The 55310-nt window shown below is 41.7% G+C and carries 40 protein-coding genes; 23 read left to right on the top strand and 17 right to left on the bottom strand.

The window, feature by feature from the left end:
• Nucleotides 1-1587 (bottom strand): immunoglobulin domain-containing protein (locus ALKIM_RS0100535; RefSeq protein WP_162148776.1); only part of this gene is annotated, 1587 nt, incomplete at its 3' end.
• A gap of 966 nt (nt 1588-2553) precedes the next feature.
• Nucleotides 2554-3198, bottom strand: coding sequence for a hypothetical protein (locus ALKIM_RS0100540; protein ID WP_026472963.1), 645 nt, complete (start codon nt 3196-3198; stop codon nt 2554-2556).
• 513 nt (nt 3199-3711) lie between these two features.
• Here ALKIM_RS0100540 and ALKIM_RS0100545 point away from each other — a divergent pair.
• The gene (locus tag ALKIM_RS0100545; protein WP_026472964.1) at nt 3712-5085 is read left to right on the top strand and encodes an MATE family efflux transporter; all 1374 of its coding nucleotides are present in this window, start codon (nt 3712-3714) and stop codon (nt 5083-5085) included.
• Here the strand turns inward: ALKIM_RS0100545 and murB are convergent.
• The 4 genes from murB to ALKIM_RS0100565 form a co-directional block, all read right to left on the bottom strand.
• The gene (gene murB, locus ALKIM_RS0100550; protein WP_026472965.1) at nt 5082-6101 is read right to left on the bottom strand and encodes a UDP-N-acetylmuramate dehydrogenase; all 1020 of its coding nucleotides are present in this window, start codon (nt 6099-6101) and stop codon (nt 5082-5084) included. The two genes, ALKIM_RS0100545 and murB, sit on opposite strands and share 4 nt — an antisense overlap.
• Nucleotides 6102-6176: 75 nt before the next feature.
• On the bottom strand, nt 6177-8561 hold the full coding sequence (locus ALKIM_RS0100555; RefSeq protein WP_026472966.1) for a polysaccharide biosynthesis tyrosine autokinase: 2385 nt from the start codon (nt 8559-8561) through the stop codon (nt 6177-6179).
• Nucleotides 8562-8672: 111 nt separating this feature from the next.
• On the bottom strand, nt 8673-9431 hold the full coding sequence (locus tag ALKIM_RS0100560) for a glycosyltransferase family 2 protein (RefSeq protein ID WP_026472967.1): 759 nt from the start codon (nt 9429-9431) through the stop codon (nt 8673-8675).
• A gap of 23 nt (nt 9432-9454) precedes the next feature.
• Nucleotides 9455-10576, bottom strand: a complete 1122-nt coding sequence (locus ALKIM_RS0100565) for a glycosyltransferase family 4 protein (protein ID WP_044117651.1) — start codon at nt 10574-10576, stop codon at nt 9455-9457.
• 213 nt (nt 10577-10789) lie between these two features.
• On the opposite strand from ALKIM_RS0100565, the gene ALKIM_RS0100570 reads away from it, so the two are divergent.
• Genes ALKIM_RS0100570 through ALKIM_RS0100580 form a run of 3 tightly spaced genes read left to right on the top strand, consistent with a single transcriptional unit; the run spans nt 10790 to nt 15648 of the window.
• Nucleotides 10790-11587, top strand: a complete 798-nt coding sequence (locus ALKIM_RS0100570; RefSeq protein ID WP_026472969.1) for a polysaccharide biosynthesis/export family protein — start codon at nt 10790-10792, stop codon at nt 11585-11587.
• Nucleotides 11588-11600: 13 nt separating this feature from the next.
• Nucleotides 11601-14021 carry a polysaccharide biosynthesis tyrosine autokinase gene (locus ALKIM_RS0100575; RefSeq protein WP_026472970.1) on the top strand — a complete coding sequence of 807 codons (2421 nt, stop codon included), beginning with the start codon at nt 11601-11603 and terminating at the stop codon, nt 14019-14021.
• Nucleotides 14022-14034: 13 nt separating this feature from the next.
• Nucleotides 14035-15648 carry a hypothetical protein gene (locus ALKIM_RS0100580; protein WP_235714348.1) on the top strand — a complete coding sequence of 538 codons (1614 nt, stop codon included), beginning with the start codon at nt 14035-14037 and terminating at the stop codon, nt 15646-15648.
• Nucleotides 15649-15650: 2 nt separating this feature from the next.
• Here ALKIM_RS0100580 and ALKIM_RS0100585 read toward each other — a convergent pair whose 3' ends face one another.
• The gene (locus ALKIM_RS0100585) at nt 15651-16208 is read right to left on the bottom strand and encodes a WcaF family extracellular polysaccharide biosynthesis acetyltransferase (RefSeq protein WP_026472972.1); all 558 of its coding nucleotides are present in this window, start codon (nt 16206-16208) and stop codon (nt 15651-15653) included.
• 845 nt (nt 16209-17053) lie between these two features.
• Here ALKIM_RS0100585 and ALKIM_RS0100595 point away from each other — a divergent pair.
• Nucleotides 17054-17962: a DMT family transporter gene (locus ALKIM_RS0100595; protein WP_026472974.1), complete on the top strand. Its 909-nt coding sequence runs from the start codon at nt 17054-17056 to the stop codon at nt 17960-17962.
• Between the two features lie 5 nt (nt 17963-17967).
• Here the strand turns inward: ALKIM_RS0100595 and ALKIM_RS0100600 are convergent, their stop codons facing one another.
• The gene (locus ALKIM_RS0100600) at nt 17968-18858 is read right to left on the bottom strand and encodes a DMT family transporter (RefSeq protein WP_235714349.1); all 891 of its coding nucleotides are present in this window, start codon (nt 18856-18858) and stop codon (nt 17968-17970) included.
• A gap of 250 nt (nt 18859-19108) precedes the next feature.
• On the opposite strand from ALKIM_RS0100600, the gene ALKIM_RS0100605 reads away from it, so the two are divergent.
• Nucleotides 19109-20329, top strand: a complete 1221-nt coding sequence (locus tag ALKIM_RS0100605) for an amidohydrolase family protein (protein ID WP_026472976.1) — start codon at nt 19109-19111, stop codon at nt 20327-20329.
• A gap of 35 nt (nt 20330-20364) precedes the next feature.
• Here the strand turns inward: ALKIM_RS0100605 and ALKIM_RS0100610 are convergent, their stop codons facing one another.
• Nucleotides 20365-21414: a DUF2027 domain-containing protein gene (locus ALKIM_RS0100610; RefSeq protein ID WP_026472977.1), complete on the bottom strand. Its 1050-nt coding sequence runs from the start codon at nt 21412-21414 to the stop codon at nt 20365-20367.
• A gap of 195 nt (nt 21415-21609) precedes the next feature.
• Here ALKIM_RS0100610 and ALKIM_RS0100615 point away from each other — a divergent pair, with 195 nt between their 5' ends.
• Entirely contained in the window at nt 21610-22827 is a 1218-nt protein-coding gene (locus tag ALKIM_RS0100615) for an S-adenosylmethionine:tRNA ribosyltransferase-isomerase (protein ID WP_026472978.1), read from the top strand.
• Here the strand turns inward: ALKIM_RS0100615 and ALKIM_RS0100620 are convergent.
• Entirely contained in the window at nt 22820-23023 is a 204-nt protein-coding gene (locus ALKIM_RS0100620) for a (2Fe-2S)-binding protein (RefSeq protein ID WP_044117652.1), read from the bottom strand. The genes ALKIM_RS0100615 and ALKIM_RS0100620 overlap by 8 nt on opposite strands.
• A gap of 481 nt (nt 23024-23504) precedes the next feature.
• On the opposite strand from ALKIM_RS0100620, the gene ALKIM_RS0100625 reads away from it, so the two are divergent.
• The 9 genes from ALKIM_RS0100625 (at nt 23505) to ALKIM_RS0100665 (ending at nt 34125) form a co-directional block, all read left to right on the top strand.
• Nucleotides 23505-24500, top strand: coding sequence for an AAA family ATPase (locus ALKIM_RS0100625; RefSeq protein ID WP_026472980.1), 996 nt, complete (start codon nt 23505-23507; stop codon nt 24498-24500).
• A gap of 100 nt (nt 24501-24600) precedes the next feature.
• A complete protein-coding gene (locus ALKIM_RS0100630; RefSeq protein ID WP_026472981.1) occupies nt 24601-25467 on the top strand; it encodes a DUF58 domain-containing protein in 867 nt (288 codons plus the stop codon).
• Between the two features lie 5 nt (nt 25468-25472).
• Complete coding sequence (locus tag ALKIM_RS0100635; protein WP_044117653.1) at nt 25473-26522, top strand: hypothetical protein; 1050 nt, start codon at nt 25473-25475, stop codon at nt 26520-26522.
• A gap of 84 nt (nt 26523-26606) precedes the next feature.
• Nucleotides 26607-27599 (top strand): vWA domain-containing protein, encoded by a 993-nt coding sequence (locus ALKIM_RS0100640; protein ID WP_026472983.1) that lies wholly within the window; start codon nt 26607-26609, stop codon nt 27597-27599.
• 43 nt (nt 27600-27642) lie between these two features.
• Nucleotides 27643-28683 carry a VWA domain-containing protein gene (locus ALKIM_RS0100645; RefSeq protein WP_026472984.1) on the top strand — a complete coding sequence of 347 codons (1041 nt, stop codon included), beginning with the start codon at nt 27643-27645 and terminating at the stop codon, nt 28681-28683.
• A 35-nt stretch (nt 28684-28718) separates the two neighbouring features.
• On the top strand, nt 28719-29381 hold the full coding sequence (locus ALKIM_RS0100650; protein ID WP_044118049.1) for a tetratricopeptide repeat protein: 663 nt from the start codon (nt 28719-28721) through the stop codon (nt 29379-29381).
• Between the two features lie 147 nt (nt 29382-29528).
• A complete protein-coding gene (locus ALKIM_RS0100655) occupies nt 29529-31370 on the top strand; it encodes a BatD family protein (protein ID WP_052345167.1) in 1842 nt (613 codons plus the stop codon).
• Nucleotides 31371-31404: 34 nt separating this feature from the next.
• Nucleotides 31405-32163, top strand: coding sequence for a tetratricopeptide repeat protein (locus tag ALKIM_RS0100660; RefSeq protein ID WP_026472987.1), 759 nt, complete (start codon nt 31405-31407; stop codon nt 32161-32163).
• Between the two features lie 42 nt (nt 32164-32205).
• Nucleotides 32206-34125 carry a M1 family aminopeptidase gene (locus ALKIM_RS0100665; RefSeq protein ID WP_026472988.1) on the top strand — a complete coding sequence of 640 codons (1920 nt, stop codon included), beginning with the start codon at nt 32206-32208 and terminating at the stop codon, nt 34123-34125.
• Here ALKIM_RS0100665 and ALKIM_RS0100670 read toward each other — a convergent pair whose 3' ends face one another.
• Complete coding sequence (locus tag ALKIM_RS0100670) at nt 34126-35475, bottom strand: sensor histidine kinase (protein ID WP_026472989.1); 1350 nt, start codon at nt 35473-35475, stop codon at nt 34126-34128.
• Nucleotides 35465-36832 carry a sigma-54-dependent transcriptional regulator gene (locus ALKIM_RS0100675; protein WP_026472990.1) on the bottom strand — a complete coding sequence of 456 codons (1368 nt, stop codon included), beginning with the start codon at nt 36830-36832 and terminating at the stop codon, nt 35465-35467. Before ALKIM_RS0100675 ends, ALKIM_RS0100670 begins: the two co-directional genes overlap by 11 nt.
• A 379-nt stretch (nt 36833-37211) precedes the next feature.
• Here ALKIM_RS0100675 and ALKIM_RS0100680 point away from each other — a divergent pair, with 379 nt between their 5' ends.
• The 7 genes from ALKIM_RS0100680 (at nt 37212) to ALKIM_RS0100710 (ending at nt 50492) form a co-directional block, all read left to right on the top strand.
• Nucleotides 37212-38573 (top strand): TolC family protein, encoded by a 1362-nt coding sequence (locus tag ALKIM_RS0100680; RefSeq protein WP_084555760.1) that lies wholly within the window; start codon nt 37212-37214, stop codon nt 38571-38573.
• 34 nt (nt 38574-38607) lie between these two features.
• Entirely contained in the window at nt 38608-39858 is a 1251-nt protein-coding gene (locus ALKIM_RS0100685; protein WP_026472992.1) for an efflux RND transporter periplasmic adaptor subunit, read from the top strand.
• A 148-nt stretch (nt 39859-40006) separates the two neighbouring features.
• Nucleotides 40007-40705 carry an ABC transporter ATP-binding protein gene (locus tag ALKIM_RS0100690; RefSeq protein WP_026472993.1) on the top strand — a complete coding sequence of 233 codons (699 nt, stop codon included), beginning with the start codon at nt 40007-40009 and terminating at the stop codon, nt 40703-40705.
• Nucleotides 40706-40773: 68 nt separating this feature from the next.
• Nucleotides 40774-43134: an ABC transporter permease gene (locus ALKIM_RS0100695; protein WP_044117655.1), complete on the top strand. Its 2361-nt coding sequence runs from the start codon at nt 40774-40776 to the stop codon at nt 43132-43134.
• Nucleotides 43135-43183: 49 nt separating this feature from the next.
• The gene (locus ALKIM_RS0100700) at nt 43184-45508 is read left to right on the top strand and encodes an ABC transporter permease (RefSeq protein WP_026472995.1); all 2325 of its coding nucleotides are present in this window, start codon (nt 43184-43186) and stop codon (nt 45506-45508) included.
• 167 nt (nt 45509-45675) lie between these two features.
• The gene (locus ALKIM_RS0100705; protein WP_026472996.1) at nt 45676-48039 is read left to right on the top strand and encodes an ABC transporter permease; all 2364 of its coding nucleotides are present in this window, start codon (nt 45676-45678) and stop codon (nt 48037-48039) included.
• A gap of 56 nt (nt 48040-48095) precedes the next feature.
• Nucleotides 48096-50492 carry an ABC transporter permease gene (locus ALKIM_RS0100710; RefSeq protein ID WP_026472997.1) on the top strand — a complete coding sequence of 799 codons (2397 nt, stop codon included), beginning with the start codon at nt 48096-48098 and terminating at the stop codon, nt 50490-50492.
• Between the two features lie 89 nt (nt 50493-50581).
• Here the strand turns inward: ALKIM_RS0100710 and ALKIM_RS0100715 are convergent, their stop codons facing one another.
• From ALKIM_RS0100715 to ALKIM_RS17090, 5 genes are all read right to left on the bottom strand, one after another.
• Nucleotides 50582-51175 (bottom strand): type 1 glutamine amidotransferase domain-containing protein, encoded by a 594-nt coding sequence (locus tag ALKIM_RS0100715; protein WP_218916645.1) that lies wholly within the window; start codon nt 51173-51175, stop codon nt 50582-50584.
• A 256-nt stretch (nt 51176-51431) separates the two neighbouring features.
• Nucleotides 51432-52337: an SMP-30/gluconolactonase/LRE family protein gene (locus ALKIM_RS0100720; protein ID WP_157363677.1), complete on the bottom strand. Its 906-nt coding sequence runs from the start codon at nt 52335-52337 to the stop codon at nt 51432-51434.
• Between the two features lie 267 nt (nt 52338-52604).
• Entirely contained in the window at nt 52605-52979 is a 375-nt protein-coding gene (locus tag ALKIM_RS0100725) for a DMT family protein (RefSeq protein WP_044117656.1), read from the bottom strand.
• Nucleotides 52980-53081: 102 nt separating this feature from the next.
• Entirely contained in the window at nt 53082-53630 is a 549-nt protein-coding gene (locus ALKIM_RS0100730) for a DJ-1 family glyoxalase III (RefSeq protein WP_026473001.1), read from the bottom strand.
• Between the two features lie 204 nt (nt 53631-53834).
• A partial coding sequence (locus ALKIM_RS17090) for a fasciclin domain-containing protein (protein WP_052345170.1) occupies nt 53835-55310 on the bottom strand: 1476 nt, incomplete at its 5' end.

Consider the following 55310-nt stretch of genomic DNA (forward strand, 5'->3'; position numbering starts at 1 on the left):
ATCAAAATACCATCGGTAAACATAATTACTGCCAAATCCTGTGGCTGTAGCATCCAAACGAATGGTGCTGCCTACGCATAAAGGAGTGGAAGAGTTGTTAACCAGGTTATCGATTGTAGGTAAAGGATTTACCGTTAACGTAAGAGGGATATTTAAAACACTTTGACACCCATTTCCATCAGTTACAGAAACCAAGGTATAGGTTGTAGTAGTTAAAGGTGAAACAGTTATACTAGAACTATTGACACCTGTAACAGAGACAGGAGGTAAATCTCCGGAACCATCATTATAAATGAAACTCCATGAAGGAGATATAGATCCGGTTGTTAGGGTAACAAGTAAATTCTTATCTTCATTGATACATACCTCAGCAGGTAAAGTGGTTGTGAAAGTAGCTGCTGGTGAATCATAAACAGGAATTATAATCTCTGTTTCATCAGTACAACCAGTACTGTTGGTAACAACCAATCTGATGGTAGCATTACCTACCTCAGCCAAAACTGGCGTAAATACAAATGTTGACGAAACGCCTGATTGTCGCGAGAATCCATTAACAAAAAACTCATAATTGGTATACGAGGCATCGGTTGCGGCCGTAAAAGTACCACTTGTTCCAAGACATATACCCGATGGAGAAGTTATAAATTGCGCCACTGGAATGGCATTCACAACTATTTCACGCGTTACCGTGGTGCTTCTGCAGCCCTTTGCATCAGATACAAAAACGCTATAGGTTCCGGATTGAGCTACAGTAGCGTTGTTGATTGTAAGCACATTACCAGTTGCAGAAATGGGCGACCAGTTATAAGTTAATGTACCCGTACCGCCTGCACCAAGCGTAGAAAGCGTGATGGACTCTCCTTCACATATAGCGTTTCCAGGATCGGTAGAAAGCGTGATGGGATTAATCGTAGGATTGGGGTTCACTGTCAGTGTAGCAGTGGCAATGGTAGCTGAACAGCCATTGAAATCTCTAACCTCTACACTATAATTGGCCGCATCGGCGAGCGTTAGTGCAGTAAATGATAATGAGGATCCTGTTTCAGTGAGAATCTCTACACCATCCTTGAACCATTTGTATGTATAAGGCTCAACTCCGTTACTCACAACTGGAGTAAGCGTAATGTTTTCACCCGCGCAGGCTTCGGCTGAGTTTAGCGTGACTACCGGATTAACATTTATTGCAACGGTGGTGTTTATTGTACGTTCACAGCTATTTCCATCAACTACTAAAACGGAATAAGTTCCGGCCATTGCAGTGGTTACATTTGCAATGCTGGGATTCTGAAGACTACTGGTAAACCCATTGGGGCCAGTCCACGAGTAACTGGTGCCACCGGTAGCCGTTAAGTTAAGAGTTTCGCCAACGCATAGAGGCGCATTGCTGCCAATGGTTACGGTAGGTAATGGATTAACCGTAACTGTGCCATTCATAAACTGGCCACATCTGTTTAATGCCACATTTCGTGCAAAAACACTATAAACGCCAACTTCAGGATTACTAACATTGAAAACAATGGGGTTTCCTGTTCCAGTTATATAAAATCCAATCCCATCAGTTGAATTCCGACGTAACTGATACTGCATTCCTGGCTCAGAAGACTCAAGAACAAATGTTAATAATGGCGAAACACATTCAAATTCATTAGGTCCAAAATTAATTTGGTCAGGAACCTTATAGACATATGTATAATCATAATTGCTAGCAACAACAAAACCTAAGTTATTCCTTTGCTCAAAGCTAAAATATATCTCTGTTCCAAAATAAGGTACATCAATAGAATTAGGATAAAAACGATATACACGATCTAACCCTTCTCCGACATATTCGCCCCATTCTGTATGCGTTTCTTCTGAACCATAAAAAGTTTTTACGATCCATACAATTGATGTTGCGCTTGGATGCCAAGAGTCAGGTACCAAATCGACATAACCTTCATTACTACAATAATTGATATCTAATGATGATATGACACCTAAATTTCCAGCTAATGCTATATTATCATTTTGTTGGATAAATGACTTTTTAAATAGCTCTGGAGTTATGCTTCCTTTCTGTTGGCCGGATACGACAACAGTAAAAAGCATAAACAGTAACGACAACAAAAAAGGTCTATGTAAATATCTACAAATCATATCCTAAGCATTAGGGTAAGACATTATATCTTAAATATGTTTACTAAAAATCGAACTTACAAAAATAATCGAATTCCTTAATGAACAAGGAACTTACACGTAAAAAGCAATGAATTTAATTGGCTTACTCCTATGAAAAAGGTACATTTTGTTCAAATGATGCTGGTCATGTACTTCACCTCTTTACTATCAAAAATCAACATCAAAAACAACCTACCCGCAACCCCATTGCAAACTAACCCAATACAACAATTCACCACTTAAATACACATCGAAATTGTGGATTTGAACAACTGAAATCACCCTCTTTAGAATGATTATAAATCCTCAAAAAATTTATACGAATAGTTATATATTTTGTTTCAGAATACGCGGTGGCTCTAAATTCATTACCCTTTGATTTAAAACTTACTGATACTAAACCTTTAGTTGCTGATAAAGATTGGGGTGATCATCCAGCGCAATCTTCGCAATTTTCAGATAGTCACTAATCCAATCTTGTAATGCTTTTAGTTTTTCCTTTTTTAAAGCCGTTTGCTTTTTAGCATCTTCTTTTGTCTGGTCACACATCAAGGCGATAGAACGTAGGTTCTCTACGTCGTTCATTAAGGCATGAATGAGACTTATGGAAATACCATAATCTTTAAGCGCTGCGGCCCACTGCTCCTCCGTAATGAGCCTGTTACCAAATAAAGCCACCTGATTGATCCACTTGTCAAGCGAAGTCTCTCTGGGGCCATCGAGTTGAAGTGCTTTTCGAACTAACGAATCACCATCAAATGCAATCCGTGCAATTTGCAACATCTTCATATACTGCTTCCTGACAGAAGCATGTAATTTTTTTCGCTCGTCATGGGCAGATACCTTACGTTTCATAGCATCTTCCTGTGCTGCATGCAATTGCTGAACCTTGCGAAAAGCACTATCACCCTCTCGCAATCGTTGCATATTATAACCAAACCTGCCTACTGCTTCTACAATTTGGGGATTCGATATAGAAATCCCAAGCAGTTCAGACACCTTCGTCATAAAGTCATCAAATGATAGTTTCGTAAAGTGCATTGTATAAAGTTTACTCTATAACTCAATTTACAAATATATCTAAATTAATATTAATCTTGCAACATAATTATATCAAAAATTTTATCTAAGCATAAACTTTTTCAAATTTTTTATATAAAATTCGAAAATTTAATATGTTTTTTAATGATAGATATTTTTTAGTTCAAATTCACTCAAAATATTTCTAATTGATATAAACTAAATTCAATCTATTTATAAAATTATATACTTCTTTAAATACTATATTAATCGAAGACTAAAAAATTATATAGGAATATTCTGATTAACTAATTTGCAAGAATATTTTTAATAGACATCAAATAATTAATAACCGCATCCATAAAAATTGAGTACGATTAAATTATGACAAAGTAGAAGCATAATATTTGGGTAAGATTTCCATGAAATGGATCAGACAGACGTAATTAACAAATGCCACATAATCACAATTTCTCATATAGGATGAGTATTTCGGATAAAACAGGCATCTTTGTGGTGCAATTAAAATTTTGAATGGCAAAAGACAGATTCACTAGCGCAGGACAGAACAATCATTATAAGGCAAATTTAAATCTGGCTCTGCCTGTTATGTTATCACAAGCCGGACAGATGGTTGTAGTTCTGGCTGATAACCTTATGGTAGGCCAGTTAGGTGCTACCCAGCTGGCAGGCGCAGCATTTGCTAACAACTTATTTGTGGTTGGGATGGTATTTACCATGGGACTTATAAATGGCTTAACACCTTTGGCAGGAAAAGCGTTTGGCAGTGGTAACCGTGCGGAAGCTGTGAATTGGTTGCGGCAGTCATTCACTACCTTCCCTGTAATTTCCACAATTCAGGCATTGGTTATGGCGGCGTTGGTTTTGTTTATGCCATTTATGGGACAACCCGATGAAGTAGTAAAACTAGCCATTCCTTATTATCTGGTACTCGTTACCTCTTTAATTCCCTTTCAGTTTTTCTTTATCTTTAAACAGTACGCGGAGGGATTAGGCAACACCCGCATTGCCATGACAATTACCCTTACGGCCAACATCATCAACATCATTCTGAATTATATCTTTATATATGGTAAGTTGGGATTGCCTGCAATGGGATTAATGGGTGCTGGTTATGCCACCCTTATCTCAAGGATATTTATGCCCATAGCCTTTCTGTTGTTATTTTTCAAGCTTGATTACTTCAAACCCGACAGGGCGTATTGGAAAACCACTCAATTTAGTATCAAAGCGGCTGTAAAACTGCTAAAACTTGGATTTCCAATTGCAGGACAGTACATTGTGGAAGTGCTTACATTTAGTTTGGGAAGTATTATGATGGGATGGCTTGGGGAAGCGGCACTTGCTGCTCATCAGGTTGTAATCAGCCTGGCCAGCCTTACATACATGACATCGGCCGGATTGGCGGCCGCAACGACCATAAAAGTGAGTCATTTCAGAGGGGAAAAGAGATTTAAGAGCATCATTCATTCAGTAAATGCATCTCTACGTATGGTAATCATCTTCATGTCGATAAGCGTCACGATGTTTTTGCTGTTCAGATACAGAATACCCGCCTTGTTTGTGCCAGATGCAGAAGTTATCAGCATAGCTGCCGGATTGATGCTTGTTGCAGGACTATTTCAGATATTTGATGGCATTCAGGTGGTGTCACTTGGCGCACTGCGTGGACTGGAAGATGTTAAAACCCCCATGCTGATGGTCATTATTGCCTATTTCCCAGTTGCATTGCCTATTAGTTACGTCTCTGCATTTGTGCTGGGCTGGGGGCCACAAGGCATTTGGTTGGGATATATGGCTGGTTTGTTGATGGCCGGCATTCAGTTGCTACTCCGTTTTAGATGGAAAACAAAGCTATTGACAGCCAGCTGTAAAGAACAACTCTAACCAACCACATTCACTTCGCGCTCTAACACGATACCAAACTTTGCTTTGATATCCTGTTCAATTGATTGAGCAAGCCGGATGATATCTGAACCTGTGGCACCTCCTAAATTAATTAATACAAGAGCCTGTTGCGCATGTACTCCGGCAAAACCGGCTTTATGTCCCTTCCATCCGGCTTTTTCGATCAACCAACCGGCAGGTACCTTTACCAATGTGCTATCGCCCGATTCATAAAAAGGTATATTTGGGTTATCAATCTGAAGCTTTTTTAATAGATCAATGGTTATCAGTGGATTCTTAAAAAAACTCCCGGCATTGCCATACTCTTCCGGATCGGGTAGCTTGGACTGACGAATGGAGATGATGGCATTACGAACTGAGACCAAATTAGGTTCTTCTAAGTTTTTCTCAAATAAATCCTTCAAAGAGCCATACCCCAAATGAAATGTCTTCACTTTACTTAGTCGCAGGGTAACATGCGTAATCACTACTTTATCCTTTAAACCACTTTTAAAAATGCTGTTACGATATCCAAATTCAGCTTCATGGGCTTCAAAAACCTGGGTTTCACCAGAATCTAACCAAACAACATCAGCCGTGTGAAACAGATCTTTCAACTCCACACCATAGGCACCAATGTTTTGCACCGGCGAAGCACCTACATTACCAGGGATAAGCGACAGATTTTCAATACCATAATAATCTTTTGAAACACACCATAACACCAAATCGTCCCATACCACACCGGCACCCACTTTCACCAGTACCTCTTCACTGTTTTCAGATATCACCTCAATGCCAGGAATCAGATTGTGAAGCACTACACCTTTAAAGTCATCCGTAAATAACAGATTGCTTCCTCCTCCGAGAAGTAAAATCCTTTGATTGGTTAATTTCCCTGAGGAGATCAATTCCATTAATTCTGACACTGAATCGAAGGCAAAATAATCATCTGCTACAGCATCAATTCCGAAAGTATTGTGTGGTTTTAAATTATAGTTCTTATAATGAATCATTTCCAGAAAAAAATCAACAATTAAAAAAGAAGATGAGCAAGAAAAAAGCATAGAACACCTATTCTTCACACCATGCTAATGCGAAAAATAGCCTGACCCATAATATCCATAGGCATTGGCGGCTTCTTGCACATCGTTCATCACCAACCCCAAACAGCCAATTTTCTCACTCAAAAGATTGGACAGAGAAATAGTAAGGTGCTCCTTATTTGTAACCCCTGCCCTAACCACATAGAGATGACAATCAGCCAAATCCATCAACAAACGTGCATCAGATACCAGGCCAACAGGAGGGGTATCAATAACTATCACATCGAAATGGGCTCTCATTTTTTCGAAAAGCTCGGTAGTTTTCGCAGAAGATATCAGCTCTGATGGGTTTGGCGGAATCATTCCTGCCGATATAAGAAACAAATCCTTTTGGTCGGTAGATTGAACAATGTCTTCAAAACCAACCTGACCAATCAGATAGTTGCTGATGCCATGTTGGTTTGAGCGGTTAAAAAGCACAGATAATCGAGGTTTGCGCAGGTCAAATCCCACGAGCAAGGTTCGTTTTCCTGATATTGCAAAGACAGATGCCAGGTTAATGGCGCAAAAAGTTTTTCCTTCGCCGGTGTTTGTAGATGTAACGGATATTACCTTACCTGGATTTTGCGACAACAAGAATTTCAACTTCGTACGCAACGACCGGAAAGACTCCGCTATAATTGACTCCGACTTATTCAGTACCACATTCTCTTCGTTCTCCTTGTTTCTGAGAATCTCACCAACAATTGGAACTTCGCGAAATATCCCTGTAATGTCGTCGCGTGATCTTACACGCGTGTTAAACAACTCCAGAATGGCTATTATAAGGGCAGGAATAAGCAAACCACCTATAAGTCCACGGCTGAAAAGACTGCGCCTGACGGGTGTAACTGGTCCAGAAAAGGTGGCATTATCCAACACCTCATTATCGGGGACATTGGAAGCTTTGGCAATTTGCATTTCAGAATTTTTCTGGAGCAAAAAAGTATATATGGCATCATTCAGCTTGTGTGTTCTTTCAAGAGCCAAATAGTCGCGCTCTAATTCCGGCAGATCGCCAACCTTGGAAGAGAGCAGCGCCACATGGCGGTCAATTTCTGCACGTTGCATCTGAATGCTCTCCATCTGTTTCTGTATGGATGCCAACAAAGACCTTCTGGAAAGTTCAATTTTTTGAGCCAGTTCTGTCTTATATGGATTGGAAGCCCCGGCAACACCCTCCATCATATGAAACTCTTTGATGAGATTCAGGTGCTCAACAACAAATTGCTGCACAATACTAGCCGGTTCACTCGAAAATGCAGGAAGCATGTAATCATTGTCATCCAGACTATTTTCCATTAGTCGCTTACTTACCGATGACAAATAATCATAACTCACATCCAGTATCCGCCTCTCCTTCTCCTTCTCAAAAAACTCCATTGATAAACGCTGTGATACCTCTGAAGGCATCATGAAGCGGTTACTCCGTCTGAAATCCATCAATTTTTGTTGCGTAATCTTCAAAGTGTCGGCAACCTGGTTCAATTGTCGCTGTATAAAGTCGATTGACCGACTAGCCATGTCATTCTTTCGCTCAAGGTTATCCTTTATAATCTCTTCGGAAAAGACATTTAGAAAACGCACCAGTTTTTGCGGTTGGTGCCCGTTTGCAGACAAGAATATGATGGAAGAGCCATCCCGATAGGGCGTTACACCCAGCGAGCCGCGCAATTTTGAAGCCACCGATGCGTGTGAATTAAAAATCACATAGTACTTTCCGGACTCGGGAAACCGGCCACTGGCAGACGGATTAACCTCAAAGGAGAAAGCATGGTGCTCTAACTTATGCCCTCCCTCAATATAAGTCTCATAACTAAACTGTTCCGCAAAACCTGTATTTCGCCCTGAATTAAAATTATGAAGTGGCGCACCTTCATTTTTTACTGATATTTTAATACGTCCGTCAGATGAAAAATCAAAATAGATTGGCGTATTTAGTAATTGCGGGTGGGTGGAATCAAACTTAACCACAAATGGTGTTGGATTATATAGTTCTGTGTCGATAAAACTGCCTTTGGAGTAATAAGAAACAGCAAAATCGAGCCTGTCAACCGCACGTAAAACCATGGCGTGGCTACGTATTATAAAAGTCTGGTTTTCCAGAACACGCATCTCGGGCGAGAGACCAAAACCCTCGGTTATAACAGATTGAGGAATACTCCTTTCTGAATTTACCTTAAACAGCATCGTTACGGATGCCCTGTAAACCGGCTGGCTCAATTTATACTGCAACCATCCTACGCCCAATCCCAGCGGTACGAATATCAGAAACAGGTACCAATGTATTACAACCAACCTGATAATTTTCCTGACATCATTAAAACCGTCGCCTTTATGAGGTGCACGATGAGAAGGAACTCCGGGACTATTATTTGAAAGTGACGTCATCCAGAAAAATAATGTTAAACTTCAAATATACATTACTTATATAATCATCCAATATCTGATTACTGCAAAAATTTAAATGTCAGGATAAATCGATGATTCACAAGCAAGCTTTTATTGAGCCTTCGCTTTTCTCACAAACTGCCCGAGCTTACTAAAGTTTTTATAAAACAGCGTTCTAACGCCTCCAATCCGATGTTTCTTAATGGCTCTGTAGTCTTCATAAGATTTCTTGATCAGATTCTTCAAACTTCGGTTACTGGCTCCACCAAGACGCATCTTCACAGTAACTTGAGGCAAATAAGCAACTTTAAGATTTGCAAGGCACAAACAACGCAGCATCCAATCATAGTCCGCAGCAATGGTATATGAGGTATCGAAAAAACCAACTCTGTTCAGAACATCTCTGCTGAAATAAACTGTTGGATGGGGTGGCATCCATCCTTTACGCAATTTTTGAAACTCAAACAGACCACTTTTCCAATATCGGATAACCTTGTCGGGATTGTCAGCACTGATATACATTAAATCGGCATAAAGCAAGTCGAAAGCATTGGCATCATATACGGATATAATAGATTTCAGTGTGTCACTGGAAGCCAAAACATCGTCAGCATGTATTATTCCAATTATATCGCCCGTTGTCATTACAAGTCCCTTATTCAGACCATCATAAATACCCTTATCGGGTTCACTGATCCAACGGGTTACCACATCGCTGCTCTCTTTTAAAAGTTCAACAGTTCCATCGGCAGAACCGCCATCTACTACAATATACTCTAAGTCAATCAAGCCCTGTCTGCGTACAGAGTCGATGGTATCTTTGAGCGTTATGCAACTATTGTAGGTAACAGTAATAAGGGAAATCTTCATTTAACAAATAATATTTCGATGACCTATGGAAGATTTGGCAAACTCACCTTTCTGCTATGTTTATCCTTTAGCATCCGTTTTTTGCGTATTCGGATGGCCAATGATGGTAGCTGAAAAACAGCAATTCCAAGCATCAGGTTTAAAATCATAAGCCGGATAGTGCCAAAGTCGCGCAACAAATATGAAAGCAGGATAAAACAAACATTTAGAAGCCCGATAAGCAATGCAATTTGAATATGAGAGAATCCCAGCGTGAGCAAACGGTGATGAATGTGAGCCTTATCGGCGGCAAATGGTGATTGCCCTTTGGCAAGGCGAAGAAAAAAAACACGAATGGTATCTATAACCGGTATAATTAAGATGCCAAGTGCTACTGCCGGAGCCGAAATCATGGTATGGTTAAGAGCTGGTCGCAACGAATCCACATTATACTCCATAAAACGGATGGCAAATACGGAAACTATAAATCCAATGAGCAATGAACCTGTATCTCCCATAAAAATTTTTTGGGTTTTTGATACCACATTAAAGTATAGAAAAGCAATCAGCGCGCCAATAAGGATGGCTCCTAAAACAGGCATGGTGGCATCGCCATTTATCAGAAACCAAAACGAGAAACCGACGGTAACAATAATACCTGTTATAGCTGCCAATCCATCAACCCCATCAATAAGATTGAAACCATTTACAATAAAGACGACAAAAAGTATTGAAAACGACATGCTTACAAAATAGTCGGGTCTAAGGCCAAAAAAACCATGAAAGTCAGTAATGCGTAAATCACCAAACCCAACAATGATAAAAGCAGCCAGTAGCTGACCTAACAGCTTCATGATTGGAGCAGTAACCAGAATATCGTCCTTTATACCAATTGAAAAAACGATGAGCATACTCGGGATAAGGAAAGGAATGGCTCTGTAGTCAAACCAATCGAGATAAATTGAATAGGTGAAAATAATACCAATGAAAATGCCCAATCCACCCAATGTAGGCACCCGCTGTTTATGCACGCGTCGTTTGCCCGGCTCGTCAAAAAGATTTTTTGAGTGGGAAACTTTCAAAATGGTTGGAATGGAGGCAAAAACCAAAACAAATGAGACCAACCCGGCAAACAAGATTTGTAATAGGATATCGTAATTTATCATATTGTCATAAATTGATGACAAATTTACAAAAAAGCATTGAGTGAATTAAAAAATATTACGTTAGTAAGTGCTAATTTGTTACCGTATGCATAAAAACTATTGATATAAACCTATGAATTGGAACTTTTCAAAAAGAAAAGTTAAATTTGCCAGTTAAAGGCATTTCGGCAACATCACCAAATGCGTATTATATCCATCTGATAATAAATTTATATGCATCTAACAGGCGCCCAACACCTGCCTTTTTTAAGGTCAGTTATTTTAATCTGCATCGTTGGATTGGCAGGTTGTATTCCTCATAAAGAGATTATATATTTTCAGGATCATTCAGAGCGGAAAAACTATGAAAATCCCTATGCTCCTATAGATGGCATTACCGAGAAATACATACTTCAACCAAATGACTATCTGACCATTAGAGTAACAAGCTCAAATCCCAAGCTTACTGAGTTTTTCAATCCGGGTGGAAGCACTCAGGCTGTTACCGCCACAACTCAATCACCATTATACCAATATCCGATTGATGACAATCATGAAATTGACTTTCCCTTTGTTGGAAAAATCAATCTGAAAGGCGCAACTCGGGCGCAGGCAACAGAATTAATACGTGAGGCACTGCTCCCTTTTGTAACGGATGCGCAAATCACGGTTCGTCTGGCCAATCCATCCTTTATTGCGCTTGGCGAAACCAATACCCGGGGCAGAATTGCGATGGGAAAAGAACAAATTACCATATTCGAAGCTATAGCCCTTGCAGGCGACGTAAGAACATTTGGCAAAAAAAGGAAAGTGAAAATTATCAGGCCTACCTCAGACGGCGCCCAAAGCTTTTATATTGACATTACCGATAAAAACCTTCTGGATTCGGACAAATACTATATTTATCCCAACGATATACTTTACATTCGTCCGATGCGGGCCAGAGCCTGGGGAATTGGAGAATCATTCTCGTTTGGTATTTTGACTTCAGCTTTGGCATTATACCTTACAGTCTCTGCGCTAATAAAATAAAAAGAAATTATTGATGAATCAAAATATACCTTCCTCATCAAAGAACCCAAACACTGGCAGCCCAATAAGGAGCGAAGTCCCACCGCATTTTGTACTCGATTATAAAAAGATACTTCTGGACCTGCTCAGATTTTGGTGGCTTTTTGTGATAGCCGTAATGGTAGCCATGTTCATTGTACAGATGAAACACCGTTATGCTCAACCAGTTTATCGGGCATCACTCACCATGCTGATGGAAGAGCGGGGCACTGAAAAGCCGCAAAGCAACATGATGGAGGGTTTCGGTTTGAGCTCGGCCATGCGGGCTGTAGAGAACCAGATAGCCATTTTACGGTCGTGGGAAACCATCAGGCAGGCCATTCGTGAATTGGATTTTCATGTCTCCTATTTTAGAACAGGCAGAGTAAAGAACACGGAAATTTATGGCTCAACGCCGTTTATTGTGCACTTTGACAGCTTCACACCCCAGCTGCTCAATACACCCATTTACCTATCCGTAGTTGACGCACAACACTACCGCCTGCATATAAACACCGAACATGGCGCAACCTACAACTATGCAAATGGCAGAACGGGAAATGCCATAGGGAAAATTGACTTGTCGGAAACATACAGATTTAATGAATGGATTAGTCTACCTTGGTTGAAGATTAAAATTGAAAATCAGGAATTATCCAGACCCGAAGAGAGAGGCTTTTTCTTCCAATTTAACAATCCTGACGCTATCACTTCGCACTATCAGGCATTGCTGCATGCACCAAAACCTGCTGATAATACAAGTATTGTGCGCATGTTTGTGACTGGCCATAACACTCCAAAAAATCTGGCCTTTTTAAATAAAGTTGCCGAAGTGTTTATCCGCAATAATCTGGAGCGCAAAAACCAAATAGCAACAAACACCATCCAATTCATTGAAACACAATTAATCGCCATATCCGACTCCTTGTCTGTCAAAGGGGATGAATTAAGCCAGTTTCGCACAACCCATCAAATACAAAGTGTATCAACACAGGCAGAAATTCTTTTTTTGAGACTAGAGAATCTGGCCGATCAAAAAACACAACAACTGCTCACCAAAAGATATTATCAATACCTTACAGACTATTTTTCGGGCGACACCATTGTTAAAGGCACACTTGCACCGGCCGTATATCCAATAAGCAACTCCATGATAACAAACTACATATCAAGAATCATGGAGCTTAATCTGGAATTGCAAACTCTGCAACAGAGTGTAAACCCATATTACGAAGATATCGAGAGTAAGATTGAAGTTTCGCGTCAAACACTGCTCAAAGCTATCTCAAATCAGATGGAACTTATTGATACGGAGATTGCACGCATCGACCAATTGAGGCTGGAAAACACCTCGCAACTCTATTTGTTACCGGAGAAAGAGCGACAACTTTTTGGAATTGAACGGCAGTTCGACCTGAACAATGAAGTGTACACTTTTCTGCTACGGAAGCGCAGTGAAGCACAGATTCAGAAAGCATCCAACACACCTGACCACAGCATACTGGAAGCAGCACGCTTTGCCGGAATGGTTTCATCCACCATTAACAGCGATCGCCAAAAAGCGCTTATGATAGCATTGATAATTCCGGCTATCTTCATTCTGCTGAAGCAACTCTTAAACAATAAAATATCGGGAACCGAAGATGTCGAGCGCATCACCAGACTTCCAATCATTGGTCACATCATCCACAACCAAAAGAAAGAGGCCAATGTGGTGCACAACCATCCAAAATCGGTGATTACAGAAACGTTCAGGCGCATTAGGTCACGATTGGAATATATGACAGGTGATAAAACCTGCCCCACTATTGCCATATCCTCTTCAATGCCGGGTGAAGGAAAAACGTTCTGCGCACTCAATCTCGCCAGTGTATTTGCCATATCAGGTAAAAAAACCATTTTATTGGGTTTTGATATGCGCAAACCCGGTCTGAACAAGGTGCTCAATCTCAGCAAAGAAGGTGGCATATCCAGCTATCTGATAGGGAAAAGCCCACTGGAAAACCTCATCCAAGCCACCGAAACGGAAAACCTCTTCATTCTGCCATCAGGCGCCATTCCGCCAAACCCGTCTGAGCTCATTAGCTCAAAAAAAGCAGAACAGCTTTTTGAGGAGTTACGTAGCAAATTCGACATTATACTGCTTGATACACCGCCTATGGGTGTGGTGGCTGACGGATACTTGTTGTCGCGACATGCAGATACCGTTGTGTTCCTCACACGCCAAAATTACACAATCAGAGAAGCCTTTAGCCATACCATCAAACAAATGAATGAAGAAGGTATTAAAAACATTGGCATTCTAATCAATGACATACAGGTAAAGAAAGGACTTCTCGGCTATGGCTATGGGTATGGATACGGCTATGGGTATGGCTACGGTTACGGCTATGGGTATGGCTATTACGAAGATTAACAACTGCAAATGTATGAAACAGATTCTCCCTTGTTTTCTTGTTTTAATGGCTGCAATGTGGCCTGTAACATCAAGTTCGCAAACATATAGCATATACAACAACACAGAGTTTGACCCCATAACAAGAGAGCTTTACAAGCCCGGGTTAAACGTGCATACATCTGTGCGGCCATACCGTATGGATCAACTCAACAAATATTTAAATACCGACTCAATACTTTATAGAGGCATTGTACCAAGAGAAGGACATCAGAACATTTGGCGTCGTTTTTTACATGCCGATCTATTTAAATGGGAAGAGAAGGGCGATAATCCGATTACTATAAGGATTAATCCATTGTTTAATTTTGAGCTGGGAAAGGATCAAAAGGATGCTGCAGGCACATGGGTTAATACACGTGGCATCATGGTTGAAGGCCAGTTGGGTAAGAACCTTTCTTTTTACGGTGATTTATATGAAAATCAGGGCGTTTACCCATCCTATCTGCATGACTTTATTGAGAAAAGAGGTGTAGTACCCGGGCAGGGTCGGGCAAAACGATTTGGCGACAATGGTTATGATTTTTCGCAATCAACCGGTTACCTGTCATACAACACCGGACCATGGATAAACCTGAAATTGGGTTATGGAAAGAACTTCATTGGCGACGGACACCGTAGTCTTTTGCTTTCTGATAATACATTTAGTTATCCCTACCTGAAAATGAACACCTCCTTCTGGAAAGTCAACTATATGGTAATGGTGAGCCAATTTAACCATTTGGAAAACACTTTCAGAGGCGGTGATGAACGTTTTGAATACAAGTATGGTGTGTTCCATTATCTTACACTAAATTTGGGTAAACGTGTGTCGTTTGGCATATTCGAGAGTGTGATTTGGGCTGCAGAAGATGAAACCGGCCATCGCGGTATCGATTTGAGTTATCTGGTGCCGGTGGTAGTTTATCGTCCGGTTGAATACGCACTGGGATCACCCGACAATGTAACGATGGGAGCAAACCTAAAAGTAATATTATGGCCCGGCGCAGCTTTTTACGGACAGTTTGTGATGGGTGAGTTTAAACAGGATGAAGTTTTTAAAGGCACCAAATGGTGGGCCAATAAGCAAGGATTTCAAACCGGTCTAAAGGCATACAATTTCTTAGGCATTCAAAATCTGGACGTACAAACGGAGTATAATCAGGTTCGTCCTTATACCTATTCGCACTACTACCCACTTACCAACTACGGCCATTTTAATCAGGAGCTTGCCCACCCTCTAGGCTCAAGCTTTCGGGAAAACGTTTCTTTTGTGCGATACCGAAAAGGGAGATGGCATATCAATTTAGAAACAATGTATGCCATACATGGAAAGGACTTTGGCGATGGCGTGAGCTGGGGAGGCGACATTTTCATGCCAAGTGTGGACAGGCCTTTTTCACATGGTCACGAGATAGCTCAGGGTTTGCGCACCACCATTAAACATGCAGCTGGCTCCCTATCCTACCTTATCAACCCCAAAAACAACATGAACATAAGCGTAGGAATGAGAAACAGAAGCGAAACAAACAGTGAATACACTCACAACAATCAACATTTATGGGTATCACTGCGCACTTCACTGAGCAACTTTTACTATAATTTTTAACGCTATACGATTTCGCGCAACTTAACTTCCACGGCAGGATTGCCCCGGTAGATGGTATCTGGATTTAAATCGGTAGAAGCAACACTCATTACTGCCAAAACAGAATGGCTTTTACATGTAACACCTGGTGCAACAAGCGACCTTGCTCCAATCCAAACACCATCTTCAAGCACAATAGGTTTGGTTATTAAATTGAACAAAGCACTTCGGTAATCATGGTTACCATTGAGCAGCATCGCGCCCTGCGACAGACAGCAGTCTCGACCAATTAATACCTTGTCGAGCGAATCTATCCACACTTTCTCGCCTATCCACGAAAAGTCACCTATGGAAAGATGCCAGGGGTATTTAATATTTACACCAGGTTTTATCACTACCCCCTTTCCTACATTTGCACCAAACATCCGAAGAAAAAACACTTTTACCGATGACGATGGATTCAATGGGTTGATGAAAAAAAGTGCATTAACGAAATACCAGATGGTTCTGAGGAGTACTCCCCGACCCGGATAATACCAGCGGTTGTCATATTTTGAAAGGTCAACTCTATTTGTTCTCATACATCAGAAATGTGGTTATAACAACACTCAAAGATAACAATTCTGTAGTGACTGAGAGATAACCTGATAATGGAAAGCAGCGCCATCATAAAACCTCTGCTATATATTTTTTACATAAATCGAAGCTCTCAACCGAGACACTAAGTAACTGTTTAAACTAAATTTATAAAACTTGATATAGACGCTAACGCTTTTTGATTTTAGATAGATAGAGAAGTTGTGAAAGATGATTAGATTTATCACATTATCTCTATTATCTTATCTATTAGTCTAAATATCTGATATCTAAAAATCTGCAAAACAAATTTAATGCAAAATTTAAAAAGTCACTTATGATATTAACCGACTTTATTTAGGATTAATTTGTCTTGTTTGTTTCAAACTTTATTATTTACTTTGTAGATGAACTAAAAGAATACAACATGGGCAACAAATTTGAAACAGACAAAGGTGAAGTGTTTATTTATACCGGCAGTTCAGATAAAGAGAAGTCCGGTTGCGCATGTGGTGGAAACTGCGGATGCAAATCCAAAAAAGATGGACCTTGCGCATGCGGAGGCACCTGCAATTGCAAATAATACTCAATTTAGAATGATTAAATTGCCTGATTTGGTGTAAACAACACTTCAAAAACACCGACTTAAGAACAATTTCTCGCTGGTAGTCGCAAACACAACAGACCAATCATAATCTGTTTGTTTGCGACTTTGCGTTATAGACAATTGCATTTCATCATCCTCAGAAAATAAATCCTTGCGGCACTGACAAAAGCGTCGAAGTTTGCAAAATACCATACAAAAAGCATTTACTTTGCAGCTTCGTAAAATCAAAATCACGGCACTATTATGGAAGGGTTTATTTTGTCGAACAAGGGCGAGCTGGCAGCTCTGCTAACAGCTGTATGTTGGACATTTACAAGTCTGGCCTTTGAGTCGGCAGGAAAACGCGTAGGCTCACTGGCTGTCAACCTTATTAGACTTGTTTTAGCATTTTTCTTTCTGGGTACATTCACATACTTTTCTCAGGGACAGTTTTTCCCAACCGGAGCGGATTCGCACGCTTGGTTATGGCTAAGCATTTCAGGCCTTATAGGCTTTGTCATAGGTGATTTGCTGCTATTTCAGGCATTTGTGGTAATTGGCGCCAGGGTTTCCATGTTAATTATGTCGCTTTCGCCACCAATGACTGCTCTGTTTGGCTGGCTCATACTGCGTGAACAACTCTCTATTGCAGCCGCCATAGGAATGATGGTTACCATTTGGGGAATTGCGCTCGTGATTTTGGCTCGACCTCAAAAAGGCAAAAAAATGCAGTTTCACTATCCACTTAAAGGAATATTATTGGCTTTTGGTGGGGCAGCCGGCCAGGGACTTGGTTTGGTGCTTAGTAAACTTGGCATGAGAACAATGGATCCTTTTGTTGCCACACAGATTAGAGTTATCACAGGCATCGTAGGGTTTGCCATTCTCTTTACTGTTACAAGAAACTGGGACAAGATAATTATAGCCATCAAAAACAGGCAAGCAATGTTGCGAATTGGTACCGGAGCATTCTTTGGGCCATTTCTGGGTGTATCTTTAAGTCTGCTGGCTATAAAATATACCACAACGGGTATTGCTTCCACACTAAACTCACTTACACCGGTGTTGATTATTCCTTTCGCCTGGTTCTTTTTAAAAGAAAGAGTAACGCTGAAAGAGATTATTGGTGCTGTGGTGGCAGTGATTGGTGTTTCGATCTTCTTTATCTACTAAAAAATCTAACCCAGCATCAACACAACAATACCGATTAATATCCCGGCAAGCAAAAATGCCTTCCGGCTGATGTTGACTTCGCGAAACAGAATGGCGCCAAAAAAGAAAGAGACAATAACGCTGCCTCTTCGTAATACAGAGACCACAGAGATAAGCGATTCGGGAAAATCAAGCGCGTAGAAATAGAGAAAGTCGGCAATTACCAGAAATACGCCAATTAAGGGAATACTCATTCGCCACGTTAGCGGCAATGGATTGGCCATGGTACGTCTGATCACAAACACCAGAGGTATAAGCAAAGCCACCTGGTAAATTGAAAAGAAACTCTGCACCGCCATTCGGTCAACCGAACGAATCAGAAACTTATCGAACAACGCACTGGCAGAGGCAAAGAGCGTTCCCATAACAGCAAACCAAACCCATTTGTTGTTGCGAAAAGAGATTCCTTCACGCCGTCCGGCAAATGAAAAAAGAAAGAAGAAGAAAAAAGTCATCAGCAAGCCAAACCACTGTACCAATGAGAGTTGCTCACGATAGATGACGATGGCACCCAAAAGCGTCCAAACAGGCGCAGTGGCACGTATTGGCGAGGCTATGGTAATTGGAAGATGTTTCAATGAGAAATATGAAAATATCCAGGAGGTCAATACAATGACAGTTTTCAGCAAAATCATCATATGCTCCCGAAAAGTAATTACGGGTATATAAAGCATACTGTCTGAACCCATTGTTCCATTATATGATAAAAAGACCAAGGGAATAAAAATGATGGCACTACTGAATGTACTGTAAAGTAAAACAAGCCATACAGCATTGTCTTTGAGGGCATGCTTTTTAATAACCTCATAAATCCCCAAAAAGAAAGCTGACGCAACTGTAAGAAACAACCAAATCATCACTATAAATTTATCAGGCAAAAGTAGGGTTATGGTTTCAATATCCCTAAAAAGAACCTATAATTTAGCTTAAATCCCAATCACAGACCAGAACATGTTTCTTTATGATAAATTACAGAAATTAAGAATAACAGAGTTGTGCTTTAATTTTAGGCTATTGCCTTTCATAATAAATTCATATAAATTTATAATAATGAAAACCATCCTGAGTTAAATGAAGTAATTAGTTAAACATTATTTCACATATCGTATGAAATACACAATTCTTACCAATGGGTACATAGTCAATAACATGACCATCACCAAAGGAGACATTCTGATTGGGAATAACAGAATAATCGATATGGGTAAGAAATTGCGCCTCCCAACTCCGGATACTCAGATAATTGATGCCTACAACAAATACTTGTTACCGGGCTTACTACATTTAAGATGTCCATTTTTGAAAGATGACGATGAAACATCCCACTCTGCAATTTATATAGCCATATCGCAAGGAGCCACATTTTTAATTGACATACTGAAACTTAAATCGACCAATTACGACAATGAGTATATCGAAAAGGTGAAATTAAATTGTCAACCTATTGTGGCCGACTACGGGTTACACCTTGACGCAGCGTGCTGTTCCGATTATGGCATCGAAGAATTAAGTGAATGCTTTTTACATGAGGGCATCAGTTCATTTCATTTGCGCTGGAAATATGTTGACAAACTTTTATCCGGCGAGCTGGATCACATATTACGCAAGGCATCTAAACTTGACTTTCTGCTAATTCTTGAAACAGCATCGGTTAAGGCAAACATTCAAATGTTGAGAGAAAATGCCTTCAGGAAATACCTGGACAGGTTGCAGGAGATAATAACATACGTGAAAAAAGCAGGTGTAAAGATGCTTATTACAGATATTTCATCGATGGACGAAGTAGATGAACTATATGCATTTAAGGATAATGACCATGTATATGCGGCCATCACACCGGGAAAAACAGCTTCTCATTTTCATCAACGCATAACCACTCACGATATATTAGAGCTGCATAGCAATCCCAATATAATTTTAAACTCTCCGGCACTTTCTTTGCCAGAAAACACTGCCGACTATTTTATCGAGAATGGCAAAAATCCTTCATTCATAATGGAGATGATAGGACAGACCAACAAACCTGCACAATATCTGCCAAAACTATGCGATATGTTTGCTACCCGTCCGGCACAACTTCTGGGCGTATACCCGCAAAAAGGAACCCTCAACCCGGGAGCAGATGCTGACATCATAGTATGGAATCCCACAGTTCCGGATCAGATTAAGACCGATGGCGCAAATACGTCTTTGCTGCGCCAGGACATCTCCACATTAATACTCAACGGGGAGGTAATATCAGAGGAACAGTTGATAATCTCACATCAACTGCGAGGACGATACATACACCGTTTCCCTATATTAACGGCCAGACATGAAGTTATTTAGCTCTTCAAAATCCTCTATTCAAAGTAACTCATCCCCTACTTCATTATAACCATGGTTGCGCCATATCCATACTCACGAAATGATGCATCCTGAAAATAGTAGCCTTTGTACCTTCGCTCCAGCTCTTTACGAATCTCAGTTTTTAAAACGCCATTACCAACGCCATGTATAAAAACTATCTTCAACCCTTTACTTCCTTTATTGGCCTCCATCACAGCATTAAACCGATCCATCTGTATATTCAGGATTTCACCATTTGAGAGCCCCGAAGTGTTATCCAGCAATCCATGAATATGCAAATCTACCTCTAACAACTCAGGAGTGTTTTTGCGCTTCTCAACCTTTGGAGCAGGTTTTGCCTCCTTCTCTTTGATAATGGCAGCAGCTTCGCGTTCGGTGAGCAGTTCAAGCTTCTGCTCCAACTCACTCTTAATTATTGACAGAAGCACGGCCGGTTGATGAAAAAAATCGTTGGCAACAAAACTATTGTCTTTAAAGAAACGCTTGGCCTTAACATGAATGGTATTGGATACCGGTTTCAGGACAGGATACGGCTTTCCCTTTTTGAACAGAATAATTTGAACATCGAGTGAGGTATCAAGTTCCTGGGGTGTTTTTTCAACAAGGGGCAGCTTGGTGTTTGGCTCAATCACACCTTGCTGCATGGCATACATATAACCATCGTCGCCACGCTGAGAAATAAGATATGTGCAGTAATAATTGCTGTCGTTAATAAAATAGGCAGCGAGTTTATCGTCACCCTTTACACTGCCCGACTTGATGAAACCCAAATACAATGAAGGCGAAAAATCATCATGTCCCTCTTCTTCCAGTTCTTCGTGATAGGCTTCTTTTTCAGAAACATCCTCCGTAACACTTTGGATTTTAGGTGGTGCGCCAGGCGAAGTATGGGTAGCAGATTTTATATCAGCGCGCTGCTCCACAACAACAACTTCAAAAACCGGGGACGGTACTTCAAAACCATCCTCATCTTCTACAAAGACCAAATTCCCTTCGATGCGGGTGACAATGCCACCGCCAACCTCATTCAAGAACCTTACACGGTCGCCTATTCCTACCTTCATGGCTATATGATTTATCGAAAATTACAATTCATGTACGGGTAAATGAGCAGATAAATCTGCCCTATTGTTAAAGTTGCAACAAAGTTAATTAATTTTACAGCCCTCGAAAACGATTGCCAATTTCTGTTTTCGATCATAACGATATTTCTATTAAAACACATTTTGGTTCACAACCGGCATTTGAAAAAGATACAGATGAGTAGAAAGATGACATCCCAAATAAACATAAACGAGTACGACTATAATCTGCCACAGGAGAGAATAGCCAAATATCCTCTCGAAAACAGGGATCAATCCAAACTTCTGATATACAAAGACCAAAATATCAGAAACACTGTATTTTCCAATTTACCTGCCGAACTACCAGAGAATGCACTGCTCATCTTCAATAACACACAAGTTATCAGGGCACGCATGCTTTTTGCCAAGCCTACAGGTGCGCGCATCGAAATATTCTGTTTGGAGCCTCATCAGCCGGCCGATGCCGCACTTGCTTTTCAACAAACCACTGAAGTAGAGTGGATATGCATGGTTGGCAATCAAAAAAAGTGGAAAGAAGGAGACGTATTTGCGTCTGCAACTACCGAACAGGGTGAAGTGACTGTGAGAGCATCGATTATCAAAAAACTAAACGATGGTGTTATAATCCGATTCAGTTGGGACAAAGGGCTAACATTCTCCGATGTGATGGATGCAATGGGTAAAACACCTATTCCTCCATATTTAGAAAGAGATTCGGAAGAGATTGATACGGTACGCTATCAAACCATTTACTCCAGACAAAAAGGTTCTGTGGCAGCGCCTACTGCAGGTTTGCACTTTTCGGACGAAGTGATGAATCAGCTTGATGCCAAGGGCATTACAAGACTTGAACTCACGCTTCATGTGGGAGCCGGCACTTTTAAACCTGTGAAATCGGATAGCATTGAAGCACACGAAATGCACACAGAGCATTTTCAGATATCCATTGATGTGTTAAAGCAGATGGCTGCGCACCAAGGACATATTATTGCGGTTGGTACCACCAGTGTGCGCACACTTGAATCTCTTTTCTGGGCCGCGGTAAAACTTGCCAACGGGCAGCCTTGGCATCAAATAAACCAATGGGACGGGTTTGAACATGCCACCACTATCTCCATGCAAGAAGCCTTGAATATCCTCATTACAAAATTACAAGAGGAGAATCTGGCCCTCTATAAAGCTACTACAACCATTATGATAGCCCCAGGTTATAAATTCAGAATAATCAATGGGCTTATCACCAACTTTCATCAGCCAAGAAGCACATTGCTGTTGCTAATTGCAGCACTACTGGGAGAAAACTGGAAACGGGTATATGCCTATGCACTGGAAAATGATTTCAGATTCTTGAGTTATGGTGACAGCTCTCTGCTGATGGATAGCGCTACTTAGCGTTGTTCCGTTGACGCTCCAGCTCCTCTTTCAAAATTTCTTCAACATCGGCCACGCAAGTACCGCAAACAGTACCTGCATCGGTCTCATCCTGTATTTCCTGAAACGATGTAAGACTCTTTTCGCGTATAATGTGAATCAAGTCTTCCTTGGTCAGTTGCAAATGCCTGCAAACGTAATCTTTATCATCAAACATTACTATAGGTTTTTATTAGATTATTACCGGGTAAAACTGCTTTCTAAATATCAAAAAACATAGGCCAGAGATAGGAACTTCGCATACTTAACACGAATTATCATCGACTTACAGTTACCAATCTCAACAATTTGCTGTTATAAAAAAGGTAAAATAACCATCATTATATTCAGACAATTAAAATGTCATGTACTCGAACGGATACTATTACTCAACCTGTTTGCTATACCTCAATTTAAATTTAAGTATCTGTTATATTCACAGAGCATAAAAATAAACATACGCCACGTGATAACAATAGGTGTATCCACAAAAAATGGAACAATTCTTGATAAGACATCAACGCAAAAATAATGCGCCATTCTGGCGGCAAGCCGAATATTTTTGCACCATTCTTTTCTCTATTACCCGTTATTAGTTCTATTTTTGAGGAAATTAAACAGAAATATATCATTCGTTAAACGGATAAAACAATAAAATCATGAATCAAACTGTTGACATTAAAGAACTTAATGAACGCATCAAACAGGAAAGTTCATTCGTTGATCTGCTAACCATTGAAATGAATAAAGTCATTGTGGGACAGAAACACCTGGTAGAAAGTCTGCTCATCGGCCTTCTATCTGATGGGCATATTCTACTCGAAGGTGTTCCGGGTCTTGCAAAAACGCTGGCAATAAACACATTGGCTACCATTGTGGATGCCAAGTTCAGCAGAATTCAGTTTACACCTGACTTGCTTCCGGCCGACTTATTGGGTACAATGATCTATAGCCAGAAAAATGAAGAGTTTGTGGTAAAAAAAGGGCCAATCTTCACAAATTTTGTATTGGCCGATGAAATAAACCGCGCACCGGCAAAAGTACAGAGTGCCCTTCTTGAAGCCATGCAGGAGCGTCAGGTTACCATTGGCGACAAAACTTACAAGTTGGGAGAGCCATTTCTGGTACTTGCAACCCAAAACCCAATTGAGCAGGAAGGAACTTATCCACTGCCCGAAGCGCAGGTAGACAGGTTTATGCTTAAAGTGGTAATCACCTACCCCGAAAAACATGAAGAGCAGGCCATCATCCGTCACAATCTGGCACAAGTATTCCCAACAGCATCAAAAATTCTGAAACCTGAGGACATTATCAGAGCCAGAAAAGTTGTGAAAGATGTCTATATGGATGAAAAAATCGAAAAATATATCGTTGACATCGTTTTTGCCACTCGTTTTCCTGAGAGCTATAAACTGGAAAAGTTCAAGGATATGATCTCGTACGGAGCCTCTCCACGCGCCAGCATCAGCCTTGCAATGGCCTCAAAAGCTTACGCTTTTATCAAACGACGTGGATATGTGATTCCGGAAGATGTTCGAGCTGTTTGTCACGATGTGATGCGCCACCGTATTGGTCTGTCATACGAGGCAGAGGCCAACAATGTAACATCCGAAGAGATCATCAGTGAAATTCTGAACACGGTTGAAGTACCTTAATAACAAGGAAAACAACCATAGAAACAGATACAGCGTTAGCTGGCGCAACATATTGTGCCCGCCAACATGAGCAATTAGGTAACACTACAATCGATTCATTGTGGAAACAACCGACATTTTAAAACGAGTACGTAAAATTGAGATAAAAACGCGTGGTCTCTCCAGCAATATTTTTGCCGGGGAATACCACACCGCGTTTAAAGGCCGCGGCATGATGTTTAGTGAAGTGCGCGAATATCAGTTTGGCGACGATATCCGTAACATCGACTGGAACGTAACAGCACGCTTTAATCATCCCTACGTAAAAGTTTTTGAAGAGGAGAGGGAAATGACCGTGATGCTGTTGATTGATGTATCCGGGTCGCGTGAATTTGGTACTACCTGGCGTTTTAAGAAAAACATGATTACCGAAATAGCTGCCGTTTTGGCATTCTCTGCCATTCAAAATAACGACAAAACAGGGGTAATTTTCTTTTCCGACAGAGTAGAGAAATTCATTCCGCCCAAAAAAGGGAGAAAACACATCCTGCACATCATACGCGAACTTATCAGTTTTACACCCGAAGAGCGCAACACGGATATCGCCGGTGTTTTAAAATACCTCACCAACGCCATCAAAAAACGGTGCACCACATTTGTTATCTCCGATTTTATTGATGACAAATTTGAAGATGCATTGAAAATTGCCAATCAGAAACATGATGTGGTTGCCTTACGGGTGTACGACCCACGCGAAACTGTTATGCCCGATGTTGGTTTTGTTCAGTTTAAAGATGCTGAAACAGGCGAAAGCCAGTGGATTAACACATCGAGCCGTAAAACACGTGACGCGTTTAATCAATGGTGGACCGACAATGAAAAGCGAATCAATACCACCTTCACAAAATGTGGCGTGGACAATGTATCGGTACGTACCGATGAAGATTATGTGAAGGCATTGATGTCACTCTTTAAAAAACGGATTTAGAAACTATGTCAGCAAGAAAAAGAAATATACTCGTGAAACATCTTTTCACCTTACTGATGGTTCTGATTTTGCCAGTGGCAGGCCATAACGCTGCAGCACAAACAGTTTCAGTGCGCGCGGCGCTGGATTCCACGCTCATGGTTATAGGCGGGCAGATGAATCTGACGTTGCAGGTGAATCAACCAGCCGATTTACTAGTGGCTTTTCCGCATCTCACCGATACGGTTACTGCCAACGTGGAGATTGTACGCACACATGCGCGTGATACCATCCGCCTTGATAACAACAGACTATCAATTACCCAGATGTTCACTGTCACATCATTTGACAGTGGATTGCACTACATCCCGCCCATCCGTTTCGAATACATCGAAAGAGAGATGCAAAGCAGCGCACAATCCAACTCACTGGCTCTGATGGTAGTAAATCCATTTGTAGATGTGGATCCTGAAAAAGGATTCTTTGACCTTAAAGAACCATTTAATCTTCCGTTTATAATAAAAGAGCTGTGGCGATTCAGGTATTGGTTACTATTTCTGATACTTTTAGCAGCAGCCACTTACGGAGGCTGGTATTTCTGGAAAAACAGAAAAATACCTTTAAAAGAGATATTCTTTAAGGAACAACCCAAGGAACCGGCTCACGTGGTGGCGTTGCGCGAACTGGATCGCATTAAAAACAATAAAATATGGCAGACCGGCCAGATAAAGCAGTTCTATTCACAACTGACCGATACATTGCGTAAGTATATGGAAGAGCGGTATCATTTTCCGGCCATGGAGCAAACCTCGCATGAGATATTGCAAACCCTCAGAAAAACTGATCTTCCAGACAAAAAGCTGTACGAAAAAGTGGAACGTGTGCTTAATACGGCTGACCTTGCCAAGTTTGCCAAGTATGAACCACTGCCCGATGAAAACGATATGAGTCTTATCACAGCCTACTTTTTTGTGAACCAAACCAAGGAGGAAGAGATGCTTACACCTGAAGAAGCCGCGCAAAAATCAGTAGATAACGAGAAAGCTGAAGAACTAACATCTGAACAGAAGAAATAGGTATCTACATTTCTGATATACAAGGAATAAATAAAAAACATAAACCAGTGCGCATTGTCGCGCCGTGTTAAAAAGGAGTAAACCATGTTCAAGTTTTCATTTCTGCATCCTGAATATTTCTATCTGCTCCTGATTCTGATACCAATGATTGGATGGTATATATGGAAACAGCATACCGCCAATGCATCGCTTCAGATCAGCTCATTGAAATTTTTCAGTAAAATAGGGAAATCGAGAAAAACATATTTCCGCCATATTCCGTTTGCACTCAGATGCCTGGCGCTGGCATCAATCATCCTGGCGCTGGCGCGCCCGCAAAGCACTAACCAGCTTCGCAATGTCACCACCGAAGGTATTGATATTATGATATCGCTTGACATATCGGGAAGTATGCTGGCTATGGATTTTAAGCCAAACCGGATGGAAGTGGCCAAAGAAGTAGCCATCGACTTTATTAAAGGACGACCCAACGACAGAATTGGACTGGTTATTTTTGCTGCTGAAAGTTTCACGCAGTGCCCTCTTACGCTTGACCACAACGTGTTGATAAATCTATTCCGTGATGTGCGCACCGGCATGCTCGAAGATGGTACAGCCATTGGAATGGGATTGGCCACTGCTGTAAATCGCATAAAGGACAGCGATTCAAAGAGTAAGGTTATCATTTTACTTTCGGATGGTGAGAACAACAGGGGACAAATTGCCCCTCTTACAGCCGCTGAGATAGCCCGAACCTTTGGTGTACGTGTTTACACCGTTGGCGTGGGTACTGTAGGAACAGCTCCTTTTCCCATTCAAACGGTATTTGGACAACAGGTTCAAAATATGGAGGTACGAATTGACGAAGAGATGCTTCAGGAGATTGCAGATATCACCGGTGGCCAATATTTCAGGGCTACCGACCGCACCGCACTCGAACGCATCTACCGTGAGATTGATGAAATGGAAAAACATAAGATAGAAGTTCAGGAATACACCAGACATTCAGAAGAGTTTTTACCATTTGCACTTTTAGCGCTACTGTTTTTACTGGCAGAAATTGTTCTGAGAAATACAATCCTTAGAACGCTGCCATAGATACATTAAGTTTTAATATTAACTGCATCTAAAAAAGAGAGATATGTTTCGATTTGGGAATCCGGAATATCTTTATCTGTTATTACTTATACCAGCACTGGCTTTTCTGAACTTGCTTTTCACTCTGCAAAAAAGAAAAGCATTAAAGCGCTTTGGAAACCCGGAACTGGTCTCACACCTAATGCCGGATGTATCCATATTCCGGCCGGTGGCTAAGTTTTATCTGCTTCTGTTGGCGCTGATGTCAATCATTTTTATGCTTGCTGCGCCTCAGTTTGGCACCCGTCTGCAAACTGTGCAACGGTCCGGCATCGAAGTAATTGTGGCACTCGACGTATCAAACAGCATGAATGCCCGAGACATTGAACCAAGCCGTCTCGAAAGGGCCAAGCAAGCCATTATTCGACTTACCGATCGCCTTGTAAACGACCGCATCGGGCTAATTGTTTTTGCTGGGCAGGCATACACTCAATTGCCTATCACCTCAGATTATGCATCGGCAAAAATGTTTGTCTCAAATATTACAACAGATATTGTACCAACCCAGGGCACAGCCATTGGCGCAGCAATCAATCTGGCCATTAACTCGTTTACCGAACTCGAAGAGGTAAATCGCGCCATTATTGTAATCACCGATGGTGAGAACCACGAAGATGACGCTGTGGGAGCAGCCAGAAAAGCTGCCGAAAAAGGGATTAAAGTGTATACAGTAGGTATGGGCTCTCCGGATGGTGGCCCCATTCCGCTCAGTGGCACAGGCAACTTCCTGCGCGATAGAGACGGCAACGTGGTCATCACCAAACTGGACGAACAAATGCTTGCACAAATTGCTGCCGCCGGTAACGGAGAATATATACCAGCAAATAATATACGGGCAGGCATCAATAAACTAATGAATGAACTATCGGACCTTGAAAAAGCAGATTTTGAAACCAAGGTGTACACCGATTTTGAGGATCAATTCCAATATCTCGCCTTGTTGGCTCTTTTTATATTGATTATCGATTTTATGATTCTTGAGCGCAAGAACCGCCTGCTAAAAAACATCGATTTATTTACCGTAGAGGAGAAAAAGGAAGCATAGCAATGACCCATGAGATTAAATTAAACGGACTGAATATGAAATATATCGTTCTGACATTACTTTTAGCTTTTGGCGCCATATTATCAAATGCCCAGAATGAGCGGCGCCATGTGCGCAAAGGCATCGAATTGATGGAAAAAGATGAGTATAACCAGGCCGAAGCCGCGTTTAGAGAAGCATTAAAAGAGAAACCAAACTCTTTTGAAGCAGGCTATAACCTGGCGACAGCCCTTTTTCGTCAGGAGAAGTATGAAGATGCAGTAGTGCAACTTCAGGCCACTGTGCCTTTTGCTGCCAACGATGAGCAACTGGCAAAACTCTATCATAACATGGGAAATGGTTTTTTGTATGGACAGCAACTGGACAATAGCATCGATGCATACAAAAAGTCACTCAGGCTGAACCCACTAGATGACCAAACACGCTACAATCTCATTGCTGCCATGAAATTAAAAGATAAACAGGAAGAACAACAGCAGGAAGAACAACAGGAACAGGAGCAAGAGCAACAACAAGAACAGCAGCAAGAGCAGCAACAAGAACAACAACAGCAGCAGCAACAGCAGGAAAGTGATGGGCTGAGTCGTGAGAATGCGGAACGACTTTTGGAAGCAATTGAACAGGACGAACGTGAACTAATGGAAAAAATGAACCGGCACCAGCAACAACAACCGGTTAGGATTGAGAAAAATTGGTAATTTTACCAGATATATGGTGATAAACTCCCCCATTTGGATAAAATTGAGGAATGAGTATGGTCAGAAATTCAACCTCAATCCCAATCAAATATTTTGGAGTTTAATTATCAGGCAGATGATTTGAATTAAACAAATGAGATTGCACACATGAAGCGCATTTTAGCATATATCACGATATTCTTTCTGGCGATGATGCCCACATTGTCGCAAGAGGTAAAACTTACAGCAACTGCGCCCTCCTCGGTGGTGCAGGGAAGCAGGTTTCAATTGGTATATACCGTAAACAAGGAAGCTTCCGATTTACGTGTTCCCAACATTCCCGATTTCCAGATATTGATGGGGCCAAGTACCTCGCAAAGTTCGTCTGTACAGATTGTAAACAACCAGGTGAGCAGAAGCGTTACATATTCCTTTACCTATATTCTAAGGGCCGATAACACCGGAACCTTTGCTATACCGCCTGCCACCATAGAAGTAGATGGTAAACGCCTGGAAAGTAATGCTTTAAAAATAGAAGTGATTAAAGCCGATTCTCAGTCGGCCACACAACCTCAGCAACAGCGCCAGTCAAGTGCGGGCGACGATGGTGCCGTATCAGACGAAGACTTGTACATTACCATGACGGCTAATAAAACAGAAGTGTGGCAGGATGAACCGGTGCTTATCACCACCCGCATCTACACACGGGTGAATCTGGAAGGAATATCGGATGTGCGACAGCCTGAACTGCGAAACTTTGTAGTAGAGGAATTGGAAAGCCAATCAGGAAACATCCAATGGACCATGCAAAACATTGATGGCCGTACCTACAGAGTAGGTACATTTAGTCAGCGGGTTGTATATCCTCAAACGTCTGGACGCCATACCATCGAAGGCGCTTCCATCGAATTTATGATTCGTCAGCGCCAGGCCCGACAATCTCAAAGCATTTTTGGCGATTTTTTTGACAGCTATCGCACCGTTAAACGTCGGGTAAGCGCTAAAAACCTTACCATTAATGTAAAACCACTGCCATCACCACGTCCGGCAGGCTTTTCCGGTATAGTAGGTGACATCACCCTCAACGTAACAGCATCTAAAACTGAGTCACGGGTAAACGATGGCATCACTCTGAAAGCTGTGATATCCGGCACAGGAAATCATCGCTTGGCGCGCAATCCAGAGTTCAAAATTCCAAACGATTTTGACACATTCGACCCAAAAGTAACCAATAACATCACGCAGACAGCGCAAGGCGGACGTGGCACACGAACGGTGGAAACCCTGATTATTCCGCGACATTCAGGCACATTTGAAATTCCACCTGTGGAGTATAGCTATTTCAATCCAGGCACAGGACGTTACCAGACATTAAAGAGTCAGCCAATTACCATAAATGTTGAACGCACAGGCACTGAAGACCGCGCAGCCGCAGCCACTTCGCCCGGCATCAACAATACGCGTGAAAACGTACGATTACTTGGGCAGGATATTCGTTTCATAAAAACCGGCACAGTAGTTCTCCGTCCGGTAAACACCTTCCTGTTTGGAAGTACCTGGTTTATCCTTGCGTATATTGTTCCTCTGGTTATGTTCCTTATAATTTTTGTACTTAACCAACGGCGCATCAAAGAAAATGCCGATATGCAAAAGGTGAAAACCAGAAAAGCGAATCGCATTGCCCTAAAAAGATTGAAAAAATCGGCCATTTTGCTGAAAAAGGGCGACCAGGAAGGCTTCTACGAGGAGCTTTCGCGTGCTCTTTGGGGATATACCGGTGACAAATTGGCCATTCCAACAGCCAAACTGAATAAAGATAACGCGCGGTCTATACTTATCAGCAGCGGTGCACAAGCCGAACTCTCTGATGAATTCCTCGGAATAATTGACACATGTGAATATGCCAGATATGCGCCACAAAACGACCATCAGGAGCGCGACCAGCTCTATCGCAAAACACTGGATACCATAAGCAAACTTGAAGGTCAGCTTAAAAGACGCAAGGCATAATAACAGCATTAAGGAGTTTTAAATTACTGACACCATGAAGAAGTACCTGAAACATATAATCACCACACTCTTTATAGTATCCTCGTTGGCTGTAATTGCCAATGATGACCGATTTGAGAAAGCCAACCGCTATTATACCGAAAATCAGTATGAGGAAGCCATCGAAGCTTATGAAGAGATATTAAAATCAGGCGTTGAATCATCTTATGTATATTACAATCTGGGGAATGCATACTACAGACAAGGTTTGCTGCCTTCGGCAATACTTAACTACGAAAGAGCATTGCTTTTGACGCCCCACGACAGAGACATTAGGCACAATCTGAATCTTGCCTACAGTCAAATTACTGACAAGATAGAGCCCGTTGGAGAGTTTTTTCTTGCCCGATGGTTTTCCAATTTGAGGAACAACACAGATTCTGATACCTGGGCAATAATTTCGATTGTATCCTTCATTCTGTTTCTGGCCGGACTTTTATTTTACTTTTTTGCCAAAACAATCCTCGTCAGAAAGCTTACTTTTTTTCTTGCGGTGTTAGCCGTTCTTGCATCGGGTATCACATTTGCTTTCTCGAACAACCAGAAGCATAGACTCATAAATCGCAACAGAGCCATCGTATTTTCGCCATCGGTAACAGTGCGAAGCGCCCCGGAAGCAGGTGGCACAGAGCTTTTTGTTTTGCATGAGGGCACCCGCGTAAAAATTCTGCAAACCATTGGTCATTGGCTCGAAGTAGAGATTGAAGATGGCAATGTGGGTTGGATTCATGCCTCACATCTTGAGGTAATTTAGGTTGCAATTAAACAAAAAGATAATTAATTTGGGGTAAAAAAGATGTGGTACTTTTTTACCCCTTTTGTTTTACTTCTCACGCTACTATCGCCCGATAAGCGTTCTGATGCGCGTCGTCAGATGGCGCAAATGGAAGCTGAACGTTATTCTATAATGCATGCATTTGTCGAGAAAAATGTGACTGCAAACTATGATGTGGTTTACCAGAGATTGGAACTGGAAGTAGATCCTGCCATATACAGGATTTCTGGAGAGGTAACAACATGGTTCAAAGCTGTTTCATCCATGCAGGCCATAACCTTTGAACTGGCTAACCAACTCAACGTGACTCAGGTTACCATGCGGCAACAGGCATTGTTGTTCACACACGAAAATGACCTGCTAACCATTCAACTGCCACAAACTTTAAACTCTGACTTATTAGATTCACTATCAATTACATACTCTGGACAGCCACCCCGCGCCCAGCAAGCTTTTACCACCACCAACATTGCCCGGAAACCGGTACTATACACGCTTTCGCAACCATACGGCGCAAAGGATTGGTGGCCATGCAAACAAAGTCTGAATGATAAAATAGACAGCATCGACGTCATAATTTTTGCGCCATCGCAATACACGGCAGTTTCAAATGGCGTTCAAAAAGGTGCTACTACCATTTCAAATGGCAAAAAGCGAACTGCTTTTAAGCACCGATACCCCATTCCGGCCTATCTGGTTGCCATTGCAGTGGCAGAATATGAAGTATATTGGCACACAGTAGGTACCGGTGCGGACGCCTTTCCAATCGTCAATTACATCTACCCGGGAAGTTTATCACAAGCCAGGCAAAACACTCCCATTACTGTAGAGATAATGGAATTTTTTGAATCGGTTTTTGGCCCATATCCATATAGGAATGAACAGTACGGACATGCCCAATTTGGCTGGGGTGGTGGCATGGAGCATGCCACAATCTCGTTTATGGGCTCGTTTCAAACCGACCTGATTGCGCACGAACTGGCACACCAATGGTTTGGCAACCAGGTAACCTGCGGCTCATGGAGCGACATTTGGCTTAACGAGGGATTTGCCACCTATGCTGAGGCTTTGTATTTTGAAAACATCAGTAAACAGAGTTTCATTAATTTCAAGAAAAACCTTGTAAAAGATATAACAGCCTATCCGGGAGGCAGCTTATACATTCATCGCAAAGAGGATTTAACCGATGCAAGGATATTTGACTACAGACTATCATATCAAAAAAGTGCGATGGTTGTGCACATGCTGAGGCATACACTTGGCGACGATATTTTCTTCACCGGATTGAGGAATTATCTGAACGATCCAGATTTAAGCTACGGGTATGCCGTCACCGAGGATTTAAAACATCACATGGAAAGGGCTGCAAAAACTGATTTAACCTTCTTTTTCAACAATTGGGTATATTCAGAAGGATACCCGCAATATGAGATTGGATGGCATCACTCCTCTTCCAACACATTAAAAATTAAAGTATATCAAACCTCATCGGTTCCAACTTCGGTCTCATTTTTTGAAGCGCTATTGAAATTGAGACTCACTTATAAGCACAATTCAGAAAAAGAGGACATTGTTGTATGGCACAGCACAAACAACGAAACATTTACCATTCCGGTAAAGGGAGAAGTAGTTGATATTGAATTCGACCCGGAGTTTGATGTGATATCGGCCAACAATGTGGTAAGGCAGATGTCCGGAGAACCCTCGGAAAGTAATGAGATAGTACTTTATCCCATCCCTGCAAAGGATTTTGTATTCATCAATAAACCAGAGACACTAACAATATATCAAATTGATGTTTTTGACACAGTGGGAAAACTACACATACGTCAGCGACAAATCACCGACTACTTTCTGTCGCACAATCTTATTCCGGGAATATACGTAGCCGTTTTTGATACCAGTGCGGGAAAAATAAGACTATCGTTTTCGTGTAAATAGCTACCACCTAACAAAAAATATGGTTTCGCCGGGTTTGGAACGACAGGTTATGGAACCACCATGCGCCCTCAAAATCTGACGCGAATGGCTTAAACCAACTCCACTCCCATTCTTCTTTGTAGTGAAAAATGGCACAAATATCTCGGCAGCAATACTTTCACTGATACCGGGGCCATTGTCTGCCACGGCAATTTCAGTCTGGTCAAGTCCCAATCGTTTACAAGAGACATCAATAGCCGAATTGGATATGCCCAGGCCAGCCTCTGCCCCATTTTTCACCAAATTAATGATAACCTGCACCATAAGCTGTTCATCCATCAAAACAGAAAAATCATCTTCGGGATAATGGAATCGTAAAGTAACCTTGAACTGCTCGCGCAGTGGCGACAGCAGAATATTTAGTCTGTCGAAAAAAGCATAGATGGTCACAGAATTTACATTTACTTCGGGAGGACGCGTAAACATCCGGTATCCCTGCACAAACCGCATCAATGCCTCACCACGTTCCGAAATCACATCAAGACCTTCGATGGTTTTCTGAATTTCAGAATTTCCGGGAATAAACTCATTTCCATTTACACTTCGCTCCTTCCATAAATCTCTAAGAGATTGAGCAATGGAGGTGACAGGTACAAGGGAGTTCATTATTTCATGGTTAAGCACTTTAATAAGTTTTAGCCATGAGTCCAACTCTTTGCGCTCCAGTTCACCACGAATATCCTGCAAGGTGACGAGTGTAAGCGTTTCGTCCTTGAGCTTCAATGTGGAACTACGCACGCTCAACTGCACCAAATCGTCGCGTTTCTTCAACACAAGCAGACGGCCAGAGGAGTCACCTATCGACAAAAGCTCCTGTTTAAACTTATCATCCACACGCTCGAGCTGAGACAAATGAGTGAAAGTTGTGAGGCCAAACAAACTCTTTGTGGCTTCGTTGGTATTGAGAACAAACCACTTGTCGTTAAACACAATTACACCGATGGCAATATGTTGTAAAATCTCGCGGAAATAGTGCTCACGCACCTGGCTTTTAATGCGAATATCCTGTAAAACCATATTAAGGCCATTCAAACTCTCATGCAACTCGTTCATCACTTTGCTTCCGGTAGAATCGGGAAACACCAGCGAAGTATCGTTGTTTTTTACAGCTCTGATGAAAAATGCGAGTTTACGGTTGGTATTATTCACGAAACGCACAAAATACAAAACCTCGAAAGCCAGTATCAGAAACAAGGTTGCCACCAGCAGGAGGTTTGCCCCCATCCCTACCATCAGCCCAATAGTAAAAGCGGTAAGTATGATAAACAGTGTTCGAAACGCCAATTGCAGATTGTAGTTTTTATAAACCATACCGTTTGATTTTGTTGTAAAGCGTCTGGCGCGTGATGCCAAGCTGCGTGGCAACCATTGTGTAGTTTCCACTGTGCCGCTCAATGGCGTCGGCAATTAGTTTGCGTTCCATATCTTCGAGGGTACCTCCTGCATCGCCAAAAGTCATTGTTGGTGATTCCTTATGAAAAATGAAATCGTTTGACCTGATTAGGTTTCCATCGCAAAGAATAACGGCTTTCTCGATGCTATGTTGCAATTCACGAATGTTGCCTGGCCAGCTATGCGCTTGCAAACGCGCCATAACATCATCGGCAATACGCAGGGATGGTTTATCATAACGCGACTTGTACTTTTCGAGGAAGAAAGTTGCCAGAACCGGTATGTCCTCCAATCGGTTGCGTAGGGAAGGAATTTCGATTTGTATTGTATTGATACGATAGAGAAGGTCTTCGCGAAAAGAACCGTTGGCAACCATACTTTGCAAATTACAGTTGGTAGCACAAATAAGGCGCACATCAACGGGCATGGGCGTGTTTTCGCCCAACCTGGTAACAGCGCGGTTTTGTAATACCGTAAGCAGCTTTGCCTGCATGGCCGATGAGAGGTTTCCAATTTCATCGAGGAAAAGAGTACCCTGATTGGCCGCTTCAATTTTTCCGGTTCTATCGGCTTGGGCATCGGTAAAGGCGCCCTTCTTATGTCCAAAAAGTTCACTCTCGAAAAGCGTCTCGGATATGGCACCCATGTCCACACTCACCATCACTTTGTTGCTTCTGGCTGAGAGGCGATGAATTTCGCGCGCTACCAGCTCCTTTCCGGTTCCGTTCTCACCTGTTATAAGCACATTGGCATCGGTGCCTGCAACCTTCTTTATTACTTCCATAATGCGTTGCCATGCAGCGGAGGGGCAGTCGGTCTGGAAGGTGGGTAGAGGCGCTTCACTGGTAAGATTGGCCTTGACTGGGTTGTTTGCACTGGCAGTTTTTCGCGTCACCGACAGTTTACAGGCTGACTCAATGGTATTCAAAAGCTTGTTGTTATCCCAAGGCTTTGGAATAAAATCGAGAGCTCCCAAACGCACAGCCTGCACTGCCAATTCTATATCGCCATAAGCCGTAATCATTACCACGCCCATTTCGGCATCATATTCAAGAATACGTTGCAACCAATACAACCCTTCGTTACCTGTGTTGATGCCGGCAGTGAAATTCATGTCAAGCAGAACCAGGTGATAAGTTTGGTTTTGCAACTCGTAAAGTAATTGGTTTGGACTATGAAGTGCTTTGAACTTTTTACACCTGCTGCTTAGAAGTAAATCGAGTGCGCTAAGCACACTTTTGTTGTCGTCAACAGCTAAAATATTGCATTGTTTCATAACTACCGGTGAAATGTAAAGGATTTAGATGCAATTTATAATAAATTGATAAAAGATTCTTTGTAAGATATACAAACATTGGCTAAGCGATAAAATTTACCACCAGGGCGAGCTGTAAAGTACCCATCTCATCAAAAAGTGAGATACTAAAATTGAACCAAACACGCATTATATAGCTAACACAATCATATACAACATCCTAAAAAAATGCGATTAAAAAGAAATTGTATAAAAAGTTAACAGCCTATGTCAAAAATCTTGACACCACCGTAAGAAGCAATGCAATTACATTCTCATTTACAAGACATTACAAACTTTGGCACATCTTTAGTTTATACCTGAATGTCCGAACAGGAAACACACATAAAGATTACCTATTATGATTAGATTGAAACATACAGTATGGCTAATGATGGTATTTAGTATTATTACGTCAACAGCACAGGAGAATGAAGCATGGACACTTGAGCGATGCGTAGAACATGCCATGACACATAATCTGGATTTGAAAATAAGGCAAAACGTGGAGCAGAAAGCTGTTCTTGATCACCGTCAGAGTCGCTGGAGCATGGCACCATCGGTAAATGGATGGTCAAACTCGAACATGAACTTTCAGAGAGCCACCAACCAGTACAACCAGATTGAATCGGGTACCACGCACAGCACAACTTATGGCATCAGCAGTTCGCTCGATCTGTTTGCAGGATTTACCAAGCAGAACACCATGGCAGCGAAAAGATTCTACCGCTTGGCAACCCATGAGAGCACGCGTCTGGAGGCTATAAATCTTGAGCTGGAAGTAACTGAAACCTACATTCAACTGCTGTATCAGAAAGATCTTGTGACGATTGCCGAGGAGCAGATGCAGATAATCGATTTAGAGGTTCAACGCATTGAAGCGCTGATAGCAAGCGGCAGATTAGAAGCAGTAGCACAGGCAGAAATAAACGCTTTGCATTCATCGGCAAAACTGGAACTCAACAGGGCCCAAAACAGCTACAGGCTTTTGCAACTTAAACTCTCACAACTCATTGAACTTCCATCGGGTACGAGGATTGAACCGGTGGATGCCATCTTGCAATGGGGTGAACCACATCTTTCAAATCTCACTGTAGATAAAGCCTTTAGCTTAACAACAAACTACTACCCATCCCTATTACAAAAGGAGCATGAACTGGAGTTTTATCGCAGGCAACTTATGGTGGCCCGCGGACAGATGAGTCCCTCATTGACACTTAATGGCAGCTATACATCCGGATTTTTCTCAACCGATACGCTTCCCGATGGCAAACAAACTCCTTTTAAAACACAGTTTGACAATTATCGAAATCCGGCGGTGGGTTTAACAATCAACATTCCGATATTTAACGGAAAACGGAACAACTACCAGATAAAAATGAGCCATATCGACGTTAAAACGGCTGTGTACTCGCTGGAAAGCATGCAGAAAATGGTGCGCAGAGAACTCGAAGAATCGCTCTTAATGCTCGAAAGTCGCTATCTTGAATTTGAAAATGCATCCAACAATTTAAAATTCGCCACACAATCGTTCAACAGCTATCAGGAGCGCTTTAGGTTGGGGATGATAAATACAACTGAATTTATGAATGCACAAAACCTGTTGATGCAGGCCAAGGCCAGCCAGTTGATGGCAAAATACAGTTGGACACTTCAGAAACGAATTGTTCAACTCTACACCGGCAACCCAAAAATGATTGAAGAAGTTACACCAGATGTTTGAAGAGAGTAGTATCTAAAGCCTAAAACAACATATCATGGACAGAATAATAGAAAAGAAAAGAAGACTGCAACCCAAAACCATCCTTTACTTAGTCATTGGGTTAATTGTAGCAGTGTTTGCAGTTAAAGCGATTGTATCGGCCGGCACCTCCACTTTTCGCGCCGATGCGGAAAGACTGACCATTTCGACAGTTGAAAGTGGCAGTTTCCGTGACTATATTTCGGTTGTTGGAACAGTAATGCCCAATACAACCATTTTTCTGGATGTGGAAGAGGGCGGAAAAGTACTTGAAAAAGTTGCAGAAGAGGGTCAAATACTAAAAAAAGGTGATGTCATTATACGTATGGAAAACAATGATTTGAACCTGCAAATACTTAACACTGAGTCGCAACTTGCCTATCAAACCAATGAACTCCGCAACACGCTGATTAATATGGAGCAACAAAAAATAAGCAACAAGCAGAACTTGCTCAACATTGACTATGATTTGATGCGCATGAAACGGAATTATGAGCAGAATGTGGCCCTGTTCGAAAAAGGATTCATCTCTCGCGAAGCCTATCTCCTATCCAAAGAGAATTTTGAACTGGCAGCCCGCGATCGCGAACTAAGATACGAAAGAATGGTTCAGGATTCGATTTTTCGCGAAAACCAACGAATTCACATGGATGCCAGTCTGCTCAACATGCAAAAAAACTTGGCCATAGTGCGTAACCGACTCGACAACCTTAACGTGAAGGCGCCTGCCGACGGTCAACTTGGAAGTCTTGACATCGAAATTGGTCAATCCATAAATCGTGGCCAGCGCATCGGCATACTTCATATACTTGATGACTATAAAATAATAGCTCATATTGATGAACATTATATCGACAGGGTAAGACAAAACCTTACTGCCAGCTTCGAACGTCAGGATCGTCAGTTTAGCATCGAAGTGATTAAGGTGTATCCCGAGGTGCGCGACGGTCGCTTTCAGGTTGACTTCAGGTTTAACGGCCAAACGCCTGACAATTTACGCACGGGACAAACCTACCATTTAAGACTTGAACTTGGTCAGCCTACAGATGCGATATTACTTCCTCGTGGCGGCTTTTTCCAGAGCACTGGCGGACAATGGGTGTTTGTGCTGGATGAATCAGGGAAAACAGCTACCAAGAGACAAATACGCATAGGACGTCAGAACCCGCTTTACTACGAAGTGCTTGATGGTCTTGCACCTGGAGAACGCGTTATAACCAATAGCTATGAGATATTTGGCAGAAACGAGCGAATTGAGGTAAGATGACTCTAAATGACTGAACCACTGCGTAAAGAAAAAAACATCCTGATTATATCAGAACAATAAACAGAAACCAAATAAAACCTTAGAGATTAGAACCGGGCACGGCCGGTAACAGGCAATCCGTTCCAAATCTCTAAAAAAAAAAGAAACCATGATTAGAACAAACAACCTTCAAAAAATTTTCCGCACAGAGGAAATTGAAACCATGGCCTTGAACAGTGTAAACTTCGAGGTGAAAAACGGCGAATTTGTGGCAGTGATGGGTCCTTCGGGCTGCGGCAAATCAACTTTGCTTAACATTATTGGATTGCTTGACAATCCCGATGGTGGCGACTATTTCTTCGACGGCGTTAATGTGGCCAAATACAAAGAGAGCCAGCGCACCAACCTTCGCAAGGGCAATATTGGCTTCGTTTTTCAGAGTTTTAACCTCATCGATGAGCTGAATGTATTCGAAAATGTTGAACTCCCACTGTTGTACCTCAACATCAATGCAAAACAACGCAGAGAAATGGTTGAACATGTGCTCGACAGGGTAAATATTTCCCATCGCGCCAAGCATTTCCCACAACAGCTATCAGGCGGACAGCAGCAAAGGGTTGCCATTGCACGCGCTGTTGTTGCCAAACCCAAACTATTACTTGCCGATGAACCTACCGGTAACCTGGATTCTAAAAACGGGCTTGAAGTAATGCACCTGCTCTCTGAGCTTAATCAGGAAGGCACCACCATCGTGATGGTTACCCACTCGCTTCACGATGCCGGATTTGCACACCGCACCGTTAACCTTTTTGACGGCCAAATAATTACTGAGGAAGTAAAGAAACAGCTTGGCGAAGTACTACATTAATCAAATGATGCTATTAATGAGTGATGTGATAGAGATACCATACAGAATAAAATCTAAAGAATGATATTATGAAATTCATTGTTCTATTTAAAGAGATTTACCGGACGTTTCGTAAGAACCTATCCACTGGTATATTAAGCCTAACAGGACTATCTGTAGGTATTGCTGTTGCATTGCTCATTGGCTTATGGAGTTTGAATGAGTTCAGCTTTGACAAGTTTCATAAAGATGCCGATAGGATTTACAGAATCTGCCGAAACATCTTTGTAAATAACGAAATGATAATTTTGGGTTCAGACTTTGGAGCAGCGGCTATTGATTCAAAAGAAGTACTCCCAGAAATAGAAGAGTACACCAGAGTAACACATTTTAGAAGAGAACTGGTGAAAGCAAACAACATATCGGCCTATGAGGAAAATGTGATAGTATGTGACACGAACTTTTTCAACTTTTTCTCTTTTGCCCTTGAAGCTGGAAATGCAGAAAGATGCTTTGATGCACCTGGCAAAATAGTGGTTGACCGATACATTGCAGACAAATACTTCCCAAATGAGGAGGCCATTGGAAAGATATTCCAGGTGTTTGGACAAGATTTTCAGATTAGTGCAATTATGGAGAATGTTCCTGAAAATTCACACCTTAAATTCAGGATTGCGGTACCTTACGAGAACTTAAACTGGATAGGTGACAAAGAATGGCAAGGAAGTGACAATGTTATTGCATATCTTCGATTAATAGAGGGAACAAATATAGAAAAACTAGCCCAAAGTATAACAGAGATTTCATACAGGCATTTACCTCTATATGAACAATATAATGTTTCTCATTTTCTTCAGCCATTAACTGATATTCACTTTTCAAAGGATATAAGATTTGATGCCGTTGTAACCAGCGACCGCCGTATGGTTTTCATCTTTATATCCATCGCCCTTCTGATCCTGTCCATTGCAACCATCAATTTTATCAACTTGTTTATTTCAACCTCGTTTCAAAGGGCCAAAGCAATTGGGATAAAAAAGATCAATGGCATATCGGTTCCTGGATTGTTCATGAATTCAATTATTGAGACATCTGTCTATATCCTGTTGGCAACGCTATTGGCTTTCATCATTGCCACATCGGCTCTTCCGTTTTTTAATCAACTTACTAACGGAAATCTGGCCATAGATTTTACCAATTACCGGATATATCTGTTTACAGGTGCATTAATGCTCGTCACCATCCTGTTGGCAGGTATCTTTCCGGTGCTCTACATCCTCAGATTTAACCCACAGCAAATTTTAAAAAGCAAGTTCAATGGAAGTGGAATTACCGTGCTGCAGCGTACATTGGTGGTGGGACAATTTGCGGCATCCATCATTCTGATTGCCTCGTCCATCATTATAAAAAAACAGCTTAACTACATCCATCAGAAAGATTTGGGATTCGACAAGGAACAAGTTATATGTTTTCAGCCGCGCAACATTGCTTCAAGTTATGAAGCATTTCGTCAGGAAATGCTTCGCAACCCGAACATTAAGGACATCACCATAAAGTCGTGTCTGCCGCATGATTGGAACAACGGCAATCCGATAACAACTGATGATAATCCGAATGCACAAATACTAGCAGAAATTAATCAGGTTGGTTACAACTACATTGATCTGATGGGCATTCATATTATTGAAGGCACAAACCCATTTAACGAAGCCACCAGAAACTCATCGCAATGCCTTATAAACGAGAAGACAGCAAGAGTTATGGAAATTACTGATCCAATCGGCAAACAGATTATTTTGCTGGATCAAAGCAGGGTAACCATTGCGGGTGTTATTAAAGACTTAAATACAAAGTCATTACACATAGATGTTGACCCACAGGTGTATGTGCTTCAGCAACATGATGAGTTAAGAGCCTGGCACTACATATTGGTAAAAGTTGCGTCAAAGCCCTCAGAAGTAATAAAGACCCTTAATACCAGCTGGGTAACGTACAATCCTGATATTCCCTTTGAATACACCTTTTTGGATGATTCATACAACGAACTCTACACAGCAGAGTTAACAGCATCGAGAACGGTATCGGTAGGTATGGGCATTGCATTGTTTCTGGCATTCATGGGCCTATTTGCCATGTCGCACTACGCAACAGAAAAAAGAGTGAAAGAGATAGGCATACGCAAAGTAAATGGCGCCACCATTGGGGAAGTGCTCCTGCTACTTAACAAAGATTTCCTGAAATGGGTAATTCTTGCCTTCATAATTGCCGCACCGTTAGCCCTATATGTAATGCATAAATGGCTGAACAATTTTGCCTATAAAACCGACTTGAACTGGTGGATTTTTGTATTGGCAGGCATTTTGGCAATGGGCATTGCACTGGTAACAGTCTCATTGCAATCATGGAAATCGGCCAGACGAAATCCTGTAGAAGCACTACGATACGAATAACCATTTGCTTATCAAACACATTTAACAACTCACACCAACATACAAACGCATGAAGACCATTCTTTTAACATTCCGTAAACTGAGTAAAAACAAAACCGCCACCTCACTGGGCATTGCCGGACTGGTTGCTGGATTGGTTTGTGTACTATATATTTTCTTTTGGGTAACGGATGAAGTAAGTCACGACCGATTCCACAAGAACATTGATGAAATTGTGGTGGTTCATGCCTTCCTTGAAGGCGGAAATGAGGTGGTCACATTCGACGGTTGTCCACCGGCCGTTGGGCCTGCCATGAAGGAAGAGTATCCTGAAGTTCTGGAATATGCCAGATACATCCCTGCCTACCAGCAGTACCTGATATCCGGCGAATCAAACAAATCGATGGAAAGAACGGCGCTGGCAGACTTTTCACTGTTTGACATATTCTCCTTCTCATTTATTTATGGAGGTGTAGGAACTCCCGGTGTTCCGCGTCAAATCATCCTCACACAAAAAGCTGCGCAAAGTATTTTTGGTGATAACAACCCAGTAGGAAAACTTGTGAAATTTAACAACGAATACAACATGACTGTTGTAGGGGTAATAGAAAATCTGCCGGACAACTCATCCATCAATTTTGATGTGATTGTCCCGCTTGAGATGATTGAATTGCTGTTTAATGTCGAAAATTTCCTTACCACATGGTACAACAATGGATTCATTACCTATGGATTGCTTAACAACAGAGATGATTTCAACAAAATAGCTACTACCATAACCAACCGCATTCAAAAAGAGATGCCCTCCTCAACCAACTACCTGAGAGCATATCGTTTTAAGGATAACTATTTGTATGAAAAAAACAACATTCGCAATGTGAAGATGTTCTCGATGATTGCCATCCTGGTTTTGTTGGCAGCCACATTAAATTTCATTAACCTGAATACAGCTCGATCGGCAAAACAGGCAAAAGAATCAGGTATTAGAAAAAGTTTAGGTGCTACACGCATCGGACTCATTCGTCTTATCTACCTTGATGTGGCGGTGGTTTGTCTGATAGCATACCTCGCGGCACTGGCCATTGCGCTCATAGGATTGCCATTCTTTAACCAAACCATCGACAAGGCTATTTCCTTCACCATATTGCTTACGCCGGTTCCTCTGCTTGTCCTTATTGCGATGTACCTTTTTACAGTAGCAATTGCAGGAAGTTATCCGGCCTTCTACCTCTCAGGGTTTTCTCCCGCAGATACGCTGCGATCAACAACAATGACCAACAAAAGCAAGGGGATGTTCAGAAACTCCCTGATTACCGTAATATTTGTAATTTCTATAGCTCTTTTTGCCACCACCATTATCATTTCGAGACAAACCAATTTCATGCAACAAATGGATTTGGGTTTCTCTAAAGATCAACTAATATACGTGGATTTGAGAGGAAAACTGAAACCACAGGCCAATACTTTTAAAGAAGAGTTAAGCCGCTGGCCCGACATCATCTCATCAACCATTGTATCGCATTTGCCAACAGGCATTGGCAATAATGGTGAAGGTTGGGACTGGGAAGGCCGCGACCCGCAGTTCAGACCACTGGTTACCAACTGGGCTGCCGACCATGATTTGGTTGAGACCTTAGGCGCAAAGATGAACGAAGGTGAATACCGACGTGCCAATCAGAGTGGCATTGTGATTAACCGCACTTTTGCCAATCTCATAGGCTGGGATTCCTACGCCGGAAAAACCATCAGCTCTTACGGCACATCCTGGACAATTACCGGAGTTATGGAAGACATCCATTTTAACGAGCTAAGTAAAATTGTTCAGCCAATGGCCATTTATCCTTTGGAAGACTGGGCTTACAACCACCTTTTAATTAAAATAAACACACGAAATGTGAAGGCTACTTTCGATTATATCAGAAAAACCGCCTCGGGCATCGATCCTGACATGCCTGTACATCTGGCATTTCTAAACGACCAATATAACCAGCAACTTAAATCAGAAATCAACCTCGGACGCTTAATCACATTATTCACAATGCTATCCATGCTGGTTTTATGCCTTGGACTTTTGGGTGTAGTGATGTTTATGGCCGAACAAAAAACCAAAGAGATAGGCATTCGCAAATGTATGGGCGAACAGGTATCATCACTGATAATAAGATTTGTGAAACCATTTGTGATTGCCGGAATAGTGGCATCTGCCATTGCCATTCCGCTCACATGGTATGTGATGAACAACTGGCTGCAAAGTTATGCACATCGCATTACATTGGATGTTTGGATATTTGCCGGAGCATCAATCCTAACCATAATCGTATCGGTCATCACCGTTGCCTGGCAAAGCTGGCGGGCAGCCACGCGCAATCCGGTGTTGGCACTCAGATATGAATAGCATTACCTTAAAAACAAAAAGTTAGATGATAAGACGTAAGAAGAGTAGATTCATAAAACGAACATTTAGAATTTAACCATCATTTCTCCATCGCCTTTCATCTAACTTCTTTCAAAAACATGGCAATTTCAGATACTGTTTGAAATTAGCTTCAAAACCAAAACATTATGAACCACACACATTGGAAAATAGCGCTCAGGAATCTGATAAAAGATAAAACCACATCTGTTGTGTGCATATTTGGTTTGTCGCTTGGATTCACCGTTTACATCCTTATTACTCTTTTTATCAGATATGAACTCAGTTGGAACAAAGCCAATGACAACTATGACCATATCTACAACATCCAAAGAATAAATACCACATCTACACACGTATTTAACGGGAACAATGTATCGCCGCATACGCCCGCCATTACGGCATCGTTGCTGGAGCGGCATCCCGAAATTGATAAAACAACAGTCATATTTGAATCTTACGGGCAATTTCTTTCTGCCAGCCCAAGCTCACCACAATTTCATATAGAACGAGGACTCTATGCCGACCACAACTACACATCCATATTCACTCTGAATTTTTTAAGAGGTGATTTTAAAACATCATTAAACAATCCTTTCTCGGTAATAATATCGGAGTCGCTGGCAATTAAGATTTTCAACTCTACGGATGTAATAGGTTCATCTATCACTTTCAATAAAAAGACAGAGCTGAACATTACAGGTGTGTTTCGTGATTTACCTAAAAACACTACCATCAGGCCTGATTACATCATCTCATTTGCAACACTTGAACGCACACGCGGTGTTACCCGCAACGATTATTGGACCATCTCATGTCTGAATTATATACTACTCTCCCCATCGGCCGATGCAAAAACTACGGCCGATAAACTAAAGCCCCTCTATAAGGACTTAGATGGCATGAAATACGATGACTTATTGCTTTTGCCACTGTCGGAACTGCAACGTTCATACAAAGGAGACTATTATATTGTGCTTTGGATATTTGGGATAATTGCGCTTTTCATTCTCTTGATGTCGGCATTTAACTATATAAATATCAGTATTGCCAACGCATCTACCAGGGCAAAGGAGATTGCAATAAAGAAAATAAATGGAAGCAGCAAAACCCGCCTGGTAATTCAATTCCTATCCGAAACAATCATACTTTCAGTGATGGCTCTCTCGTTGGCATTTGCAATTTTGAAAGGGTTATTGCCATTATTCAACGCCATAATGGATACGGATTTGGATTTACGTTTATCAACCGACCTGAATCTTATCCTTTGGTTATTTCCTGTTACTTTACTGATAGGAGCCATTGCCGGCATACTGCCAGCGCTCTACCTGTCGAACCAAAATCTCATTAAACTCACCAAATCAGGGATTTTCACACCGGGTAAGGAGAAGTTAAGCGTGAAAAAAGTGCTTCTTGGCAGTCAATTTGCCATCACCATTTTCTTAATTAGCCTAAGTCTGTTCTTTGTTGCACAAGTAAACTACATTACAACTAAAGATCCCGGGTTGGACAGAGAGAATGTAATTTTTGTTGACATCACTTCAACCGAGTCGCACATTTCGTTTCAGGACTTTCGGAATCGTATGAAGCAGCAGAGTGTAATTCTGGACGTATCCATGTCGCAAAATCTGCCCTTCGTGATTCATGGCGGGGGAATGATTAACTGGGAAGGTGGGCCACCGGAAGAGAAAATATCTTATCGCCCCAATGAGGTATCACACAATTTTATCGATAATCTGGGATTAAAACTTGTGAATGGCCGTAACTTCTCACCAGACTATTCGGCAGATCCGCTGCAAAGTTGCATCATAAATGAAACTGCTGCCCGAACCTTTGGCTGGGACAATCCGCTGGGTAAGCGCTTAAACGATAACAGATGGACCGTAGTTGGTGTAGTGGCCGATTATCATGTAATGGATATGCACAACATCATTGAACCTGTGGTGCTTATTGCATCTCCCGACGTGATATCGGGAAGGCGTATCATCACATTCAGACATCAATCGGGAAAACTCACGGAAGCATATAACATCATTCATACAATAGTAACACAAACTTTTCCGAACGACCCATTTAGAATGAGCGACATGGAAACAGCATTTGTTACCGAATCGGCATTTATGGCCTACCAGTCCATCAAAAATGCACTTCTGCTTTTCACTGTATTCACCATATTTCTATCGATAATCGGATTGTTTGGATTGATATCGTTCAATCTGAAAAAAAGGACAAAAGAGATTGCCATCCGAAAAATAAACGGTAGCCCAATCAGCCAGATTTTTCTGCTTCTCAACAAGGAGTTTGTGCCGTTGCTTTTGGCATCGGTAATAGTTGCGTGGCCGGGTGTATGGCTCATTCACAATGCCTTCCCGGGTGTTTACAAACTTGCGCTTCAACCATGGATGTTCATTGCATCCCTATTAATAATTGCCATAAGCACATTTCTTACAACAAGTTACCACACATACAAAGCATCCGTCAGAAATCCGGTTGAAGCACTGCGTTATGAATAATCAAAACAGCCAAATATTAACTGTTCAAAAATAAACCACAGAAACCCTGTCAGACTATGTTAAAATTCATCTTCCTATCGGCCATCCGAAGTCTCTTAAAGTACAAACACATTTCACTAATCAACCTGTTTGGACTTGTTTTGGGTATTACCTCTTTTCTATTTATTCAACATTACCTTTTGTATGAATTCTCTTTTGACCATTTCATTAAAGATTCAGAACAAGTTTACCGGATAAATTTCCGAATTGAGAAAGAGGGTCAAACCATTTACAATGGAGCCAAAACGCCAAGAGCCATCTATTTTGCGCTAAAAAATGACATTCCTGAAATTGAAGCCAACTCAGTGGCATACTTTGAGAAGTGTCTGATTAGATTCGAGGAAAAGAGTCTTGCCAATCAGGATGTATTGTGGGTAGAAGAAGATTTTGAAAGAGTTTTTCCACTCGAAATGGTCGAAGGTTATGCAGATTATTCGAAACCACGCCTTGGAACCATTTCGGAAACTGCTGCCAAAACTTTTTTTGGTGATAAGAGCCCAATAGGTGAAATTATTGGCATCAACCAGGGCATGCCCATTGAGATAACCGGCGTTTTTAAAGACTTACCTTCAAACACCCATTTTTCTGCTCAATACTTTGCATCCGTAAAAACTTGGGTAGAGATGGAAGCCATTAGTGCAGCCGGCGACTGGCGATGGAATGGCTGGTGGAGCTATATCCGCCTTAAGGATGGTGTATCTCCCCACCATGTTACCGATAAAATAAATACGTTCATCGATACCTACATGGGTTTTCTGCAAGAAGATAACAGGCAAGGCACCTTTTCGCTGCAACCACTTCACGACTTGCATTTTATTTCAGGGATAGAAGGAGAAATGGGTGCTCAGACCAACCGCTCCTCGCTATCGAACCTAATGGCCATAGCCTTAATAACCATCCTTATTGCGTGGATAAACTACGTAAATTTGGCTATGGCTCATGCGCAATCGCGTGCGCTGCAGATAAAAATGCGCAAATTAATTGGGGCATCAAACACGCACCTTTGGCATCAATCGTTGGCCGAAAGCGTGATACTAAACGTAACCGCATTAATTATTTCAGTAGCATTTTATCTCATATTCCTGAATTCGTTTGCACGCATTTTCTTTATTCCTATCAATCAGGCAGATTTACCTCTGTCGTACATGGTAATTGTATCGTTGGCAATCATCGTAACCGGCATCATCTTTTCGAGCCTCTATCATGGTATTGCGCTGTCGAAAATTTCCATCGTAGCAACTCATACAAAATCAGGGCGTAAGTTTAAAAACTGGCTGGTATTGGTTCAGATGATTGTTTCTACCTTCTTTCTCACAAGCACCATCATCGTATATCAGCAAATCTCGTTTATGAAAACAAAGAATCTGGGCATTGAACTCGATGATGTGATTATATTAACCGGTCCTGCCAGTCTAAACGCCGATGGCTATAAAAGAGAACGATTTGAAAGTTTTAAAAGAGAGCTGCTCACCTTCCCCGATTTTAAAGATGCTACATTTAACATGTATGTACCCGGACAAGAACCGGCCAGAGGTTACAGGGAGTTTACAAATCCGGCTTCCGGCATATCTCCGGATGTCTTCTTTTTTGAGAACAATGCCTCCGCCGGATTCATCAACACCTATCAGATGCATCTGTTGGCAGGGAGAGACTTCACAATTGAACCCTATCACAACTCAAATCAGATTGTCATCAATGAGGCCGCAATGCAACATTTGGGTTTTGCCAATCCTGAAGACGCTATAAGCCGTCAGATTTACCATAAAGGCAGTAGCCAACAGCACATGGAGATAGTAGGGGTTGTAGCCAATTTTCACAACGAAGGATTGCAAAAACCAATCTACCCGATAATATGGAACAACCACTATCCCAACGAATTTGGCTACTTCGCAGTGCGGGTGCAATCTAACAACGCCCAAAAATCACTCGATTTGCTACGTATTATCTGGAACAAGCACTATACGCAAGACAATTTCGATTACATATTTGCAAAGGAACAGTTTAACCTTCAGTACCAATCGGAGAGCCGGTTTGGCAAGTTTTACCTGTGGCTTACCATACTATCCATTGGTATCGCAACCATCGGGCTGTACGGACTCATTGTTTTCACTTTTCACAAGCGCACACGTGAAATCAGCATCCGCAAGGTTAATGGCGCTAAAGTAGTAGAGATTATGTTGTTGTTAGGCAAAGATTTTATGCTTTGGGTTGGTATGGCTTTCCTCGTTGCAACACCACTTTCATTTTTTGCCATGAACAAATGGCTGCAAAATTTTGCATATCGGATTGATGTGTATTGGTGGATATTTGCATTGGCTGGAATCATTATGATGTGCATTACCATGCTCACTGTGAGTTGGCAAAGCTACAAAATAGCCACCCGCAACCCGGCTGAAACACTCCGCTACGAGTAGTAAACCAATTGGTAAAAAGAAGCACGGCACCGCAGAAAAGAGATATCTGTGGTGCCATGCCGTTTTATTCATTTGCTTATAAAACGGGACTACAAAGCTTCATAAATGGCTTTTGAGAAGTCGTTTAAATCGCCAGGTACTCTACTGGTAATCAGATTGCCATCGAGCACCACTGACTGATCCAGAAAATTGGCGCCTGCAGCAACAAGCTCATCCTGAACACCTCCTACGGCGGTACAGCTCTTACCTTCCAAAACACCTGCAGTAATCAGTACCTGAGGTCCATGACAAATTGCTGCGGTAGGTTTACCGGAATTAAAGAAATCGCGTGCAAATGCAACAACAGTCTCGTTTTCACGCAAAATGGCAGGCCCTCGTCCGCCAGGCAAAATAAGTGCATCAAAATCAGATACCGACACATCACCAACAGCTTTCTCTATGCGTATGGTAAAATCACTGTTATAGGCTTTCACTTCGCCAACGGATGGTCCAATTACCGTAACTTCCACACCACGATTTGTAAGATATCCAATTGGCATATAAGCTTCGCCATCGTGAAAACCCTCTGCAACCATCACTGCCACACGCTTAACATCTTTAACTACTTCTGCTTGTGGAGCCTGCTGTTGACATGCTACAACCAAAAGTGAAACCATAAATAATCCAAAAAGCATCTTCTTCATAACTCGTATGTTTTAGTTGAACATATAATTACTTGTTATCCATAAAAATAATAAACAACCTAATTAAAATCTTTTGAAACGACCTAAAGATTGTTAAATAATCACGTCATAAACATCAGTAATACAACACAATATACAAAATCTTAAACAATATATCAAATCATCGCAATCAGCCTATAGCCACAAACGCCTGCATACATTGTACACAGGCGCTTGTAGTGCTATATTATCGTTATAATGGATGACAAACTTAAAACTATTTATACCTCACACCTTTCACATTCATTTGGAGCGTATAAATAGAGTTCATTGCAGTGATAAAAAGAATATTCTGGCTGGCACCGCCAAAAGTAACATTGGCAGTCCATGGCTGATCTATTTTTATATGCTCTATCATCTCACCCGAAGGATTAAAAACCATAACACCATCTCCAGTTAGATACACATTGCCTCTATTGTCGATGGTCATGCCATCTGAACCTTTACTGCAAAAAAGCGTACGATTGGATAGTGTACCATCCGAATGAATCGTGTATGAGTATGTCTTATCATCTCCAATATCTGCCACATACAACACTTTGCCATCTGGCGTACCAATAATACCGTTGGGCTTAACAAGCTCATCGTCAACTATAATAACATCACTACCATCGGGAAGTAGATAATACACCCGTTCATAATAAATTTCCTGTTCGGGATTTTGCCAATACTCCCGCTTATAATAGGGATCCGTGAAGTATATTCCCCCCCTTGCGTCAACCCATAAATCGTTAGGGCCATTCAATTTCAAATTATCGAAATTGTCAATGAGAACATCTACATTTCGTGATGCCACATCAATGGACCAAAGCTGATTGTTCTCATCGGCACAAGCCAGAAGATTGCCTTCATTATCAAAATAGAGACCATTGGCACGCCCACTTTCTTCCATAAACAAAGAAATAGTGCCATCGAGCGACCATTTGTGTATGCGATTGTTAGGCTGGTCGGTAAAATAAACATTTCCATAGGCATCGGAGGCAGGCCCTTCGGTAAATTTAAAAGCATCAGAAACAAGAACCGGTGTAGCTCCATTTGCAATTATGGAGTTATCTGCCTCGGTACATCCTGCCCCAATAAAGGAAAAAATTAGTCCAAAAGATACAAGTAAGAGTTTAATCATCTGTTTCATGGTTAAGATATTATAGATTTGACCTTATAAGTGCTTGAATTGTTTTAAACCATTGATATCAAAATTATAACAACAATCTATACAATTGGTTTTAAGCAAGAAAAATAAACGCCTGAATTGAAAGGTAAGTATAATAATTCTGAAAGATTCAGATAAAGAGATAATTATCTGCAAAAATACGAGTACAACGGGTATCAGGCAGAACTTATTGACTGAATAAACAGTATACTGAAACAATTGAAATGAGGCGTTACAGGCTTATTTTTTGAATATAAAAAAGACTGCAACAACAAGAAAAAACAATCCTACAATATGATTCCATTTAAGAGGCTCTGACTTGAATATAAACACTGAAATAATCACAAAAACAGATAGGGTAATAACCTCCTGAATCACTTTTAGCTCCAGCATATTAAAGGGACCACCATATTCGCGGTAGCCTATGCGGTTGGCTGGCACCTGAAACATGTACTCAAAAAATGCGATTCCCCAGCTGATTAATATTATCGCAATTAGCCCAAGGTTTTGCGACCACTTCATTTCATGAAACTTGAGATGTCCGTACCACGCAAAAGTCATGAAGGTGTTAGATAACACCAAAAACAAAACTGTAAGCAATCCTTTTGTAAGCATCGTTTCTATTTTTTGTGGCGCAAATATAATACGAAAACACATCTGGTAATCCCAAATGTGTTTCGATAGACAAAAGAATTTTGTAGCTGTTAAGTCTCATACTCAAACAACCACCATTTTCTTTTTTAACTCAAGGGCAGCGTTTTCATCTGTCAGGTTTTTAACTATTTCAAGAGAAAATGCCATGGCTGCCCCCACAGATCGACCGGTAATTACTTTGCCTGAAGTAACGGTTGGAGATTCGAGTAACTTAGCGCCGTGCAGATGCTTTTCAAAACCCGGATAACAGGTTGCTTCCTTTCCATTCAGTAAACCCAACTCGCCCAGAATCATTGGAGCTGCACAGATGGCAGCAACCCACTTATTCCGTTCATAAAAAGCCAATACCAGAGACTTTACACGTTCGCTTGCAAAGAGATTATTTGTTCCCGGCAAACCGCCTGGCAATAGAATCATACTTCCGGAATCTACATCCACATCGTCAAGAAAAATATCAGTCTTTACTATAATATTGTGTGAACCATTCACATATGGACTTCCCGGAACCGATACCAACAAGACTTCATAGCCCGCCCTACGAAACACATCTGCCGGGGTTAATGCTTCAACCTCTTCAAATCCATCTGCTAAAAGAATATAGATACGATTCATAACGATTTGTTTTTAGATACTTTTATTTATTAATAAGATATCTCTAAGAGCAGAACAATCGAATAGTTCAATCATCCTAAAAAGTCCAGAAATGTAAATTTAACCGTAATAAATGCATCATGCAAGTTCAAAAATCAATTCTGCCTTGAACAAAAAAAGGAGGCATAAAGCCTCCCTTTTTATGATTGTTAAAACAAGGTTTCACTACCTTACAATTGTAACTTTTGTCGTAAACTTCTGTTGACCAGAACTCACCAACATCATATATATACCTGATGGCAAGTCAACAACAGACTCGCTGATACGATTCAATCCGGCGGGTAAAATCCCGGCTTGACGACCGAAGATTTTTTGTCCGGTTACGTTAAATAACTCTACTGTTACCAAACCAGAAACGTTGAGGTAAAATTCTGCGTTGACACTACCACGGGCAGGATTTGGGAACACAGATATACCGCCATTATTTCCATTGCCGAAAACATCTTCAATGCTATTGTTTGTACCGGGCACCAATACGGCATCAATCACATGTACCACGCCATTTTCTGCTTCTAGGTCGGCGACTGTTACGTGGGCATCGTTGATGAATACGCCATCGTCGTTGATGGTAACTTTTACTTTGAAATCGGTAAGCAGCGTAGCAATCTGCTGTCCGTTACTCAAATCGGTGGATTTGGCCTTCGCGCCAACCACGTGGTAGAGCAGAATGTTGGTCAGGTCGCCGGTTGGGTCGGCAAGCAGCGTGGCTAGCAGACCTTCGGGAAGTGCATCAAATGCAGCATTCGTGGGCGCAAATACGGTGAATGGACCTTCGCCCTGAAGGGCACTCACCAATCCGGCTTCGGTTACTGCCGTAGCAAGTGTGGTGTGGTCGGCACTTCCTACAATGATGTCGACCACTGTGGCAGGAAGCGTTTCACCACTTGATGGCACCAATACGGCATCAATCACATGCACCACGCCATTTTCTGCTTCGAGGTCGGCGACTGTTACGTGGGCATCGTTGATGAATACGCCATCGTCGTTGATGGTAACTTTCACTTTGAAATCGGTAAGCAGCGTAGCAATCTGCTGACCATTGCTCAAATCGGTGGATTTGGCCTTGGCGCCAACCACATGGTAGAGCAGAATGTTGGTCAGGTCGCCGGTTGGGTCGGCAAGCAACGTGGCTAGCAGACCTTCGGGAAGTGCATCAAATGCAGCATTCGTGGGCGCAAATACGGTGAATGGACCTTCGCCCTGAAGGGCACTCACCAATCCGGCTTCGGTTACTGCCGTAGCAAGTGTGGTGTGGTCGGCACTTCCTACAATGATGTCGACCACTGTTGCTGGAAGCGTTTCACCACTTGATGGCACCAATACAGCATCAATCACATGCACCACGCCATTTTCTGCTTCTAGGTCGGCGACTGTTACGTGGGCATCGTTGATGAATACGCCATCGTCGTTGATGGTCACTTTCACTTTGAAATCAGTGAGCAGCGTAGCAATCTGCTGACCGTTGCTCAAATCGGTGGATTTGGCCTTCGCGCCAACCACGTGGTAGAGCAGGATGTTGGTCAGGTCGCCGGTTGGGTCGGCAAGCAGCGTGGCTAGCAGACCTTCGGGAAGTGCATCAAATGCAGCATTCGTGGGCGCAAATACTGTGAATGGACCTTCGCCCTGAAGGGCACTCACCAA

It is taken from the genome of Alkaliflexus imshenetskii DSM 15055 (assembly GCF_000517065.1).
Lineage (GTDB): Bacteria > Bacteroidota > Bacteroidia > Bacteroidales > Marinilabiliaceae > Alkaliflexus > Alkaliflexus imshenetskii.

Coding starts and splice junctions, on each gene's coding strand:
- ALKIM_RS0100540 (WP_026472963.1), bottom strand. CDS start 3,198: ATGCACTTTACGAAACTATCATTTGATGACTTTATGACGAAGGTGTCT.
- ALKIM_RS0100545 (WP_026472964.1), top strand. CDS start 3,712: ATGGCAAAAGACAGATTCACTAGCGCAGGACAGAACAATCATTATAAG.
- murB (WP_026472965.1), bottom strand. CDS start 6,101: ATGATTCATTATAAGAACTATAATTTAAAACCACACAATACTTTCGGA.
- ALKIM_RS0100555 (WP_026472966.1), bottom strand. CDS start 8,561: ATGACGTCACTTTCAAATAATAGTCCCGGAGTTCCTTCTCATCGTGCA.
- ALKIM_RS0100560 (WP_026472967.1), bottom strand. CDS start 9,431: ATGAAGATTTCCCTTATTACTGTTACCTACAATAGTTGCATAACGCTC.
- ALKIM_RS0100565 (WP_044117651.1), bottom strand. CDS start 10,576: ATGATAAATTACGATATCCTATTACAAATCTTGTTTGCCGGGTTGGTC.
- ALKIM_RS0100570 (WP_026472969.1), top strand. CDS start 10,790: ATGCATCTAACAGGCGCCCAACACCTGCCTTTTTTAAGGTCAGTTATT.
- ALKIM_RS0100575 (WP_026472970.1), top strand. CDS start 11,601: ATGAATCAAAATATACCTTCCTCATCAAAGAACCCAAACACTGGCAGC.
- ALKIM_RS0100580 (WP_235714348.1), top strand. CDS start 14,035: ATGAAACAGATTCTCCCTTGTTTTCTTGTTTTAATGGCTGCAATGTGG.
- ALKIM_RS0100585 (WP_026472972.1), bottom strand. CDS start 16,208: ATGAGAACAAATAGAGTTGACCTTTCAAAATATGACAACCGCTGGTAT.
- ALKIM_RS0100595 (WP_026472974.1), top strand. CDS start 17,054: ATGGAAGGGTTTATTTTGTCGAACAAGGGCGAGCTGGCAGCTCTGCTA.
- ALKIM_RS0100600 (WP_235714349.1), bottom strand. CDS start 18,858: ATGATTTGGTTGTTTCTTACAGTTGCGTCAGCTTTCTTTTTGGGGATT.
- ALKIM_RS0100605 (WP_026472976.1), top strand. CDS start 19,109: ATGAAATACACAATTCTTACCAATGGGTACATAGTCAATAACATGACC.
- ALKIM_RS0100610 (WP_026472977.1), bottom strand. CDS start 21,414: ATGAAGGTAGGAATAGGCGACCGTGTAAGGTTCTTGAATGAGGTTGGC.
- ALKIM_RS0100615 (WP_026472978.1), top strand. CDS start 21,610: ATGAGTAGAAAGATGACATCCCAAATAAACATAAACGAGTACGACTAT.
- ALKIM_RS0100620 (WP_044117652.1), bottom strand. CDS start 23,023: ATGTTTGATGATAAAGATTACGTTTGCAGGCATTTGCAACTGACCAAG.
- ALKIM_RS0100625 (WP_026472980.1), top strand. CDS start 23,505: ATGAATCAAACTGTTGACATTAAAGAACTTAATGAACGCATCAAACAG.
- ALKIM_RS0100635 (WP_044117653.1), top strand. CDS start 25,473: ATGTCAGCAAGAAAAAGAAATATACTCGTGAAACATCTTTTCACCTTA.
- ALKIM_RS0100640 (WP_026472983.1), top strand. CDS start 26,607: ATGTTCAAGTTTTCATTTCTGCATCCTGAATATTTCTATCTGCTCCTG.
- ALKIM_RS0100645 (WP_026472984.1), top strand. CDS start 27,643: ATGTTTCGATTTGGGAATCCGGAATATCTTTATCTGTTATTACTTATA.
- ALKIM_RS0100650 (WP_044118049.1), top strand. CDS start 28,719: ATGAAATATATCGTTCTGACATTACTTTTAGCTTTTGGCGCCATATTA.
- ALKIM_RS0100655 (WP_052345167.1), top strand. CDS start 29,529: ATGAAGCGCATTTTAGCATATATCACGATATTCTTTCTGGCGATGATG.
- ALKIM_RS0100660 (WP_026472987.1), top strand. CDS start 31,405: ATGAAGAAGTACCTGAAACATATAATCACCACACTCTTTATAGTATCC.
- ALKIM_RS0100665 (WP_026472988.1), top strand. CDS start 32,206: ATGTGGTACTTTTTTACCCCTTTTGTTTTACTTCTCACGCTACTATCG.
- ALKIM_RS0100670 (WP_026472989.1), bottom strand. CDS start 35,475: ATGGTTTATAAAAACTACAATCTGCAATTGGCGTTTCGAACACTGTTT.
- ALKIM_RS0100675 (WP_026472990.1), bottom strand. CDS start 36,832: ATGAAACAATGCAATATTTTAGCTGTTGACGACAACAAAAGTGTGCTT.
- ALKIM_RS0100680 (WP_084555760.1), top strand. CDS start 37,212: ATGATTAGATTGAAACATACAGTATGGCTAATGATGGTATTTAGTATT.
- ALKIM_RS0100685 (WP_026472992.1), top strand. CDS start 38,608: ATGGACAGAATAATAGAAAAGAAAAGAAGACTGCAACCCAAAACCATC.
- ALKIM_RS0100690 (WP_026472993.1), top strand. CDS start 40,007: ATGATTAGAACAAACAACCTTCAAAAAATTTTCCGCACAGAGGAAATT.
- ALKIM_RS0100695 (WP_044117655.1), top strand. CDS start 40,774: ATGAAATTCATTGTTCTATTTAAAGAGATTTACCGGACGTTTCGTAAG.
- ALKIM_RS0100700 (WP_026472995.1), top strand. CDS start 43,184: ATGAAGACCATTCTTTTAACATTCCGTAAACTGAGTAAAAACAAAACC.
- ALKIM_RS0100705 (WP_026472996.1), top strand. CDS start 45,676: ATGAACCACACACATTGGAAAATAGCGCTCAGGAATCTGATAAAAGAT.
- ALKIM_RS0100710 (WP_026472997.1), top strand. CDS start 48,096: ATGTTAAAATTCATCTTCCTATCGGCCATCCGAAGTCTCTTAAAGTAC.
- ALKIM_RS0100715 (WP_218916645.1), bottom strand. CDS start 51,175: ATGAAGAAGATGCTTTTTGGATTATTTATGGTTTCACTTTTGGTTGTA.
- ALKIM_RS0100720 (WP_157363677.1), bottom strand. CDS start 52,337: ATGATTAAACTCTTACTTGTATCTTTTGGACTAATTTTTTCCTTTATT.
- ALKIM_RS0100725 (WP_044117656.1), bottom strand. CDS start 52,979: ATGCTTACAAAAGGATTGCTTACAGTTTTGTTTTTGGTGTTATCTAAC.
- ALKIM_RS0100730 (WP_026473001.1), bottom strand. CDS start 53,630: ATGAATCGTATCTATATTCTTTTAGCAGATGGATTTGAAGAGGTTGAA.